This window comes from Rhodopseudomonas palustris (assembly GCF_003031265.1).
Classification (GTDB): domain Bacteria; phylum Pseudomonadota; class Alphaproteobacteria; order Rhizobiales; family Xanthobacteraceae; genus Rhodopseudomonas; species Rhodopseudomonas palustris_H.
This window is the reverse complement of the sequence record NZ_CP019966.1, coordinates 5,223,387-5,269,926: the sequence shown is the minus strand read 5'-3', so window position 1 is coordinate 5,269,926 and position 46,540 is coordinate 5,223,387. Positions and strand designations below refer to the sequence as shown.

The window sequence follows — 46,540 nt, the reverse complement described above, 5'->3', positions numbered from 1 at the left end:
AGCAGAACAGGCAACTAATCACTTCGGGATCGGCAAGATTTTGAATCTGTGCATAGATTCGATGTGCGTTGCGAGCGTGACATTTTGGCCGCGTGCCTAAAAGAATTTCATGAATCCTTTACCTTTGACGCTCGGGCGGGGGCGTTTTCCAAATGGTCGTCCGCGCTTTGCCGATAAGTGGTTCGCTCGCCGCGGATTTTTGTGAGCGCTCGGACAGGGTAACCCTTGTCACAAACGACCGCGTAGTTGCACGAGGAAGCGCGCGTCGAAAGTCAAGCGAGTCCGACAAAGATCGGAGTTCCTGCTGTGCCGCAGCGTTTTCTTGAGCCGTGCGTCAAGCGCGGTTGACGCTTGATGGTGTGTTGTTCCGGAACGAGGCAGGTGACGGCGAAGACGCGCGTCATTCGATTCAAATTATGAGCGAGCGCGTACCGTAATCGAGTGAGCAACTACACGACCGGGCGCGGCGAGCATGGTCATGCTGGCGCAAGCGGTCGCCGAAAAAGAAAATGCCCGGCAGAGCCGGGCATCGAAACCATCCAAGATGATGGTGAGAATTACTTCGCCAGCTTGGCGATGCTGTGGGTCAGGCGCGACACCTTCCGGCTCGCGGCGTTCCGGTGGATGATGTTGCGCTGCGCAGCGCGCATCAGCTCGGGCTCGGCGCGAGCCATCGCCTTCAGCGCCGCTTCGCGGTCGCCGCTCGCGATCGCCTCTTCGACGGTCCGGACCGACCCACGCATCTGAGTCCGACGCGACTTGTTCACCGCGGTGCGCCGGGCGATCTTGCGGGTCGCTTTCTTGGCGGAAGACGTATTAGCCATGATCTCTCAAATCCTGCAGCGGCCTCTGCTCGAGCGGCCGGGGCTGATTGGCGGAGCCGCAATCGCGACGCGCCGTGTGTTCCGGATGTTGCTGAAGATGCTCCCGGAGCCGACACGGCCGCAATTCACGGCGCCGCCCAAAGAACAGCGGCGGCAGGATCGCCCCTACCGCCATCGGCCGCGTTATACTGGCAGTGCCTTCCAGCGTCAACGGGGACGCGCGGTTCTAGGGCCCGGGGCGGTTCCGGCCCAGGGCCTGAGGCGCTCCAGATGTGGTCCAAGTTGCTGACGAGGTTGAATTCTGCCGTTCTGCCCGGTAAGCCCGGCCTGGGGCAGAGGCGAATTTCTGATCGGGGTGGTTGAGATGATCCGCGGCTTCTTTCGGCTGATCGGCCTGCTGTTCCTGACCGGGGGGTTCATCTTCCTGGTCTATGACGGCGCGCGGTCGGTCGCCGACAATTCGGTGCAGTGGACCAAGCTCGGCGACTTCTGGAACGACATCCACCAGGCCAGCCAGCAGTCGTTTCACGACTGGGTCGAGCAGACCGCCCCGTGGCTTTGGACCCACATGGCCAAGTTCGTGCTGACCCAGCCGACCTTCGCGGTGCTGGGCGTGATCGGGCTGGCGCTGATGCTGCTGTTCCGTCCGCGCAAGCCGCTGATCGGCTACGCCCGCGACTGACGGGCGGAGCGCGGCGTAACAATCTCGCCGCCGCTGCGAAGACACCTATATCCTGAAATTGAGTTGAGAGCCGATTGCATCAGCGCCACGCTGAGGCTCGGCTGTCGCCATCATGCGGGCGCGGACGCGCGGCATCCGCCGCAATCGGCCGCGCCGGGAGGGTCTTCGATGTTCTTCATGCGCAAATCGACCGCAATGCCGAGTGCCGACGAGGCGTTGCCGGGCCGGCCGACGCCGATCCCGACGGCACAGACGCATTTCGTGAACGGCAACCGGCTGCAGCCGCCGTTCCCGGAAGGCCTGCAGCAGGCAGTGTTCGGGCTCGGCTGTTTCTGGGGCGCCGAGCGCAAGTTCTGGCAGCTCGGCGACGGCGTTTACAGCACCGCGGTGGGCTATGCCGGCGGCTTCACGCCCAATCCGACCTACGAGGAGGTCTGCTCGGGCCGCACCGGCCACACCGAAGTGGTGCTGGTGGTGTTCGATCCGGCCAAGATCTCCTACGAGGCGCTGCTCAAGACGTTCTGGGAAAGCCACGATCCGACCCAGGGGATGCGGCAGGGCAACGACGTCGGTTCGCAGTATCGCTCGGCGATCTACACGTTCGGCGACGACCAGAAGCGCGCGGCGGAAGCCTCACGCACGACCTATGGCGCTGCGCTGAAGGCCAAGGGCTATGGGCCGATCACCACCGAGATCGCACCGTCCGGTCCCTTCTATTATGCCGAGGACTACCACCAGCAATATCTCGCCAAGAATCCCGGCGGCTATTGCGGGCTCGGCGGCACCGGCGTGTCGTGCCCGGTCGGGGTCGGCGTCACCGCCTGACGATCGCGTTCGTCCGTCGCCCCGGCGGCGGACGGGCCTCGCGCGAGTACGGGGGCGCAAGCCAAACCCAAACCGTTTGTTAACCCTAACGGGGCATAAACGAAGCTGTCTCGTGGCAAGGGATAGCTCCAGTGCGTGTCGTAGGCGCGTTTCAAGTATCGATGATCATCGTGGCGACCGCGCTCGCGCTGGGCGGCTGCATGCGGCGGCCTGGGCCGGTCGCGATGGTGCAGCCACAGAACACCCTCGACACCATGGCCTATGGCGGTGGCGTTCCGCCGATGGCTGCTGCCTATGCGGCGCCGAGCGGGGAGCCGGCCTACCGGCTCGATGCCGGCGATCGGCTGCGCGTCGTCGTGTATGGCCAGGAAGGGCTTACCAACACCTATGCGATCGATGCCGCCGGCTCGATCACCATGCCGCTGATCGGCGCGGTGCCGGCACGCGGTCGCACCCCCGCCGGTCTTGCGGCCGAAATCACCGCGCGGCTGCGCCGCGGCTTCATTCGCGAGCCGTCGGTCGCGGTCGAAGTGGAATCGTATCGGCCGTTCTTCATCCTCGGCGAGGTCACGGCGCCTGGCCAATACCCGTACGTGCCGCATATGAGCGTCGAGAGCGCGGTTGCGATTGCCGGCGGCTTCACCCCGCGCGCCCAGCGCGACCGGGTCACGGTGACGCATCCGGAAGGCGGCGGCATGGTGCGCGAGGTGGTGCCGCTCGGCACGCCGCTGAGCCCCGGCGACACCGTCTATGTCGGCGAACGCTGGTTCTGAGCCGGCGAACGCGCTGTCCGATCCTGCTTTACTTCAGATGCGCGGCGAAGAACGTCAGGCTGCGTTGCCACGCCAGGTCTGAGCTCGGCTTGTCGTAGCTGGCGCGTTCGTCGCAGCCGAAGCCGTGCTGCGCGCCCGGATAGGCCAGGATCTCGACCTCCGGCCGCTTGGTCCGGATCGCATCGACGTCGCTGAGCGGAATCCCGGAGTCCTTTTCGCCGAAATGCAATTGCGTCGGCACCAATGGCTTGTCGTCGGCGAAACGCACAATGGCGCCGCCGTAATAGCCGACCGCGGCCTTCAGCCCGTGCAGCTTGGTGGCCGCCGCATAGGCGACGCTGCCGCCGAGGCAAAAGCCGATGATGCCGACCGGTCCGATGCTACTGACGGCGTCGATCGCCGCCTGAGTGTCGCGCAGCATCGCCGGCCAGTCGGGATTGGCGACGAACTTGCGCGCCACCGCGATCTCGTCCGGCGAATAGCCGCTCTGGAAGTTGCGCTCGCTGCGATCGAAGATCGACGGCGCGAGAGCGACGTAGCCTTCCGCGGCGAGGCGGTCGCAGACGTTGCGGATGTGGTGATTGACGCCGAAGATCTCCTGGATCACCACGATTGCGGCTTTCGGCGGACCGGCGGGATCGGCCCGATAACCGCCGAGTTCGAAACCGTCAGCAGCCTTCAGCGTGATGTCGTGTCCCACGGGCGATCCTTTGCGCATGTGATGATGAGGTCGGTGCGACGAAGCTGGCGGCGGTTAGCGCCACATCCAGTTGCGGCCCCAGTCGCCCTTCCATCCTGCCAGCCGGCCGTGACGGAATTGCAGATACAGCCGGTCGCGGCGGTCGAAGAAGCCGCTGCCGCCCTGGGTGCGGATCACCATGAAAATCTCGTCGCCGGGTTTGCCGCTGACGTAGTTGAGCGGCATGCCGAGCGCTGTGGCCGCCTGGTTGGCATCCATGCCGAACACCAGCGGCGTGGTGTTGGACAGTGTCGCGACGAACGGCGGCGGGACGGTCACCGCAGGTTGTTGCGCGAACGCCGGCGCGGCCGATAGCAGCAGCGCGCCCGCCAGAGTTGCAGCACCACAGAGCCGAGGTGCGATCGCTAGATTTGTCGCAGTCATCTGTCCCCGTTCCGCCCCATTCATCACGGCACTCTGTCGCAGCAATCATAACGCTGCAGCTGGTCAGAGCGAGACCTCGCATAATCACGGTTTTGACATTGTATCAAATGTGAAACGTGAAGGTCACGGCTCGTTAACAACGCCCATTAATCTCAGGGAACCAGTTTCTCGTTAGTGTAAGGACATTACCTGCCAACGGTAGCAATCCCGGTGACCTTCATGAATGCATTAGCCCGACAGCCCGCCTCCAACCCTGCGCCGCGCCGGCGTTTGTTGCTGGCGTCCGATCGCCGTGACGGCAGCGTCGACATCGCGGGCATTCTGGCGAGCGTGGCGGAGGTCGAGACCGTGCCGACGGCGCACCTGCCTGACGCGCCGGCGCGCGATCTGTCGGGCATTGTGGTCGATATCAATCTGCGCTCGGCCGACAGCGTGCAACTGGTTCGGCGCAAGCTGCTCGGCGGCGCCTATCAGCCGATGCCGCGGCTGTTCGTGCTCGCCGACGAGTTGCATCACGGCTCGATGCAGGCGTGGGCGCTCGGCGCGACCGACACCATCGCCCGTCCGTTCGATCCGCGCGATCTGTTGCAGCGGGTCCGCTCGGCATTTCCCGATCCTTCCGAAGACACCGCGACCGCCCGCGCCGAAGCGCTGAGCGACGGCGTCACCGCCGCCCACAAGGTGCTGGTGAAGATCTTCGAGCGGCTGCACGGCAAGCCGCTGACGTTCCAGGACGTGATGCAGGCGGAAGGTCCGATCCTCAAGGCGATCAAGCGCTCGTCGCTCCGGGAATGGCTCGCCACCGTCGGCCGCCATCACGACGAGAGCTATCGGCTGTGCCTGTTCGCGACCGGCTTCGCGGTGGCGTTCGCGCAATACCTCGGCATGCGCGAAGAGGATCAGCGCCGGCTGACCCGTGCGGCGCTGCTGTACGACGTCGGCAAGGCGTATGTGGATGTCTCGGCGCTCGACAATCTCGACAATCTGAAGGGCGAGGCGCTGCGCAAATATCGCGAGCATCCGCGGCTCGGCTACGAGGCGCTGGTCGCCGAAGGCAGCTTCCCGCGCGAGACGCTCGACGTCGTGCTGCACCATCACGAACTGCTCGACGGCTCGGGCTATCCGGACGGGCTGCACGGCGATCAGATCGCCGACATCGTCCGCATCACCACGATCGTCGATATCTTCGCGTCGCTGGTCGCGCCGCGCAAGAACCACAAGCCGATGTCGCCGCTGCAGGCCTTCATCACGATGGAGAACATGGGCGGCAAGATCGACCAGCGCCTGCTGCAGGCGTTCCGCCCGGTGGCGATGGGCGGCTGATCGGGCCCTGTCATTTCCGGGACGCGCGAAGCGGACCCGGAATTGCTTCGTCCTGAACCTCGAGATTCCGGGTTCGCGCCTCGCGGCGCGCCCCGGAATGACGTGAGGGATGATTACTCCGCCAGCATCTTGCGGAGTTCGGCTTTCGCCACCTTCTCCAGCGTCGAGCGCGGCATGTCGTCGACCAGCCGCACTTCACGCGGCCGTTTGAAGTCGGCGAGCGCGGCCGCGCAGGCGGCGGTGATGCGATCGGCAAAATCCGGCGGCGCCGCGGCGACGCCGCCCTGCGGGATTACGAACACCACCGGCACCTCGTCGAGCATCGGGTGTTTCTTGGCCACCACCGCGGCTTCGCGCACGCCCGGCACGGTGATCACCACCTGCTCGATTTCGGATGCCGCGACATTCTCGCCGCCGACCTTCAGCATGTCCTTGGCACGGTCGCCGAACCGAATTGCGCCGTGCTCGAGCCGCGTCACGCGGTCGCCGGTGATGAAGTAACCGAACTCATCGAAACTGTCGCGCGTCGCCGCCTCGTTATGCAGATACTCCTTGAACAGCGACAGACCCGGCACGCCTTTGATCAGCAGGTTGCCGGTGTCGCCGACGCGTGTCGGGGCGCCGTCGTCACCGACGATGCGGATCGCGTATTCGGGCGCAGCGCGGCCGATCGATATCGGCGTGTTGAGCTGATCGGCTTCGGCGATGATGCCGTGGGTGATGGTCTCGGTCATGCCCCACCAGCCGATGATCTTGATGCCGAACGAGGCGAACGGCGGCGGTTCGGCCACTGCGGTGCCCCACAGCCGGAAGCGATGCGTCTTCGGGACCTCGTGCTCGAGCAGCGCCTTCATGCAGAACGGGATCGTCGACAGCCAGGTGCAGCCATGCTCCAGCGAGACCTTCCAGAAGCGGCTCGCCGAGAACCGCGGCTGCACCACGACAGTGCCGCCGACCCACAGCGTCGACAGCATCGAATAGGCCAGCGCATTGGTGTGGAACAGCGGCAGATACAACAGATGCACGTCATCGGCGCGCAGCGTCTGGTGCGCGGCGTTGATCTTGGCGCCCCACAGCGCGTTGGCGTGGGTCCACAGCACCGCCTTGGGGCGCGACGTGGTGCCCGAGGTGTATTGCACGCTGCACGGCGCCAGCGGATCGGTCGGGCGACGCGGCCGGTCGGCGCTGTCGCCAAACAGACTGTCGAACGAGTCGCCCTTTGCGACCGGCTGCGCTGCGATTGCCGCGCCGGGATCGTGTCCGATCACCGCCATCCATTTCAGTTTCTTGCAGTTCGTGGCCACCAGATCGGCATAGGCCGGCTGGGTGATGGCGGCGACCGCGCCGCAATGGTCGGCGAAGTACTCGATCTCTGCGGCGGCCGAACGGGTGTTGGTGGTGACCGCAATTGCACCGAGCTCCGTGCAGGCGAACCAAGCGAGCAGAAACTCGACGCAATTGTCGAGATGGATCAGCAGGTAATCGCCTGGCTTGATGCCGCGCTTGGCGAGGCCGGCGGCGAGCGCGCCGACGCGCTCATGGAATTCGCCGTAGCTCCAGCTCCGCGACGGGCCGTCGAACGGCGCCCAGATCACGAAAGGATGCTCGCGCCGCGCCTCGGCGTGCAGCTTCAGCAGCCACGGCACGTCCATTCCGTCGAATGGCGTCACCACGCCCGGCGCTTCGATCAGCTGCGACATGTCTCGTCCTCCTTTTGTCCCGCGCGTGCTGCGCGTTGTTGTTGGCGTTCCGCGCTGCGCAATTCGCACGCGGTCGCATGATGGGAGGTTTGCCATCCGCCGCGACGGCGCGCAATCGGTCCGGCCGGCGTCACCGGATGCGCGGATCGCAAGGCTCAGCGCGCGGTGCGGCGGCGACGCGTCGCAGCTTCGATGATGCTTTTGTGAAAGCCGGTCCGGAACGGCACTCGGACGCTGCGGTTCTGTCTCGCATCGGTGACAACACAAGGAGAGCGAGATGAGACGTCTGGCATTGGCAGTGATGGCGCTCGGCGCACTTGGCGCGACGCAACTGATCGGCGCCCAGCCGGCGGCGGCGAGCGTCGAATATCCGTACTGCATCCAGGGCAAGCAGCAGGGCTACCCCGGCGACTGCAACTACGCCAGCTACTCGTCTTGCCGTTTCACCGCGAGCGGCGCCGGCGGCAACTGCGTCATGAATCCGCGCTACAGCGCGTGGGATCGCGGCTACGACAGCTACGGCTACGCGCCCGCCAACGCAGTCGGCGGTTATTGATCGGCTCGCGTGGGCGCGGTCCTTAGAGACCGCGCTCCTTGCGACTAAAATTCGACAAATGCCCCTCGCGCGCCGCCTGAGCGCGAGCGGCTTTCATCACGCTCTTGCTCTTGCCGGGCGGGGCGGTGCGAGACACCAGCCGCTCCATCCGCCGGCTGCCGCAGGCCGGGCACGGCGGGTTGTCGTCGAAGCCGACCAGCAATTCGCTGTCTTTGTCGCATTGCTTACAATGGAAGCCGTAGAGCGGCATCGCGACACCTCCTGAAGTCCGTCAGGAGAAGCTTTGCAGGATCCGGACCACTTCCTTCCTTTAGGCTGGCGATGGTCCGGCGGCCGGCTAACGGCGTTCGCCGATCACCGCCAGTAGCGCGGCGCCGTAATGCTCGAGCTTCTTGTCGCCAATGCCCGGAATGCCCCGCATCTCGTCCAGCGTTCGCGGTTTTGCCGCGGCCAGCCCATCGATAGTGGCATCGTGCAGGACCACATAGGCCGGCACGCCGCGAGCCTTGGCCACTTCAGATCGCCACGCCTTCAGCGCGGCAAACAGCTCTGGATCGCCGCTGGTCTCGCGCTGGGCGCCGCCGACCAGATCGCCGCGGCGCGATTTCGACCGCGGCGGGCGGCCGGTCTGCTCGCGCAGCGCTACCTCGGACTCACCCTTCAGCACCGCACGCGAGGTCTCGGTCAGCTTCAGCGCGCCGAACGCCTCGCTGTCCGGCGCCAGGTGCCCCAGCGACACCAGTTGGCGGATCACCGCGCGCCATTGTTTCTCGCCAAACTCGCCGCCGATGCCGAACACCGACAGCTTGTCGTGGCCGAACTGAGAAACGCGCTCGGTCAGCCGGCCGAGCAGCACGTCGATCAGGTGTTGGGCGCCAAACCGCTGCCCGGTGCGATAGGCGCAGGACAGCAGTTTCTGTGCGGCGACCGTGCCGTCGATCACCTTCGGCGGGTTCAGGCAGTTGTCGCAGTTGCCGCATTGCGGGTGCGGCGAGGTTTCGCCGAAATAGCCGAGCAGCCGCGTGCGCCGGCAGCCGGTGGATTCGCACAAGCCGACCAGCGCATCGAGCTTGCCCATCGAGACCCGCTTGAAGGCGTCCGAGCCGCTGCTCTCGTCGATCATCCGGCGCTGCTGCACGATGTCGGACAGGCCATAGGCCATCCACGCGTCTGAGGGCTTTCCGTCGCGCCCGGCGCGTCCGGTCTCCTGGTAATAGGCCTCGATGCTCTTGGGCAGATCGAGATGCGCGACGAACCGTACGTCCGGTTTGTCGATCCCCATGCCGAACGCGATCGTGGCGACGATCACGATGCCGTCCTCATTGAGGAAGCGGTCCTGATTGCGCGCGCGAACGTCCGGCGGCAGGCCGGCGTGATACGGCAGCGCAATGAGGCCGGATTTGCTCAGGGTCTCGGCGATGTCCTCGACCTTGGCGCGTGACAGGCAATACACCACGCCGGAATGGCCGCGGTGGCGGTCGTCGATGAAGGCTTTGAGCTGGGCCGGTGCGTTCTGCTTGTCGACGATGGTGTAGCGGATATTCGGCCGGTCGAAGCTCGACACGAAGCAGGGCGCATCTGTCAGCGCCAGCCGCTCGGCGATCTCGCGCCGGGTCAGCGCGTCGGCCGTCGCGGTGAGCGCGATCCGCGGCACGTTCGGAAACTTCTCGGCGATGGCCGAGAGGCCGACATATTCGGGGCGGAAGTCGTGGCCCCATTGCGACACGCAATGCGCCTCGTCGATCGCAAACAGCGACAGCTTGGCTTTAGCCAGCAGCGCCAGACAGCGCGGTGTCAGCAATCGCTCGGGTGCGACATACAGCAGATCGAGTTCGCCCTTGAGGAGCTGCTGCTCGATCGCGTTGGCCTCGTCGTAGGACAGCGTCGAATTCAGTGCGGCCGCGCGTACGCCGCTCTCCAGCAGCCCGGCCACCTGGTCGCGCATCAGCGCGATCAGCGGCGACACCACCACGCCGCAGCCGTCGCGCAGCAGCGCCGGCAACTGGTAGCACAGCGACTTGCCGCCGCCGGTCGGCATCAACACCAGCGCATCGCCGCCATCGGCGACATGCCGCACGATCGCTTCCTGCTGGCCGCGGAACGACGACAGGCCGAACACATGCTGCAACGTCGACAGCATCCGTGCGTCGAGGTCGTCGTCGGTTTCGCGGGGCGCGGAACGGATCATGCGCGCGGGCAGGGGAGCGGGGACATGAGGTCCCTATAGCCCATTCCCACCGATTCTGCCCATGAGGCAGTTGCCTCTCCCCGGGCACAGCGCGCTCCCTCTCCCGCGCGCGGGAGAGGGAGTGCGCCGTGCTGCGTCGCTCCGCCTCACACGATCCGGCTTTCCTTCTTGCCCCAATAGCGGTCGCGCAGCAGGCGTTTGTAGAGTTTGCCGGTGGGGAGCCGGGGCAGTTCGTCCATGAAGTCGATCGAGCGCGGCACCTTCTGCCGCGACAGCGATTGTGCGCAAAAGGCAATCAGTTCGGCGGCGAGGTCGGCGCCGGCGGCGACGCCCGGCATCGGTTGCACCACCGCTTTGACCTCCTCGCCGAGATCTTCGTTCGGCACGCCGAACACCGCGGCGTCCGCGACCTTCGGATGGGTGATCAAGAGGTTCTCGCACTCCTGCGGATAGATGTTCACTCCGCCCGAGATGATCATGAAGGTGGCACGGTCGGTGAGGTGCAGGTAGCCGTCGTCGTCGACATAGCCGACGTCGCCGACGGTGCTCATGCTGCCGTCTTCCGAGCGGGCTTCCTGGGTCTTCCTCGGGTCGTTGAAGTACTCGAACGGCGTCGCGGTCTTGAACCAGATCTGGCCGGGCGTGCCTTTCGGGCACGGCTTCATGCCGTCGTCGAGAATATGCAGATCGCCGAACATCACCTTGCCGACCGTGCCGCGATGCGCCAGCCATTCGGCGCTGTTGCAGGCGGTGAAGCCGAGACCTTCGGTGGCGCCGTAATATTCGTGGATGATCGGTCCCCACCATTCGATCATCTGTTCCTTGACCTGCGGCGGGCAGGGCGCTGCTGCGTGGATTGCCACTTCCAGCGTCGACAGATCGTAGGCTTTCCGCACCTCCTCCGGCAGCTTCAGCATCCGCGAGAACATCGTCGGCACGAGCTGGCTGTGCGTCACCTTGTGCTTCCCGATCAGCGCCAGATACTGCTCCGGATCGAAATGCTCCATGATGATCACGGTGCCGCCGTCGCGGATGGTGAGGCCGACCGCAGCCTGCGGCGCCGAGTGATACAGCGGCGCGGGCGACAGATAGATCATGCCGTTGCGATACTTCCACAGCATGTTGAGGAAGTGGAACAGCGGCAGCGGTTCGGACGGCGGCTGCTCCGGCAGCGGGCGCAGGATGCCCTTCGGCCGTCCTGTCGTGCCGGACGAATACAGCATCGCAGTGCCGAGGCTTTCGTCGGCGATCGGCGTGTCCGGCAGATTCTTGGTCGCGTCGGCGAGCCCGACGATCCGCTCGCTCTCGCCGTCACCGTCGACCACCACGCACAGCGTGACGTTGGGGCATTCCTTCAGCGCATCGCGGGCGACATCGAGCTTGGCTTTCGAGGTGATCAGCGCGCGCGATTCGCTGTTGGTCAGGATGTAGGCGAGCTCGGCCGGCGTCAGGTAGGAGTTGACGCAGGTGTAGTAATAACCGCTGCGCTCGCCGGCGGCGCACGCCTCGATGTAGCGGTTGTTGTTCTCCATGAAGATCGAATAGTGGTCGAGCCGCTTCAGGCCGTGATTGCGCAACAGATGCGCCAAACGGTTGCTGCGAGCCTCGAGCTCGGCATAGCTCACCGTCTCTCCGGTGGAAGCCATGATGAAGGCGGGATGGTCGGGGCGGGTCTTCGCGAACTGGCCGGGATACATCGTGCTCCTCGTTCGTCAGTGTCTATTCATCCGTCATTGCGAGCGAAGCGAAGCAATCCAGAGGGCCGTGCACTGGCCCTGGATTGCTTCGTCGCTTCGCTCCTCGCAATGACGGCGATGGTGATGGCTCACGCCGCGAGCTCCAGGATCTCGCGGACCTGCGCCGGTCCATCGATTGGGCGCGGATTGCGCGGCACCCATGGGGTGCCCATTGCCTGGGAGGCGATCCGCTCGAAATGCTCGGGCCCGACGTTCACTTCGCGCAAGCTGCGCGGCATGCCGAGCACCCGGATCAGCGCGTCGAGCACGTCGCCGGCGTCTTCGCCGGGATGGCCCATCGCGGCGGCGACCAGCGCCTGGCGGTCGCGGTTGGCGGACTTGTTCCAGCGCATCACCGCCGGCAGCATGATGCAGGAGGTGTGGCCGTGCGGCACGTCGAACACCGCGCCGAGCACGTAGCCGATGCCGTGGCTGGCTCCCATCGGCACGCCGGACGACAGCGCGCCCATCGACAGCCAGGTGCCGATCTGACAATCGAGCCGGGCGTCGAGGTCGGTCGGATCGGCTTTGACGCGCGGCAGTCCCGCGGCGAGCATCGAAAGGCCGCGCAGCGCCTGGGCGTCGCCGTAAGGGTGCGCCTCGCGCGAGCAGATCGCTTCGACGCAGTGGTCGACCGCGCGGATGCCGGTCGACAGAAACAGCCATTCCGGCGTGTGCAGGGTAATGGCCGGATCGAGGATCGCGGCGCGCGGCATCGTCAGCGGATGCGCCAGCTTCTCCTTGACCCTCGTGGCCTCGTTGGTGACGCCTGCAATGGCACTGAATTCGCCGCCCGAGATTGTGGTCGGCACGCTGATCTGCCGGACTTTGGGGGCAACCGGCGCGTTGATGTTACGGACGCGGTCGATCTCGGCGGCAGTCGAGATGTCGTTGGCGAGGCAGATCTGCACCGCCTTGGCGCCGTCGGTGATCGAGCCGCCGCCGACGGTGACGATGATGTCGGCCTGGATGGCGCGAGCCTGTTCGGTGGCCGCGATCACTGCCGCGCGCGGCGTATGCGCCGGCATTGCGTCGAACACCCCGGCGCAGCGGCTGCCGAGCGCGTCTTTGATCTTGGCGATTTCATCGGTGGTGCGGTTCAGCGTGCCCGACACCATCAGCAGCGCGCGCTGCGCCCCGATGCGGTCGAGCTGAGCGGCGAGCGCGTCCGCCGCGGGCTGACCGTAGACAACCTCCTCCATGGCGCCGAACACGACGCGTCCAGTCATCACGTTGTTTCTCTCCCCTTGGCCGCTTTTGCGTGGCCTTAGCGACGATCCTAATCCGATCGTCGTAGGTTCGGGAACAGGAAAATTCGTCGCGGCGACGGCGCGTCATGGGCGTGTCCGACAACGCGGTAAGATAAGACGTTTGGCTGATCCGCCGCCGTAAGGGGTTGTCGCTGCCCCGCCCGCATGTTGAATGCGGCGGCAGATTTGTTGTGACGCGTTTTCTTCACGCGAACCGGTGACCACTTCGCTCGAAAACGCTTTCGTCGGGGAGACAGTCCATGACTAAGGCCGTGCTCGGCATTATCGGCGGCTCCGGGATCTATGATTTGCCCGGGCTGGAAGACGTCCGAGAGGAAGCGATCGCGAGCCCGTGGGGGCAGCCGTCTTCCGCGGTGCGGCGCGGCAATATCGCCGGCCTGCCGATCGTGTTTATGCCGCGCCATGACAAGGGCCACCGGCTGTCGCCCTCCGACATCAACTACCGCGCCAATATCGACGTGCTGAAGCGCGCCGGCGTCACCGACCTGATCTCGCTGTCGGCCTGCGGTTCGTTCAAGGAAGAGCTGCCGCCCGGCACCTTCGTGCTGGTCGATCAGTTCGTCGACCGCACCTACAAGCGCGAAAGCTCGTTCTTCGGCAAAGGCTGCGTCGCCCACGTCTCGATGGCGCACCCGGTGAGCCCGCGGCTGCGCATCCACCTTGCGGCTGCGGCGGAGGCCGAGGGCATTCCGGTAGCGCGCGGCGGCACCTATCTGTGCATGGAAGGTCCGCAGTTCTCCAGCTATGCGGAGAGCATGACCTACAAGCAGCTCGGCTATTCGGTGATCGGCATGACCAACATGCCGGAGGCCAAGCTCGCCCGTGAGGCGGAAATTTGCTACGCGACGGTGGCGATGGTCACCGATTTCGACTGCTGGCACCCGGACCATGACGCGGTGACGGTGCAGGACATCGTCCGCGTTCTCACTTCCAACGCCGAGAAGGCCAAGAGCCTGGTGGCGCGGTTGGCGCAGGACTTCCCGCGCGAGCACGAGGAATGCCCGATAGGCTCCGACCGCGCCCTCGATGCCGCCTTCATTACCGCCCCCGAAGCGCGTGATCCGGAACTGCTGAAGAAGCTCGACGCGGTGGCCGGGCGGGTTTTGAAGGCGTAAACCTCGTCATTGCGAGGAACGGAAGCGACGAAGCAATCCAGTGCTTGGCGTGTGAACTTCTGGACTGCTTCGCTTCGCTCGCAATGACCGATTCGATCTCAGCGAGGCACCATGAAAGTCGACGGCAAGCATACCCGCACGATCTGGCTCGAGGCTGATGGCTGGACCGTCGGCACTATCGATCAGCGCCGGCTGCCGCACGACTACGTGGTGGTGAAGCTGACCAGCTCCGATGAGGCGGCCGATGCGATCCGCACCATGCTGGTGCGCGGCGCGCCGCTGATCGGCGCGACCGCAGCCTACGGCATGGCGCTGGCAATGCGTGAGGATGCCTCCGACGCCGGGCTCGATGCCGCTTACGCCAAGCTGGTCGCCACCCGGCCGACTGCTATCAATCTGAAGTGGGCGCTCGACGAGATGCGCCGTGCGCTCGCCCCAATTCAGCCGGCGGATCGCGTTGCGGCGGCGTATCGGCGTGCCGGTGAGATCGCCGACGAAGACGTCGCGATCAATCAGGCGATCGGCGCCAGCGGCCTGAAGCTGATCGAGGCGATCGCGGCGACCAAGAAACCCGGCGAACGCGTCAACGTGCTGACCCATTGCAATGCCGGCTGGCTCGCGACCGTGGATTGGGGCACCGCCACCGCGCCGATCTATCAAGCGTTCGATGCTGGTATTCCCATCCATGTGTATGCTGACGAGACCCGCCCGCGTAACCAGGGCGCGTCGCTGACCGCCTGGGAGCTCGGCCATCACGGTGTCGACCACACCGTGATTCCGGACAATACCGGCGGCCATCTGATGCAGCACGGGATGGTCGATATCGTCATCGTCGGCACCGACCGCGTCACCGCGGATGGCGATGTCTGCAACAAGATCGGCACCTATCTGAAGGCGCTGGCAGCGGCCGACAACAAGGTGCCGTTCTATGTCGCGCTGCCGTCGCCGACGATCGACTTCACTATCCACGACGGCGTCCGCGAAATCCCGATCGAGCAGCGCGAGGCCGCGGAAGTGACCGACATGACCGGCCGTACCAGTGACGGCCGGATCGAGACGGTGCGGATCGTGCCGCAAGGCTCCAAGGTCGCCAATTACGGCTTCGACGTCACCCCGGCGCGCCTGGTCACCGGCCTGATCACCGAGCGCGGCGTGCTGAAAGCCGACCGGGCCGCGCTGGCTGCCGCCTTCCCGGAACGGGTGGCACAGGCCAAGGAACTCCTGCAGGCGTCCTGAGTTCGTTCGGCTACGGCTTTTCGGCCCGGAGCGCACCACCTCACCGGTATTGCTGCCTCGAAACGGCGTGCCGCGCGGCCGATCGCCGCGTAACCCTGTGGAAACGCTCTCGCGCTCGCCACCTTTGTGGCTATGCTGGATTCGCGCCGGAGCCGACCCGCGCGCGCCCCAAGGACTCGCATCATGACCGATCAATCCAGGCCGCCGGAGCGGCCGCGCTATGAGCCGGAGATCATTCCGCCGGGACAGACCCACGATCCGATGGGGACTCGGATATTCATCGACCAGAACACCACCGAGCACGTCTTCGTCGGCAAAGTCGGGCCGCTCGGGCTGTTTTTGATGGCGCTGGCGATCGGGGCGGTGATTGCGGTGGTGCTCGTGCTGCTGCTCGGGGCGTTCCTGTTATGGATTCCGGTCGTCGGCCTGCTGATCGCCGCCGGGCTGGTGGCCGGGGTGCTGCGGCCGTTGTTCTCGCGGAACGGCGGCTGACGGCGGGTTTGATTATTGTCAGCGAGCGGTCAGCGGCCGGGCGCCAGACTGGCGGTTTCGAAAGGAGCCGGCCGAAGCACCGATGGGGCGCCCGTTCATTTTCATCTTCGCAGCCCTGATCGCCGCGGCACCGCTGCCGTCGGCGCGCCTGCTGGCGCATGAGCACAATCACGGCGCCCACGACCACCGCCAGGATCATGACGAAGCCCGCCTCGCCGTCGAGCGCGGCGAAATCCGCCCCCTCGCCGAACTGCTCGGCCAGATTCGCGACAAACTCCCCGGCGAGATCACCGGCGTCGAGATCGAACGCCACCACGATCAGTGGCTGTACGAATTCATCGTGGTCGACAAGGCCGGCCGGCTGTACGAAGTCTATGTCGATGGGCGCAGTGGCGAGATCCGGCGCACCAAGGAGAAATGATGCGGGTGCTGGTGGTCGAGGACGACAGCCGGATCGCGTCGGAGCTGGCGCGCGGCCTCGGCGAAGCCGGTTACCTTACCGAGATCGTCGGTGACGGCGAAGAGGCGTGGTTTCGCGGCGATACCGAAGATTATGCCGCCATCATCCTCGACCTCGGTCTGCCCGGGCTCGACGGGCTCACCATCCTGAAGCGCTGGCGCGACAACGGCCGCCTTACCCCGGTGCTGATCCTCACCGCTCGCGGCAGCTGGGCCGAACGGGTCGACGGTATCGATGCCGGCGCCGACGACTATCTGCCGAAGCCGTTTCAGATGGAGGAGCTGCTGGCGCGGCTCCGCTCCATCGTGCGGCGCTCGGCCGGTCATGCCTCGTCGGTGGTCACCATCGGCGAGGTTACGCTCGACGAGCGGCAGATGCAGGTCAGCGTCGGCGGCAAGCCGGTGTCGCTGTCACCGCTGGAATACCGGCTGGCGTCCTATCTGGTACTGCATCGCGGCCGGGTGGTGTCGCAATACGAGCTGGCCGAGAACATCTACGGCCAGGACGACGCCCATGATTCCAACGCCATCGAGGTGCTGGTCGGTCGGGTTCGCCGCAAGATCGGCACTGAGCTGATCGAGACCCGACGCGGCTTCGGTTACATCGTGCCGGACGAGCGTCCATGAAGCACAGCTCGCTGCGGCTGCGGTTGATCGCCGGCGGTGCCGCGGCGATCCTGATCGCGCTGAGCATCGCCGGCTTCGCGCTCACCATCCTGTTCGAGCGCCACGTCACCCGCACCATCGCGGACGATCTCGAAGTGTCGCTGAAGCAGCTGCTCGCCGGCATCGAGGCCGGACCGGATGGCCGGCTTGCGGTGGTGCGTCCGCCGACCGATCCGCGGTTCTCCGAGCCGCTGTCGGGACTGTACTGGCAGGTTGGCGACGACGGTGATCAGCTCGTCCGCTCGCGCTCGCTGTGGGACGACCGGCTGACGGTGCCGATTGATCAGCCCGGCCCCGGGGAGGTGCATCACCACGACATCGCCGGCCCGTTCGGCTCGCGTCTGTCGATCGTCGAGCGCCGCGTGCAGCTCACCATGGGCGGTAAGAGCGTCCCGATTCGGGCCGCGGTGGCGGTCGATCTGGCGCGGGTCGATGCGGCCGGCAAGGCGTTCGCGCGCGATCTCGTGGTCGCGCTCGGCGTGTTCGGCGTGGTGCTGGCGCTCGCCACCTCGGTGCAGGTGATGCTCGGCTTGCGGCCGCTCGCGGCGCTACGCCGGGACGTTGCCGCGATCCGCTCCGGCCGCAGCCGCCGGCTGCCCGAGGCGGTGCCGGACGAAGTCCGCCCGCTGGTCGAGGAGGTCAACGCGCTACTCGAAGCCCAGGCGCGCGAGATCGAGCGCTCGCGCGACCGCGCCGCCGATCTCGCCCATGGCCTGAAGACGCCGCTGGCCGCGCTCGCCGGCGCGGCGGCGCGGCTGCGCGAGCGCGGTGAGGACAAGCTCGCACGCGATATCGAAGCGGTGGGCGCGGCGATGAGCCGGCATGTCGACCGCGAGCTGGCGCGGGCCCGGCTGCGCGGCGCGGTACGGCGCGGGGAGAGCGTGGCGGTCGAGCTGCTGCCGCTGGTGCGCTCTCTGGTGACGATCCAGTCGCGCACCCCGGCCGGTCGCGCGATCGACTACGCCATCGAGGTCGCCGACTATGTGGCGGTGCCGATCGAGCGCACCGATCTCGCCGAGGTGCTCGGCAATCTGCTCGACAATGCCACCCGACACGCCAAGTCCAGGGTCCGGATCGGCACCGCCTGCGACGCCGACGAATTTTGCATCGTGATCGAAGACGACGGCGAGGGCTTGGACGAAGCGGCGCGCACCGAGGTGCTGTCGCGCGGCATCCGGCTCGATCAGCGCGGCGAGGGCGCCGGGCTGGGCCTTGCCATTGTCCAGGACGTGCTCGACGCCTATGGCTGGGGCCTGCGGCTGTCGCGCTCCGAACTCGGCGGTCTCAAAGCCTGCTGCTGCTCCGCGGTGGCCTCGGCCGGTCCGGGCATCTAGGCCGGCGCGGCGATCTTGCCATCGCGCCCGCCAGCGCTATATCCCGGTTTTCCCTCACATTCCTTCTCCAGGACCAGCGACATTCGCCATGACCATGACTGATACCGCCAGCGAGACGAAGCCGTTCCAGGCTGAAGTGGCCGAGCTTTTGAACCTGATGGTGCACTCGGTCTATTCCGAGACCGACATCTTCCTGCGCGAGCTGATTTCGAACGCGTCGGACGCGCTCGACAAGCTGCGCTACGAGTCGATCGCAAAGCCCGAGCTGATGGAAAAGGGCGGCGAGCCGAAGATCCGGATCATCCCAAAGAAGGCGCCCGACACCCTGACGATCGTCGACAACGGCATCGGCATGGACCGTCAGGAGTTGATCGACAATCTCGGCACCATCGCCAAGTCCGGCACCAAATCCTTCATCTCCAAGCTCACCGAGACCAAGGACAGCGCCGGCCTGATCGGCCAGTTCGGCGTCGGCTTCTACGCCGCCTTCATGGTGGCCGATAAGATCACCGTCACCAGCCGCCGCGCCGGCTCGAACGATGTGTGGACCTGGACGTCCGCCGGCGGCGCCGGCTTCGAGATCGCCCCTGCATCCGAAGAGGCGGCAGCGCGGGTCGAGCGCGGCACCGAGATCGTGCTGCACCTGAAGCCTGACGCGTCGAAATATCTCGAAGACTGGCAGATCGAACGGATCGTCACCGAGTACTCGGACAACATCCAGTTCCCGATCGAGCTAGTGCCGGAAGAGGGCGAGCCGCGTCAGATCAATTCGGCGAGCGCGCTGTGGCAGCGCTCGAAGTCGGAGCTGAGCGAGGACGACTACAAGCAGGCCTACAAGCAGATCGCGGGCGCCTTCGACGAGCCGGCGATGACGCTGCATTATCGCGCCGAGGGCCGGCAGTCCTATGCGGTGCTGCTGTTCGCGCCGTCGACCAAGCCGTTCGATCTGTTCGAGCCGGAGCGCAAGGGCAAGATCAAGCTCTATGTCCGCCGCGTCTTCATCACCTCGGAAGCCGAGTTGCTGCCGCCCTACCTGCGCTTCCTGCGCGGCGTGATCGACTCCGAGGATCTGCCGCTCAACCTGTCGCGCGAGATGCTGCAGAAGAATCCGCAGCTCGCGCAGATCCGCACCGCGGTGACCGGCAAGGTGATCAGCGAGCTGGAAAGCCTCGCCGAGAAGAAGCCGGAGGACTTCACCAAGATCTGGGATTCGTTCGGCCCGGTGCTGAAGGAAGGCCTGTACGAGGACTTCGAGCGCCGCGAGAAGCTGCTGTCGCTGGCCCGCTTCACCACCACGGCCGGTGAGAAGCGCTCGCTGAAGCAGTATGTCGAGGCGATGAAGGAGAACCAGACCGAGATCTACTATTTGGTCGGCGACTCGCTGGAACGGCTGAAGTCCAACCCGAAGCTGGAATCGGCCACCGCGCGCGGCATCGAAGTGCTGCTGCTGACCGATCCGGTTGATGCGTTCTGGACCTCCGCGCAGCTCGATTTCGGCGGCAAGCCGCTGAAGTCGCTGAGCCAGGGCGACGTCAATTTCGATCTGATCCCGAAGCTGGAGCAAGACCAGGACAAGGACACGAAGGACGAGACCAAGGCCGACGAGGCTACCGTGATCGCGGTGATCAAGGACGCGCTCGGCGATCGCGTTTCCGACGTCAAAGCCTCGCAGCGGCTGACGTCGAGCGCATCGTGTCTGGTCGCTGGCGGCATGGGGCCGGATCGCGAACTCGAGAAGCTGCTGGCGCGCGCCAATAAAGGCGCCGGCTCCAAGCCGATCCTCGAGATCAATCTGCAGCATCCGCTGGTTGCGACGCTCGGCGATACCAAGACCGACAAGGCGGAAGCCGCCGATCTTGCGTTCTTGCTGCTCGAACAGGCGCAGATCCTCGACGGCGAACTGCCCGAAGATCCCGCCGCCTTCGCCAGCCGGCTCAACCGGCTGGTGCTGCGTGGCGTGGTTGCGCATGGTTAGCAGCTAGCTAACAAACAGGGTTACCACTTTTTTAATCCCTAGCGCGCACTCTGCTCGGCATCGTTGTGCCGAGCAGAGTGTGTTGCCATGAGTCGAATCCTTGTTACCGCCGCCATGCTCGCGACGGTAATTGCGCCGGCCGCAGCGGCCGACATGCCGCGCTTTCCTCCGCTCATGCCGGTGGCGCCGGTGTCGTGGAACTGGGCCGGTCTGTATTGGGGCGTTCATGTCGGCGGCAGCTTCGGTTCGTCGAGCTTCAGCGACCCTGCCGGCCCCGGTCTTTACGGCGGCAGCGTTCGCAGCCCGGCGGCACTTGCCGGCATCCAGGTCGGCTATAACTATCAGCCGAACGCAAATTGGCTGATCGGCGTCGAGGCCGATCTCAGTTCGATGAACGCCAAGGGCACCAACACCTGCATGGCGTCGTCGGGGTTGTTCGTTTCGTCCAATTGCCGCGTCCGCCAGGATGCGTTGGCGACGCTGACCGGCCGTGCCGGATTTATCACCGGCCCCGCCGGCCGCACGCTGCTCTACGCCAAAGGCGGCGCGGCTCTCCTGAGTGAACGGCTCGACATCGCCGTCGGCTATCCGCTCGGAAACTCGACCGACGTCAACGACGGTCGTTGGGGCTGGACCATCGGCGCCGGCATCGAACGGGCGCTCGCGCCGGCCTGGTCGGTGAAGCTCGAATACAACTACGCCGATTTCGGCAGTCGTGACATGGCGACGCCGGGCAGCGAACGGCTGGTGCCGGGCGTCGGTCTTTTCGCCACGCCCCCCGGCACCAGCAAGGTCGAGCAGGACCTGCATGCGGTAAAGGTCGGCCTCAATCTGAAATTCGGCGGCGATGTCGACGCACGCTTCGACGACTATCATCTGCGCGGCTCCCAAGCCGGGATCGATGTCGTCGAACGTGGCGCGGTCGAGGTCGGCGGTCGCGTCTGGTACAGTTCGGGGCGCTTCCAGAAGGATCTCGGGGCGACCTTCGATCAGGGCACTCAGAATGTCCTGATCTCGCGATTGACCTATCAAAGCACCGCGGCATCGGGCGAGGCATTCGGTCGCGTCGATGGTCCCTACGATACCTTCCTCAAGGGCTTCGCCGGCGGCGGCACCCTGCTGAGTGGACATATGAACGACGAGGACTGGATCGCCACCGACGGCATCCCCTACTCGAATACGTTGTCCGATCCGGTCAAGGGCAGCATCGCCTATGCGACGCTCGATGTCGGTTACAATCTGCTACGCGGGTCCGACTACAAGTTCGGCGGGTTCGTGGGTTACAATTACTATCGCGAGAACAAATCGGCCTATGGCTGCATTCAGACCGCGGGCGCCACGTCGCTGGTCTGTGCTCGACCGATTTCGGCTGCCGTTCTCGCTATCACCCAGAATGACACCTGGCACTCGTTGCGGGTCGGCCTCAATGGTGAGATCGGGCTTGGCCGTGGGTTTAAGCTCTCGGCCGATGCGGCCTATCTGCCCTATGTGAAGACCTTCGGAACCGACACTCATTTGCTGCGCACGGATGTCACCGACAAGGTCTCGCCGTCGCAGGGCACCGGGCAGGGCGTTCAGCTCGAAGCCATCCTGTCGTATCAGTTGAACAGCGCTTTCAGCATTGGCGCCGGTGCGCGGTATTGGGCGATGTGGGCGACCACTAACGCCTACACCAATATCTTCGGCACGGAGTGCCCCTGTCAGACCCAGCCGGCACGCACCGAGCGCTATGGAACCTTCTTGCAAGCGGCTTACAAATTCGACGCCCTGTAACCACTGCCATTGCTGCACAATCCGCTGGGCAGCGGCAATTTTCCTAACTAAGCTGCGCGCCAACCAAAACACTGGGAGGCACGCCATGAAACTCAAACTTCTTTCCGCCGCGCTCGCGGCCACTGCCCTCGTCGCCGTCACGCCGGCCTCGGCGCAGGGCGTCAAGATCGGTATTCTCAACGACCAGTCCGGCGTCTATGCCGACTACGGCGGCAAGTGGTCGCTCGAAGCCGCCAAGATGGCGGTCGAGGATTTCGGCGGCGAAGTGCTCGGGCAGAAGATCGAGCTGATCTCCGCCGACCATCAGAATAAGCCCGACAACGCCGTGGCGATCGCGCGCAAATGGTACGACGTCGACGGCGTCGACATGATCACCGAGCTCACCACGTCGTCGGTAGCGCTGGCGATCCAGGATCTGTCGAAGGAAAAAAAGAAGATCGACATCGTGGTCGGCGCCGCGACCTCGCGGATCACCGGCGATGCCTGCCAGCCTTACGGGTTCCATTGGGCGTTCGACACCCACGCGCTCGCGGTCGGAACCGGCGGTGCGCTGGTGAAGGCCGGCGGCGACACCTGGTTCTTCCTCACCGCCGACTACGCGTTTGGCTACGCGCTGGAGAAGGACACCAGCGAGATCGTGCTGGCGAGCGGCGGCAAGGTGCTCGGCTCGGTGCGGCATCCGCTGAATTCGTCGGACTTCTCCTCGTTCCTGCTGCAGGCGCAGGCATCGAAAGCCAAGGTGGTCGGTCTCGCCAATGCCGGCCTCGACACCGCCAATTCGATCAAGCAGGCCTCTGAATTCGGCATCGTCGCCGGCGGCCAGAAGCTGGCAGGTCTGCTGATGACGCTGGCCGAAGTGAACGGCCTCGGCCTCAAGGCGGCGCAGGGGCTGGTGCTGACCGAAGCCTATTATTGGGACCGCGACGACAAATCGCGCGAGTTTGCCGAGCGCTTCTTCAAGCGCACCAACCGGATGCCGAGCATGATTCAGGCCGGCACCTATTCGGCGACGCTGTCCTATCTGAAGGCGGTGAAGGCCGCCGGCACCAAGGATACCGATGCGGTGGCCAAGAAGCTGAAGGAGCTCCCGGTCGAGGATGCGTTCGCGTCCGGCAAGGTGCTGGCCAACGGCCGCTTCGTCCACGACATGTATCTGTTCGAGGTGAAGAAGCCGGAAGAGTCGAAGAAGCCGTGGGATTACTACAAGCTGCTCGCCACCGTGCCTGGCGACAAGGCATTCCCCACTGCGGCCGAGAGCGGCTGCCCGCTCACCAAGTAAGCGCTCGATCGAGCCGCTGAAGTGAAAGCCGGCGCGAGCGCTGCGCAACCTCTCCCGCTTGCGGGAGAGGTTGGATCGCGCAGCGATCCGGGTGAGGGCACTCCTCTCGGCGGATCGCTGAGTCACTGCCTGGGGCGCCCTCACCCCAACCCTCTCCCGCAAGCGGGAGAGGGAGCTCGCTATGCTCGGATCAAGCCCCCAACATCTGGTGCACGACGCCGTATACCGAACCGCCCCACAGGAAGGCGGTCGCTACCATCTGCACCGCAAAGCCGAGGCCGCGCTTCTCGGGGGCTTCGGCATAGCCCAGCATGTAGAGAATCCGCCCGATGATCCACACCGCGCCCGCCGCGGCCGCGAAGGCGTCGCTCAGATAGTACGCGAACAGCCACAGCGACGGCAGGAAGATCGGCATCCATTCCAGCGTATTGGCCTGCACGCGAAACACCCGCTCGAAATCCGGGTGGCCGGAAATCGCCGGCGCCTTGACGCCATACAGCATCCGCGCGCGCGCGACCTGCACCGAGGTGTAGAAATAGAACATCAACGCCAGAAGGGTGGCGATCGTGGTGTAATGAAACATCCAAGGGCTCCCAGACTAGGTTCGTTCTTGCCCGGCTTGATGGCCGCCGGTTGTGCGCAGCTTGAACTCAATATCCGGTCATCTCAAGATACCCGAAGCCGCTCCGGTTACCGTTGAACGCAATCGGCCCTTCCCAATACGGGAAGCTGGTCCCCATCCAGCTTTTCGGATTGAGCGGCGTGGTCTCGATCGCAAGGTCATGCCCGGCGACTGCCACGCGCCAGCGTGTCGGCACCTGGCGCGTCCCAATCGTGGTGACGCCGAGCGGTTCGAGCCGGATCTGATCCGGTGACAGCGGCATGGAGCGGCCATCGGTGCCGATCCAATTGCCGGCGAAGTAGTTGCTGCCGTCGCGCTGCCGTAGCCGAAACAGCATCACCTTCTCGCCGGAGGACAGATGCAGCGAGAACCAGTCCCAACCGGTCTGGTCGGAAGCGAGCGGCTGGCTCGACCATTCGCGGTCCATCCAGGCCGATCCCTCGACCGCAATGGAGCGACCGTCGAGCGTCAGCGTGCCGAAGGCGGTGAAATACGGCTGGCTGTAGTAGTACGACGCCTGGCCGCGCTCGGACTTGCGCGAGTAGCCGTTGTCGCCCTGCAGCACCAGCGGCCGATCGGCGCTCAGCCGCAATGCGTAGCTGAAATCGGTGCCGCGCGCGGTCACCGTGAGCGGCGACAGCGTCGCTGCCACCAGCGATGGATCGCCCTGCATCGCCCAATCGTCGATCATGGCCTTGAACGGCGAGGCCTCGACCCCTGCGACGCCGACCCCGCCGCGCGAAAACTTCTCGGCGAAACGATGGATGTCGGCGCTGGTGACGGCAGCATGTGCCATCCAGATCTGCTGGTTGGCCCAGCCGCTGCGTTGCGGGCCCGGCGTCATGGCCTGGCGGAACAGGGTCCACTGCGCCCCATAGGCGTTGCCGGCGGCATCCTTCAGGTTGGCGGTGAGGTACCACCACTCGATCCGGAAATCCGGATGCGGACCATGGTCGTCGGGAAACGCCAGCGTGCGGCCCGGCACCACAGGAGCAAATCCCCCGGCGTCGCTGCCGAGGCCGGCAAAGCCCTGCGCCCACGCCCGCTGTGCGGCGAGAGATGCGGCAACAAGGCCGCCGGTGAAGACGCGGCGGCTGATCCGGCCTCTAGCGCTCATCGGCAAACACCTTCACCAGCCGCGCCGGCTGCATCCGCATCAGCTTCAGGATCGGCAGCGCCGCCGCCAACAACGTCGCCAACAGAGCGACGCCGACCAGCTTGGCCAGTTCGAACGGAAACACCTCGAACGGCAGCCGCCAGCCGAACGCTTTGACGTTGACGACGGCGATCAGGCACCACGCCACCATCAGCCCGAGCGGCAGCGCCACCAGCGCGGTGATCGCCGCCATCGCCAGCGTCTTCGTCAGTTCGATCAGCGCCAGCCGGCGGCGGGTGATGCCGATCGCCCACAGCGGCGCGACCTGCGGCAGCCGCGACGCGCCCAGCGTCAGCAGGCTGGTCAGCAGTGCCACGCCCGCAATGCCGAGCGTGAAAGCGTTGAGCGCGGTGGTGACTGCGAAAGTGCGGCTGAAGATCTGCTTGGAGATCGCCTTCAGGGTCGACTGATCAGCGAGGCTGCGCTCCCCGAGCGCGAAGCTGCTGCGCAGGTCGGCGATCAGTGTGGGCACTTTTGCAGGATCGACCCGCAGCCCGAACCTGGTCTTGGCCACGTCGGGGAAATGCGTCACCAGCGCGCCGAACGCCACGCCGAGCTGGCCGCGCGGATTGCCGTAGTCGGCATAGATCCCCACCACCTCGACCGGCCACGGGCCGCGGTCGCTCGGCACGACGATGCGGTCGCCGAGCTTGACGCCGAGCCGGCGCCACAGCTGTTCGCTGACCAGCGCCGCATCGCCTCGTGCGACGCGGTCCCAGACGTCTGTGGTGTGCTCGAGCAGCGGCCAGTGATCACGATAGGTCGCATCGTCGGCGAAGCCGATCAGCTCCACCGGCTGGCCCTGCAGCTTCACCTCGGCACGAGCACCGGGCAGCAGAGACCTGACTTCGGGACGCCCCTTCAGCCAAGCCTTGATCTCGGTCGCCTGCTGATCGGTGGCCGCATTGAGATAGACCTCCGCGGCGAGCCGGCCGTCGAGCCAGCGCTGGAAGGTGCGGCTGAAGCTCTCGACCATGGTGCCGACGCCGACATTGACGCCGAGCGCGAGCAGCAGCGCCATCAGCGCCAGCGACAGGCCGGAGAGCTGCAGCCGGCTGTCGGCCCAGAACCACGTCGTCAGCGGCCCGCGCGCCAGCTTCTCGCCGAGCGCCAGCACCAGCCCGAGGATCGCCGGCAGTCCGAGCGCGGCGCCGAGCAGGATCGCGGCCAGCACCGCAAAGCCCGACAGCAGCGAGTCGCCGAACCACAGGAATCCGAAGCCGGCGGCGAACACCGCAAGCGCGGCTGCGCCCTGCACGATCAGCCAGCGATACTGCGCCTGCTGCCATGCGTAAGGCTGCGCGGCGGCGAGCACCGGAAGCCGTGCGGCCTTGACCAGCGCTGCGGAGGCTGCCGCGAGGGTGCCGAGAATGCTGATGGCGATGCCGGCGAGCCACCACTCTGGCCGCAGCGACAGCTCGCCGGGAATCTGCGCGCCGTACAGGCCGCGCAAGGTGGCGGCAACGTCGGGCAGCAGCGTCGCGGCGATCAGATAGCCGCAGACCAGACCGATCAGGCCGGCGAGCAGGGCGATGAGGCACAGCTCGATCACCATCACGGCGTTGAGCTGCTGCGCCGAGGCGCCGCAGGCCCGCAAGGTGCGTAGCATCGGGCGGCGCTGCTCGAACGCCAGCCCGATCGCCGAATTGACGATGAACAGCCCCACCAAAAATGAGAGCAGCCCGAACGCCGTGAGGTTGAGGTGGAAGCTGTCGGTGAGGCGTTCAAGCTCAGTGGCTGCATCCGGCTGATCGAGCTGCAGTCTATCGCCGACGATGTCGCGCAGCGGCGGACGCGAACCGCTGGGCTTGCTGCCGAGCAGTAGCCGCGACAGCCGGTCCGGCATGTCGAGCAGCTTCTGCGCAAGGCCGATATCGACCACCAGCACGCCGGGGGCGATTTCGGCCTGCGGCTTCAGCGGCGGCAGATGCTGGCCGTTCGGCAACTCGGGCGTGGCGCCTTCGGCCAGGCCGAATTCGCGCAGCGTCTCCGGCGCGATCAGCGTCTGGCCGGGCGGCAGGATGAAGCCCTGCAGGTCGCCGGTGCCGAGCGCCGGCGCGGTGCGGGCTTCGACCGGCAGCGACAGCGGTTCGACGCCGAGCAGCCGCAGCGACCGGCCGCTGAGCCGGAGCGCGCCTTCGACCGCCGGTGACACCTGCCAGCCGGCACGGCGCAGATCGACATAGAGTTGCTGTGCGAAGCTGCCGCCGTCACGCGCTACCAGCGTCGCGGTGCGGTTGCCGCCGAGCGCCGCGGCGGCGCGGTCGTAGCTGAGGCGCGCCTGCGCGTTCAGCGCCTGCACGCCGCTCCACAAGGCAGTCGCTGAGATCAGGCCGATCGCCAGGGTCGCGAGCTGCATCGGATGCCGTCGCCAGTGGCTGAGCAGCACGGCGAGGATCCACAGCGCGCGCCTCAATGGATCAGCCCCGCGTGCAGATGCACCCTGCGATCGAGCATGCCGGCGAGACGTTCGCTGTGCGTCACCATCAGGAAGCCGCAGCCGGTGCGGCGGACCAGATCGGTGGCGAGCGCCAGCACATCGTCGGCGGTTGCTTCGTCGAGATTGCCGGTCGGCTCGTCGGCGAGCAGCAGCAGCGGCTTGATCGCCAGCGCGCGGCCGATCGCGACGCGCTGCTGCTGGCCGCCGGAGAGTTGCTCCGGGTAGCGCTTCAGCAAGGCGCCGAGCCCCAGCCGCTCGATCAACTCGCTACGCCACGCCTCATCATGGCGGCCGGCGAGGCGAGCCTGGAATACCAGATTGTCGGCGACCGTCAGGCTTGGGATCAGATTGAACTGCTGAAACACCAAGCCCAGCCGCTCGCGGCGGAAGGCGGCGCGTTCGGCGTCCGGCATGGTCGAGATCGTCGCTTCGCCGAAGGTGATGGCGCCGCTGTCGGGCTGATCGAGGCCGGCGATCAGATGCAGCAAGGTCGACTTGCCGCTGCCGGACTCGCCAGTCAGCGCCACGCTCTCACCCGGCTGCACCGCGAGGTCGACGCCGCGCAGCACCGCGACACGGTCCTGGCCGGACACATAGGATTTGGTGAGACCGGAGACGATCAGCATGAGCGCAGTCCGCGCAGCGTGGCGATCACAGCGCGTCGCACGCGCCGGCGCGATCCGGTCATTCTTGCCTTCCAGTCTGTCGTCATTGGCCTGAAGGATATGGGGCGCGGCGCCGGTCACTCAAGACGACGCGCTGTTGCGCCGCAAACAAGGTTGCGATGCACGCGAGCGCCTCGGCGGCGAATCCTGGATTGCATTCGCGCGGGAACAGCGGCAGCATTGCAAGAGGTTCGCACTAAGCGCGCCATCAAACACGATCCAGGGAGCACGCCGTGACCGCGCAGCCGACGCCGCAGGGTGCCTGGAGGATCACCTTCCTGCTGTTTCTCTTCATGGTGGTGAACTTCGCCGACAAGATCGTCGTCGGTCTCGCCGGCGTGCCGATCATGCAGGAGCTGAAGCTCTCGCCCGAACAATTCGGCCTGCTCGGCTCGTCGTTCTTCTTCCTGTTTTCGATCGCCGCAATCGTCGTCGGCTTCATCGTCAATCGCGTCGAGACCCGATGGGTGCTGCTGGCGCTGGCGCTGGTGTGGGCGGTGGCGCAGTTTCCGATGGTCGGCGAAGTCTCGTTCGCCACCTTCGTGATCTGCCGCATCATTCTCGGCGCCGGTGAAGGGCCGGCGTTCTCGGTCGCGGCGCATGCGATCTACAAATGGTTTCCCGATCATCAGCGCACGCTGCCGACCGCGATCCTGTCGCAGGGCTCGGCGTTCGGTGTGATCCTGGCGGTGCCGGCGCTCAACTGGATCATCGTCAATCACTCCTGGCACTACGCGTTCGCGGCACTCGGCATCGTCGGGCTGATGTGGGCGGTGGCGTGGCTCGCGCTCGGCAAAGAGGGACCGCTGGTGCCGAGCCCGGCGGTCGCGGCGGCCGAAGTGCGAATTCCCTACGCCCGGCTGCTGACCTCGCGCACCTTCATCGGCTGCGTGCTGGCGACCTTCGGCGCCTATTGGGCGCTGTCGCTCGGGCTGACCTGGTTCACCACCTTCATCATCCAGGGGCTGGGGTTCAGCCAGCATCAGGCCGGCCTCATCTCGATCACCCCGTGGGTGTTCGGCGCCGGCGTGGTGCTGTTCACCGGCTGGCTGTCGCAGCGGCTGATGCAGCGCGGCGTCTCCAGCCGGATGGCGCGCGGCGTGCTCGGTGCGGCGCCGCTCCTGGTCGGCGGCGCCATCATCCTGATGCTGCCCTATATCGACAGTCCCGCTGCGCAGATCGTCGCTCTGGTGGTCGGCTCCGGCCTGTGCGGCTCGATCTACGTGGTGTGTCCGCCGATGATCGCCGAGTTCGCCCCGGTGTCGCAGCGCGGCGCCGCGATCGCGATCTACGGCGCGCTGTACACGCTGGCGGGGATCATCGCGCCCTGGGTGATGGGCAGCGTGCTGCAGCACGCCAGTTCGCTGCTGCACGGCTATGTGGTCGGCTACGCCATCAACGGCGCGGTGCTGATCGTTTCCGGCATCGCCGGCCTGGTGCTGCTATGGCCGAACACCGAGCGGGCCAGGCTGCTGCGCAGCGCCGAGCCGGTGTCTCTTGGACTCCGCAAGCCGGCCTGAGTTCGCTCTCTGGCGTGCCGAGTTTCGGCGCCTTCACCACCTTCAGATGATCCGAAAATGGAAATGGCCGGGACGAGCCCGGCCATGACGTCGTTTGATGCGTTGGGGCTGCTGAGCCTTACTGGCTCGCCGCGTCGGTGTTGAACACTTCGCCTTCCGGCACCCAGCTCTTGCCGTCGAACCGCGCGATCTGCATCTGGGTGTAGGGCGCGTAGCGGTCCGGACGGGTCGAGATCTTGATGCCCGGCAGCAGCAACGGCGCCGCGGTCGGCTTGATGTTGGTGGCCTGCTTCAGCAGGTTGTCGCGGGTGAGATTGTCGCCGCAGGCTTCCAGCGTCTTCACCGTCATGTAGGCCGAGATGTAGCCGATCACGACGCTGCTGTCGGCGATGTCGCCCTTCGGAAACGACTTGGCGAGGAATTCCTTGAATTCCTTGACGTCGGCGTCGTTCTCGAACCGCGGATCGGTCGGGGTCTTCATCGCAAGAGCGGTCAGCAGTCCGGTGGAAGCTTCGCTGCCGGCCGGCTCGAGAACACCCTTGATCGAGCTGGCGACGCTGACGACGAAGTTCAGCGGCTTCCAGTTCAGTTCATGCACCTTGCGGATCGCCTGCGCGCCGAACTTCGGCGTTGCCATCGTGAACAGCGTATCGGCGCCGGACGCCTTCAGTGCGACGATCTGCGAGTCGACGGTCGGGTCGGTGACCTCGTAGGTGACCTCCTTGACGATCATGGTCTTGGCCTTGTCGCCGAGCCCGTCCTTGAGGCCCTTGACGTAGTCCTTGCCGGCGTCGTCGTTCTGCGAGAACACGCCGAGCTTGGCGTCGGGTTTGTTCTTCAGCAGGTACTTGGCGAAGATCATGCCCTCCATCTGATAGGGCGGGTAGAGCTGCGTGGTCCAAGGAAAGTTCTTCGGATCGTCCCACTTCGCCGCGCCGGTCGAGATGAAGATCTGCGGCACCTTCTTGGCGTTGAGATATTTCTGAGTAGCCGAATTGGTCGGTGTGCCGACGGTGCCGACGATCGCCAGCACTTCTTCCTGCTCGACCAGCTTGCGGGTTTGCTCGACCGTCTTGGGCGGCGAGTAGGCGTCGTCGAGGCTGATCAAATTGATCTTGCGGCCGTTGACCCCGCCTTTGGCATTGATCATCGCGTAGTAGGCGCTCTGGACTTGTCCTTGCACGCCGTAGGCCGAGGCCGGGCCGCTATACGGCATGGTCTGGCCGATCTTGATCTCGGTGTCGGTGACGCCGGGGCCGTATTGCTTCTGGGCGAAAGCAGGCTGAGCTGCAGCGAGCGCGACGGCGCTGGCCAGGAGGAGCGAGGTGCGAATGGACAAATGTGTTTCCTCTCGTTGAAAGCCGCACTCTGCGGTGCGGGCTGAAGGTCGATCGCCCGAGCTTGTTGTTTGCGGTGCGATCTTGCTTACGGTCTCACGAGAACCGCCGCGGTTCAATTGAATTACGTGGTGACGTAGCGGCGCAGGCCGCACGCATCTGCACAAATTTCGTGAAGCGGACTAAGTGCTGCTAGACTGTCCGCCCGATGGGATCAGGGAGTATCAGTGCAACGCGATGATTGCTCCCGCAAATCGCCGGCTGCGTGTGCTGTTGTCCGAGGGCGGCAGCACCTCGGCGCGCCAGGCGATCACCGTGCTCGGCCTCGCCGGACATCACGTCGAAATCTGCGATCCGGCACCGCTATGTCTCGGCAGGTTCTCGCGCTTCGTGCGGGCGGTGCATCGCTGCCCGCCGCTGCGCCGCGATCCCGCCGGCTATCTCGATTATGTAACGGAGCTGCTGGCGGCGCGCCGGTTCGATGTGCTGTTGCCGATTCACGAGCAAGGCCTGGTGTTCGCCCGCGCTCTCGATCGCATCACAGCGCTGACCGGCGTGGCACTGCCGTCGTATGGGGGCTACCGCACCGCGGTGACCAAGGCCGGCTTCAGCCGGTTGTTGGAATCGCTCGGTCTGCCGCAGCCGCCGACCCGGATCGTGACCTCGGAGGCCGAACTGCGCGAGGCCGCTCGCCCTCCCTGCGTGATCAAGACCTCGGTCGGCACCGCCAGCCGCGGTGTCTGGCGGGTGATCGATCAAGCGACGCTCGATCAGGCGGTGCGTGAGCTGGTCGCAGCCGATGGTTTTGCCGGCGAGGTGTTGGTGCAGGACTTCGTTGAGGGCCGGATCGAGCATGCCCAGGCGGTGTTCGATCGCGGCGCACTGCTGGCGCTGCACGCCTATCGACAGGTCGCATCAGGGGCGGGCGGCGGACCGGCACGTAAGCTCAGCGTGCGGAGCGACGACATTCGTCAAGACGTCACCACGATCGGCGCAACCCTCGGCTGGCACGGCGCGCTGTCGTTCGATCTGATCCGGCCGGTGAACGATGCGCGGCCGCTCTATATCGATTGCAATCCGCGGTTGGTCGAGCCGATGAGCGCGCAGCTTGCGGGGCTCGACCTCGTCGATCTGTTGCTGCGCCTGTCGCTGGGCGAGCATCCGCCGGCGGCCGTGCCGCCGCGGGATGGTGTTCGCAGCCATCTCGGCATGCAAGCGCTGCTCGGCTGCGCGCTGGGTGGTGGCACGCGGCGTGACGTGATGCGGGAGTGCGCGCGACTGATGCTGCGGCAGTCGCCTTATGCGGGCAGTGCCGAGGAGCTGACCCCCGTGCGGCAAGATTGGTTAAGCGTCGTGCCGCTGGCCGCAACGGCTCTGATCCTGCTCGCCCAGCCAAGTCGCGCCGCAGCGCTGGCGGCCAAAGGCTGGGGCGATCATCTGCTCGATGCGGCGGCGCTGGCGCGGATCGATCAAGGATTTGGGCAAGAAGCTTGATGCGCCGACTCGTGCGCGGCGCCTGCCTGTTACAGATCCTTGGTATAGTCGTCGCGATCGCGGGACGGCCCGCAGATGTCGCCGGTCTCGTACAGATCGTCGTCCGGGGCAGGCGCGGGATTCGGCGGCGTGGGCTTGGCTTCGCCTTTCCCCTCGCTATTGCCGGATTTCTTGTCGCGTTTGGGAGCAGCGGCCTTGGACCGCTTGCGTAGGAAGCCGATCATTGGCTCTCGGTTCCGTAATGGCCGGCGCGGGTGGTCCGAAGGCGCACACGCGGCCAGCGTTGTTGTCAGCTCAGTTCAACTGCGACGACGATCCAAGATTAGACTGGTTCGTCACAGCCCGCACGCAATTTTCGCATCGTGCAATGCCGCAGTGCGATGCTTTGCGTCGCGATCAGGTTCGCCGACCTGAGCTCTGTTGATCGGCCAGCCATTCCGACAAGGGGCGCGGCTTGTCGTCTTCGACCTTCTTGGTGCCTCGCTTGGTGGGGGAGGCCGCCGTTCTGGTTCGCTTGGTCTTGCTCGATGTCGCCGATTGCGGCATCGCAGCTTCGCGGGCGAGCCGCAGGGCGCGCAGGCGCGCCATGTTGTCCAGGACCGCTTTCGCTGCGGCGTCGCGTTCGGTCTTGCCGCCGTCGCCTTCAGCGGCGCTGCCAGCGCGGTGATCGTCGTCGTTCGTCATTCTTCCAGTTCAATTGCATTCAATTCGGGAGGCGGCGTGATAGCACGAAAAAAGCCTCCGAACAGCCTTTCGGCATTCGGAGGCTCTTCGACATTGGTTTCGCGCATGAGCCCGTGTGCCGGGAACAGGGCGTCCGCCGCCGACTTGTGCGGCGGCGGAACACGATGATCGCTAGTTGGTGACGCGGACGCCCGCGAAAGCGCCGAATCCGGGCTGCAGGAAGCCGACCGGCACCTCGTATTTTTTGTCGAACAGGTTGTCGATGCGGCCGAACACGGTGACGTGCGGATCGACCTCATAGCTCGCCGCCAGGTTCACGGTGGTGAACGACGGCGCGTCGAGCAGCGTGGTGCCGAACCGGTCGTAGTCGACCCACGAGCTGGTGTAGAGCACGGTCGCCGACACCGTCGCGCGCTCGACCGGATTCCAGATCGCCGCCATCGTCACCTTGTTGTCGGGACGCCGCCGCAGCTTCTGGTCGGTGGTCTGGTCGATGGCGTGCGTATAGGTGTGGTCGACGCGGAAGCGCAGCGTCTCGGTCGCCTGCCACGACACGAACGACTCGACGCCCGAGGTGCGCGCCATGCCGATGTTCTTGTAGCTGTAGCCACCGAGCGTGACGTCGTAACCGGTCGAGTTGATCAGGTCGTTGATCTCGTTGTTGAAGTACGTCGAACCGAAAACGACGCGGTTGGCGAACAGCGGCTGCTCGAAGCCGACGTCGTAGCCCTTGCTAGTCTCCGGCTTCAGCGCCGGGTTGCCGACTGTGGCATAGGCTGGATTGTTGACGTAGAGCTGGATCAGCGTCGGCGCCTTGAAGCCGGTGCCGTAGGTCGCCTTCAGCCGAGTCTCGAGGGTCGGCACGATGAACACCGGCGCGACACGCCAGGTCGAATGTCCGCCGAAGCTGTCGTTGTCGTCGTAGCGCACGTTGGAGACCAGGAAGAAGTTCTTGGTGAACTCCGACTGCAGTTCGACGAATCCTGCGGTGTTGCCGGTGCGAGCGTGGAGCGTCTTCTGCTGGTAGTTGCCGGCGAAGTCGTAGTCGCCCATCGAGTTGGTGCGGATCGTCTCGTCCTGGCGTTCGGTGCCGACCACCAGTTTCTGCCCGTAGCCGACGTCGAGAACGCCCTTCCAGTCGAACTTGGTGCGTTCACCGGTGTACGAGCTTGGCGGCGAGATCCCGACGGTACCGGTGATGAGGTTGGTAGTGAAATTCGGATTGGGATCGAACGTGCGGTTCCATTGGTTGCTGTAGCTGACCCCGAACGTGCTGGTGAAGTTGCCGAGTGGCGACCACACCGCTTCGCTGCGGGTTAGGAAATCGCGGCTTGCCATAGTGCTCTGCAGCGATGCTGGGAAAGAATTTGGATAGTTCGAATAATCGTCGCCGGTGAACCCTTTGTGAGCGTCGGTGTAGCGAGCGACGTAGTTGAAGGTGAGCTCGTCGCTGGCACGGACACCGAGCCGGGTCGAATAGGTCAGGTTGTCGTAGTTGTCGTTGTTGCGCTGCTGGCCCGGCGCCAGCAGATCGAGCGGCGTCACTGGCAGGCTGGTCGTGCGGTAATGCGCGACGTTGAAGGCGTAGTCGAAATTGTCCTGCGAGCCGGCGGCGCGCGCGGTCTGGTTGAAGGTGCCGAACGAGCCGCCTTCGATCGAGCCGGTCAGCTTGGCAGGCCCGCTGCCGCGCTTGGTGACGACGGAGATCACGCCGCCGATCGCGTCCGAGCCGTACAGGCCGCTCTGCGGGCCGCGCAGCACTTCGATCCGTTCGATATCGGAGGTCAGCAGATTGGCGAAATCATAAGCGCCGTTCGGCTTGCTCGGATCGCCGGCGTCGATGCCGTCGATCAGCACCTTGACGTGGTTGGAGTTGGTGCCGCGCATGAAGATCGAGGTCGAGCCACCGGGGCCGCCGGTGCGCACCACATTGAGGCCGGGCACCATGCTGAGCGCCTCGGCGGCGGTACGCTGCTGATAGCGGGCGAGATCGTCCGCGGTGATCACGGTCACCGAGCTGGCCACCTGCTCGCGCGGCGTTTCGGTGGCGGTGGCGCTGACCACGATCTCGGGCAGCACGTCCTGCGCGGCGGCAGGCGTGGTGAGCGAAAGCGCGGGCACCAGAATGGTGGAGGCGAGAAGCGCGCGTGAAAGTGCGGAGCACGGCCGCGGCGCGGCGGGTCGGGATTGCATAAGGTTCAACCTCGGCTGACGTCTGTGGCACGTCACAGCGAACGATGTCTCACCGAGCTTTTGAAAGCGGTGAAGACAATGCCTGCAATTCCCGGCCGGCAACTTCGCGTGTGACCACGAATGACGGCAGGTCTCCTGGCTCGCAGTTGATCTTCCGTCGCCTTCCCAGGACCGAGGTTCCCAGTGGCATCCGACGAAAGACGATCCGCTTACAGTTGCGGGAACAGCTACGGCCTAGAACGCGAAAGTGTCTGCGTCCGCACCGTATTCCCTTTTCATCCCTCTCGGGAACCGTCATCGCCATTAGAAGTCGCGGAATTGGCGAGTCAATTCGCCCATGGCGGCGAACAGGTGCAATCATGGTCGGATTGTGACGAGCTGTGACTTGCGTGTAACAGCCGGGTCTGTACACCTCGCACGATAGTGGATGCGGCAGGTGGCGATGGCGGAGTTCGTGGTGGAGTTCGGCAAGGACGGACGGCGGGTCGAACCCGACGGCCGGCTCGACGCCGCCGCGTTCCATCGCAACGATGCGCCGATCCGCGCCGTGCTGGCCCGGCTGCTCGCCGGGCGGCAGGGCGACGTGCTCGAAGCCGGCAGTGGCACCGGCCAGCACATCGCAGCGCTGGCGCGCGAGCATCCGGACATCATGTGGTGGCCGAGCGACGTCAACGACCAGCACCTCAAGAGCATCGCCGCCTGGCGCGCCCAAGCGGCGCTGCCAAATCTGCGGCCGCCGCAGCGGATCGACCTGGCCGATCCCGCCTGGTCGGTGGCACCGGCCGACGGCGCGGCGCCCGGTCAGCTGCTGGCGATGTTCTGTGCCAACGTCGTTCACATCGCGCCGTGGCGCGTCGCCGAAGGGCTGCTGGCCGGCGCCGGACGGCTGCTGCGCCAGGACGGCATGCTGGTGCTGTATGGACCGTTCAAGCAGGACGGCAAGCACACCGCGCTCAGCAATGCGGTGTTCGACACCAGCCTGCGCGACGCCAATCCGGAATGGGGTGTCCGCGATGTTGCGGATCTGAAAAAGCTCGCGGCCGGCGCCGGTCTGGCGCTGAGCGAGATCGTCGAGATGCCGGCCAACAACCTGATCCTGGTATTCGTACGGGCGAAACCGGCGGAGGGCCATGCGGCAGCCGGCGGCGCGGCGGGTTGATCACGCCCCGCCCGGCCCTATGATGCGCGCGCAATCGCCGGCCGTTGTCGACCGGTGCGAGGAGAATCCCTGCCGATGGTCGATGCGACGGCCAACGACATCGTCGAAGACGATGCCCGTGCCCGTTCCAACGTGGTGCGGCTGGTCGCGGCCCAGGCGCTGACCGGCGCCAACGCCGCGGTGATTTTCGCGACCGGCTCGATCATCGGCGCGCAGCTCGCGCCGGAGATGTCGCTCGCGACCGTGCCGCTGTCGATGTACGTGCTGGGCCTTGCCGCCGGCACGCTGCCGACCGGTTGGATCGCGCGGGTTTACGGTCGCCGCGTTTCGTTCATGATCGGCACCGGCTGCGGCGCGCTCACCGGCGTGCTCGGTGCTGTCGCCATCCTGTACGGCTCGTTCCTGCTGTTCTGCATCGCGACGTTCATCGGCGGGCTGTACGCCGCCGTGTCGCAGTCTTATCGGTTCGCCGCCGCCGATGGTGCCAGCGCCGCCTATCGCCCGAAGGCGGTGTCGTGGGTGATGGCCGGCGGCGTGTTCGCCGGCGTGCTCGGTCCACAGCTCGTGCAGTGGACCATGGATGTCTGGCAGCCTTTTCTGTTCGCATTCTCCTATGTGGTGCAGGCGGCGATCGCGCTGATCGCGATGGCGGTGCTGTGGGGCGTCGATGCACCCAAGCCGAAGCCCGCCGAGCAGGCCGGTGGCCGGCCGCTGCTGGAGATCGTGCGGCAGCCGCGCTTCATCGCCGCGGCGCTGTGCGGCGCCATCGCCTATCCGATGATGAATCTGGTGATGACCTCGGCACCGCTGGCGATGCAGATGTGCGGCCTGAGTGTCGGTGATTCCAATTTCGGCCTGCAGTGGCACATCGTGGCGATGTATGCGCCGAGCTTCGTTACCGGCTCGCTGATCGCCAAATTCGGCGCGCCGCGCGTGGTCGCTGCCGGCCTGATCCTGGAAGCGCTTGGTGCGTCGATCGGCCTGCTCGGCGTCACCGCCCCGCACTTCTGGGCGACGCTGTTCGTGATCGGCGTCGGATGGAATCTGGCGTTCGTCGGCGCCTCGGCGCTAGTGCTCGAGACGCATCAGCCGAGCGAGAAGAACAAGGTCCAGGCGTTCAACGACTTCATCATCTTCGGCCTGATGGCGCTCGGCTCGTTCTCGTCCGGCCAGCTGCTGGCGAACTACGGCTGGACCACCGTGAATCTCGCGGTGTTCCCGCCGGTGCTGCTCGGCCTGATCGTGCTGGCGATCACCGGCTGGTCGAAAGTCCGGAAACGGGTGGCTGACGCCGCCACCGAACTATCCGATCGCGGCGTCTGAGCCGCGCAACAACACGTCCGGCCTCGAGCCGGGACAGGGAGTGAAGCAATGCCGTCGCGTGCGACCGGCCGCGCTCGCCGCCGCCGATGGTGACCGCTCCCGCTCCCGACGAGACCTCGTTCCGCTATCACGGTTGGCGGATCGTCGCGGTGTGCTTCATCGTCGCCACCTTCGGCTGGGGGCTCGGCTTCTACGGCCAGAGCGTGTACCTCGCCGAATTGTCCCGACTTCATGGCTGGCCATCGTCGCAGATCGCGACTGCCACCACCTTCTTCTATCTCGCCGGTGCACTGCTGGTGGCGTTCGTCGGCGATGTGATCCGCGCCATCGGCGCGCGCGCCTGCCTGCTCGGTGGCATTGCGGCGATGGCACTCGGCACGGTGCTGCTCGGCCGCATCGACGCGCCGTGGCAGCTCTACGCGGTGGATGCGATCCTCGCGGTCGGGTGGGCCGGCACCAGTCTCGGCGCAATTACGAACACGCTCGGCCTGTGGTTCGACCAGCGCCGCGGCATGGCGATCAGCCTAGCGCTGAACGGCGCCAGCTTCGGCGGCATCGCCGGCGTGCCGCTGCTGGTAGCGCTGATCGGCGCGCTCGGCTTCACCGGGGCGACTACGGCGGCGGCGATCGCCGCGGTGGTGCTGCTGATGCCGCTGGTCGCGATCGTGGTCGCGCCGCCGCCGCATCTCGCCAATGCTGTGGCTGCGGCCACCGCGCCGCGGGCGCTGTCCTCCGGCGCGATCCGCAGCGGTGCGCTACGCGACCTCGGTTTTCTGACCGCCACCATCGCGTTTTCGCTGGTGCTGTTCGCGCAGGTCGGGTTCATCGTCCACCTGATCGCCTATCTCGATCCGCTGATCGGACGGGAGCGTGCCGCGGTGGCGACGTCGCTGCTGACCGCGATGGCGGTGGTTGGCCGGGTGTCGCTGTCGGTGGTGATCGACCGCCTCAATCAGCGTCTGGTCTCGGCGCTGTCGTTCGCCAGCCAGGCGGTGGCGTTGGGTGTGCTCATCTCGACCCGGGATGCGACGCTCTTGTTGGTTGCCTGCGCGCTGTTCGGCTTCTCGGTCGGCAATCTGATCACCTTGCCGGCGCTGATCATCCAGCGCGAATTCCCGGCGTCGTCGTTCGGTATCCTGGTGGCGCTCAACACCGCGATCAACCAGGTCACCTATGCGTTCGGCCCCGGTGTCATCGGCCTGCTGCGCGATGCATCGGGCAGCTACACGCTGCCCTTCGCCGGCTGCATCGCGCTGCAGCTCGCCGCTGCAGCGCTGATCATGGTGCGGCGACGACGGAGATGACTTCTCGGTCGGTCATTCCGGGGCGCGCGGAACGCGCGAACCCGGAATCTCTCAGGATCACTGTCTGGATTCCGGATCCGCCTGCTTCGGCGTGTCCCAGAGGACTGGTTTACGCCAGCTCCGGCGTCTCGCCGTCGGGCAGCGGGAACTGGTAGGCGTTGAGCGTCATCGACACCATGGTGTAGTAGCCGCACAGCCCGATCACTTCGACCAGACCGCGCTCGCCGAGCAGCCGCATCGCTTCGTCGTAGAGAGGCTGCGGCAGTCCCTTGGCTTCATGCAAAGCGCGGGCGACGTCGTAGATCACCTGCGCCTTCGGATCGTCGAAGGTGGGCGTGCGGCGGTCGCGGACCGCGTCGATGATCTTGGGATCGAGGCCGCCATCGAGCGCCATCTTCTTGTGCGCGTACCATTCGAATTGCGCGGTCCAATGCCGCGCGGTGACCAGGATTGCCAGCTCCGACAGCGCCGGCGTCAGCGAGGTGTCGTAGCGCAGGAAGGCGCCAAGCCGGGTGGCGTGCCGGGCCATCTCCGGGCTCGCCAGCCACGCCATCATCGGCGGCGGCGGGCTGCCGCGCTTGCTGGCGATCGACTCGTCATAGATGGCGCGTTGCTCGGCGGTCATTTCGCCAGGCGAAAGCAAATTCAGGCGCATCCTCGTTTGTCCTCTTTGGCTGTCGGGCGTTCGTTCCCTAGCACATCGCCGCAAGACCGCCGCCCGAGACGGATATTGAATTCCACCGCGCGACGCGCCAAGGTCGCCGCCAACAAATGCATCGCCGGCGTGCAACGCGCCGGCGCAAATGTGGATGGAAACCGCATGACCGATCTCGATACATTCCGCGCCGAGACCCGCGCCTGGCTGGAGGCGAATTGCCCCGCCGAGATGCGCACGCCAATGCAAGGCGACGAGGACAATTTCTGGGGCGGCCGCAACGCCAAATTCGCCTCCGAGGCGCAGAAGGTCTGGTTCGAGCGGATGCGCGACAAGGGCTGGACGGTGCCGGACTGGCCGACGCAATACGGCGGCGGCGGGCTCGATGGTGCGCGCCACAAGATCCTGCGCGAAGAGATGGCGGCGATCGGCGCGCGCTCGCCGCTGTCCTCATTCGGCATCTGGATGCTCGGACCGGCGCTGTTGAAATACGGCAACGAGCAGCAGAAGGCCGAGCATCTGCCGAAGATCGCGCGCGGCGAAATCCGCTGGTGCCAGGGCTACTCCGAGCCGAACGCCGGCTCCGACCTTGCGTCGTTGCAGACCCGCGCCGAGAGCGACGGCGACGATTTCATCATCAACGGCTCGAAGATCTGGACGTCTTACGCCAACTATGCCGACTGGATCTTCTGCTTGGTGCGGACCGATCCGACCGCCAAGAAGCATGACGGCATCAGCTTCATCCTGTTCGACATGACCTCGAAGGGCGTGACGACCAAGCCGATCCTGCTGATTTCCGGCAAGTCGCCGTTCTGCGAGACTTTCTTCGACAACGTTCGCGTGCCGAAGTCGCACGTCGTCGGCACCATCAACCGCGGCTGGGATGTGGCGAAGTATCTGCTGCAGCACGAGCGCGCGATGATCTCCGGGATGGGCGGCCGCGACGGCGGCCGGCCGCTCGGCCAGGTCGCGGCGGATTCGCTCGGCACCGACGAGAAGGGTCGGCTCGACGATCCGATCCTGCGCGGCCAGATCGCCACGTTCGACGTTGACGAGGCGGCGCTGGCTTGTGCGGCTGAGCGGGCGGTCGATCTCGCCAAGGCCGGGCAACTGCATCCGGCGTTCTCGTCGGCGATGAAGTACTACGGCACCGAGCTGAATAAGCGCCGCCACGAGATCCTGATGTCGGCCGGCGGCATCGATGCGCTGGAGTGGGAGAGCGAGCGCAGCCAAGAAGGCGCCCGCGCCCGCGCCTGGCTGCGCACCAAGGCCAACTCGATCGAAGGCGGCACCAGCGAAGTGATGCTCGGCATCGTCGCCAAGCGCATCCTGGATCTGCCCGGGGCGTAGTCGGTGTCCTCATCCTGAGGAGCGGCCGTCAGGCCGCGTCTCGAAGGATGAGGGGCCACGGCGCTCATGGTTCGAGACGGCGCGCTGCGCGCGCCTCCTCACCATGAGGTCCTCGTATCGTTGCAACATCATTGATCTGATCGGAAACCTCACCCATGGCTCTCGTCCTCACCGAAGAACAAACCATGCTGCGCGACTCGGCGCGCGGGCTGATCGGCGACAAGGCGCCGGTGGCGCATTTGCGCAAGCTGCGCGACGAGCGTGACGCCACCGGCTTTTCGCGCGACTTGTGGAAGAGCTTCGCCGAGATGGGCTTTGCCGGCCTGCTGGTGCCGGAGGAGTTCGGCGGCTCGGGGCTCGGCTGCGTCGAGGCCGGCGTGGTGATGGAGGAGATCGGCCGCAACCTGACGCCGTCGCCGCTGTTGTCGACCGCGATCCTGGCGACGTCCGCGCTGGCTCGCGGCGGCTCGGAGGCGCAGAAGAAGGCCTACTTGCCGAAGATCGCCGATGGCTCGCTGATCGCGGCGCTCGCGGTCGACGAAGGCGCCAAGCACCGGCCGGCGAAAATCGCACTGGCGGCGACGCGCGCCGGCAATGGTTTCAAGCTGAAGGGCGACAAGGCGCTGGTGGTCGACGGCCACGTCGCCGACCTTCTGATCGTCGCGGCGCGCAGCGCGGGGCAAGCTGGTGACGCGGATGGGCTGACGCTGTTCCTGGTCGACCCGAAGGCCAAGGGTGTTGCAATCGAACGCACCGTGATGGTCGACGCGCATAATGCGGCGCGGATCAGCTTCGACGACGTCGAGGTGAATGCCGATCAGGTGCTCGGCGAAGTCGATCGCGGCGGTGCGCTGCTCGAGGCGGTGCTGAATGTCGGCCGCGCTGCCGTCGCCGCCGAAATGCTCGGCGTTGCCGACGAGGCGTTCGGGCGGACGGTGAGCTATCTGAAAGAGCGCAAGCAGTTCGGCAAGCTGATCGGCGAATTCCAGGCGCTGCAGCACCGCGCCGCGCATCTCTACACCGAGATCGAAATCCTCCGCGCCGCGGTGCTCAAGGCGTTGCAGGCGGTCGATGCCGACGCCGCGCAGGCGCGCGTGGCGGTCGCTGTCGCCAAGGCCAAGGCCGGCACGGTGGCGACGCTCGCGGTGCAAGAAGGCGTGCAGATGCACGGCGGCATGGGCATGACCGACCAGTTCGACATCGGCCTGTTCATGAAACGCGCCCGCGTGTTGCAGGAACTGCTCGGCGACAGCGCCTACCACGCCGAAGCGCTGGCGGAGTGGAAGAAGTACTGAGCTCCTTTTCGTCAGCCTGCTTCCGTGGTCATTCCGGGGCGCGAGCGCTAGCTCGCGAACCCGGAATCCCGAGATTGTTTTGAGATCTGGTCCTGAACCGCGAGATTCCGGGCTCGCGCTGCGCGCGCCCCGGAATGACGAACGAGAGGGTGCTATCGGCGGTTGGCGTTCGACGCCAAAGACCTTCAACCCCGCCCACAGTCGTCATCCCGGCGTATGCGGGGATCCAGTATTCTAGAGACTTCGTTGCTGATCGCCGGCGCTCTGCAATACTGGGTCGCCCGCCTTCGCGGGCGATGACGGTCGAGGGTGTAGCAGCGCCGACGAGACGGACTGACGCCGTTCCTACCTGATCGGCGGCGCGTACTGAATTCCGCCGTTGCTCCAGAGCTGGTTCATGCCGCGCGGGATGCCGAGTTTGCCGACGTTGCGGTCGTAGACTTCGCCGTAGTTGCCGACGTGGCGGATGACGCGGGCGGCCCAGTCCTTCGACAGGCCGAGATCCTCGCCGAACGCGCCTTCGGTGCCGACCAGGCGCATCACGTCCGGCTTTTTCGACTTCAGCGCTTCGCCGATGTTCTGCGAGGTGACGCCGAGCTCTTCGGCGTTGATCATGGCGTACAGCGTCCACTTCACGATCATCATCCAGTCGTCGTCGCGCTGGCGTACCACCGGTGCGAGCGGCTCCTTGGAGATGACGTCGGGCAGGATGACGTGGTCGCCGGACTTCTCGAAGGTCTTGCGCAACGCGTAGAGCTGCGACACGTCGGCCGTGAAGGTGTCGCACTGGCCATCCTTGTAGGCCTTCACGACGTCGTCGAACTTCTCCGACTTGACCTCTTGAAACTTCATGTTGTTGGCACGGAAGTAATCGGCGAGGTTGAGCTGGGTGGTGGTGCCGTTCTGGACGCAGACCTTGCTGCCGTCGAGTTCGACCGCGCTGTCGATCTTGCGCGAGGCCGGCACCATGAAGCCCTGGCCGTCGTAATAGGCGACCGCCGGGAAATACAGGTCGTAGTTGGTTTCGCGCGACATGCTCCAGGTCGAGTTGCGCGACAGGATGTCGACCTTGCGGCTCTGCAGTTCCTTGAAGCGCTCGTTGGCGTCGAGCGCCACGAACTGGACCTTGTTCGGATCGTCGAAGATCGCCGCCGCCACCGCGCGGCAGAAGTCGACGTCGAAGCCGCTCCAGTTGCCCTTGTCGTCGGGCGTCGAGAAGCCGGGCAGGCCCTTATTGACGCCGCACAGCACGGCATCGCGGCGGATGGTGCGCTTCAGCGTCTTGGTGTCGTAGCGCTCATAGGTGATCGCTGCCGCCGCGATGCCCGCCGCGACCACGAGCCCGATCGCGAGCCCGGTCTGAAACGTCCGTTTGAACATGCTGAGTCTTTCGCAATGAGAAGGGAAGGCCGCCGCGCCGTTACAGCTCGGGCTTTTGCCGGACCACCACCTTGGTGCCGACCGGCACGCGGTCGTACAGGTCCATCACGTCGGCATTGACCAGCCGGAAGCAGCCGGACGAAATCGCGGTGCCGATCGTGTCGGGGCGGTTGGTGCCGTGGATGCGATACACCGTCGAGCCGAGATACATCGCCCGCGCGCCGAGCGGATTGCCCGGGCCGCCGGCCATGAAGCGCGGCAGATAAGGCTGGCGCTGGATCATCTCCGGCGGCGGCACCCAATCCGGCCATTCGGCCTTGCGCGAGATCTTTAACAGGCCCTGCCAGGTGAAGCCTTCGCGGCCGACACCGATGCCGTAGCGCAGCGCCCGGTTGTTGCCCTGAACCAGATACAGATAGCGTTCGGAGGTCTGGACGATGATGGTGCCGGGCGCTTCGGTGGTGCGGAAATACACCATCTGCTTCTGCCACTCCGGCGGCAGCACGTAGCCGTCGTCGGCGATCAGACCGGGCTCGTCACCGGGATCCTGCTGCTGCGCGTAGCTCGGCATCGAAGCGAGCGTGACCAGGGCTGCCGCGGCCACCACCCGGCTCAACAAGCGCGGAAATCTCATGATACCCCCATCGCAAACACTGGCGGGGCTATGTATCACGTCAGCCCTTACCGATCCACAACCGCAGCAGCAGCGAGACCAGCGTCACCGCGCCGACACCGGCAAGCCACAGCGCCACGAACCACAGCAGTCGTCGTGGCAGCGGCGTTTTCGGTTCAATCGGCGCGCTCAATGATAGCCGTTCTCCGGATCGACCTTGCCGCGAAACACCCAATAGGCCCACGCGGTGTAGGTCAGGATGATCGGCACCAGGATGGCGACGCCGACCAGCATGAACAGCTGGCTGTTCTCCGGCGCGGCTGCCTGCCAGATGGTGATGCTGCGCGGGACCACATAGGGCCACAGGCTGATGCCGAGGCCCGCATAGGACAGCGCGAATAGGCACAGCGTCAGCAGGAACGGCTGATAGTCGCGGCGCTGCGCCAGCGCGCGCAGCAGCAGCGCGGTGACGATGGCGACGGCGAGCGGCACCTGCGCGGTGGCCAGCACGTTCGGCCAGGCGAACCAGCGCTGCGAATAGTCGTAGCTGAGGAACGGCGTCGCGGCGCTGACGGCGACGATCGCGGCGAGCAGCGCGAACAGCAGCCAGCGGCTCAGGCGATACGCCTTCTCGCGCAGGTCGCCGGTGGTCTTCATCACCAGCCAGGTGGCGCCGAGCAGCGAATAGCCGATCACCAGCGCGACGCCGGTGAGCAGGCTGAACGGCGTCAGCCAGTCCCACCAGCCGCCGGCATAGCCGCGGCCTTCGACGTGAACGCCCTGCAGCAGCGCGCCGAGCGCGATACCCTGCGCCAATGTGGCCACCAGCGAGCCGAGGAAGAATGCGACGTCCCAGCGGTTGCGCTCGCGCTGGGTGCGCCAGCGGAATTCGAACGCGACGCCGCGAAACGCCAGGCCGAGCAGCATCGCGATGATCGGCGTGTACAGCGCCGGCATCAGCACCGCATAGGCCAGCGGAAATGCCGCGAACAGGCCGCCACCGCCGAGCACCAGCCAGGTCTCGTTGCCGTCCCACACCGGCGCGACGCTGTTCATGATGACGTCGCGGTCGCGCTTGGTGCGGAACAGCGGAAACAGAATGCCGAGGCCGAGGTCGAAGCCGTCCATCACCACATAGACGAACACCGCAAAGGCGATGATGAAAGCCCAGATCGTCGCGACATCGTAAGCCATAGTCACAGCCGAATCCTGCTCAACTGAATCTGCGGGTGGCGATCGCCGGCGCCGGCGTGATGCCGGCGGCGCGTTCGGGCGTATCGCCGCGCGGGCCCTCTTCGCCGTGGTGCGGCGGATGCGCCATCAGTCGCAGGATGTAGACCACGCCTGCGATGAAGATGGCAAAATACACCACGATGAAGGCGATCAGCGACGTCGCCACCGCCGGAGCGGCTAGCGGCGATACTGAGTCGACGGTGCGCAGCAGGCCGAACACGGTGAATGGCTGCCGCCCGGTCTCGGTGGTCACCCAGCCGGCCAGCACGGCGACGAAGCCGGCCGGGCCCATCGCCAGCGCGAAGCGGTGCAGCGGGCGGGATTCGAACAGCCGGCCGCGCCAGCGCAGCCACAGGCTGAACACGCCGAGGCCGAGCATCAGGAAGCCGAGCGCGACCATCACGCGGAACGACCAGAAGGTGATCGGCACCGGCGGCCAGTTTTCACGCGGCACGGTGTCGAGGCCGGCGAGCGGTGCGTCGAGCGAGTGCTTCAGGATCAACGATGACAGCTTCGGAATCTGCAGCGCGTAGCGCACCACCGCGGCGTCCTGATCAGGCAGGCCGAACAGGATCAGCGGCGCACCGTCAGGGTGGCTTTGGTAATGGCCTTCCATCGCCATCACCTTGGCGGGTTGGTGCTCCAGCGTATTGAGGCCATGCGCGTCGCCGGCGAAGATCTGGATCGGCGCTACCACGGCGATCATCCACATCGCCATCGAGAACATCATCCGCGCGCCAGGCTGCCGGGTGTTGCTCAGCAGATGATAGGCGCCGACCGAGCCGAC

At 65.8% G+C, this 46,540-nt stretch carries 43 protein-coding genes and 1 riboswitch (1 of these 44 running past the window's edge); of the genes, 21 read left to right on the top strand and 22 right to left on the bottom strand.

Translation table 11 applies throughout. The features are described 5' to 3' along the window. Positions 1-557 precede the first annotated feature (557 nt). A complete protein-coding gene (gene rpsT / locus RPPS3_RS24410) occupies positions 558-824 on the bottom strand; it encodes a 30S ribosomal protein S20 (RefSeq protein WP_107346358.1) in 267 nt (88 codons plus the stop codon). A gap of 364 nt (positions 825-1,188) precedes the next feature. Here rpsT and RPPS3_RS24405 point away from each other — a divergent pair, with 364 nt between their 5' ends. The 3 genes from RPPS3_RS24405 to RPPS3_RS24395 all read left to right on the top strand — a co-directional run bounded on the left by RPPS3_RS24405 (position 1,189) and on the right by RPPS3_RS24395 (position 3,104). Next, positions 1,189-1,506, top strand: coding sequence for a hypothetical protein (locus RPPS3_RS24405; RefSeq protein WP_107346357.1), 318 nt, complete (start codon positions 1,189-1,191; stop codon positions 1,504-1,506). A gap of 168 nt (positions 1,507-1,674) precedes the next feature. After that, the gene (gene msrA, locus RPPS3_RS24400) at positions 1,675-2,331 is read left to right on the top strand and encodes a peptide-methionine (S)-S-oxide reductase MsrA (RefSeq protein ID WP_107346356.1); all 657 of its coding nucleotides are present in this window, start codon (positions 1,675-1,677) and stop codon (positions 2,329-2,331) included. 131 nt (positions 2,332-2,462) lie between these two features. Continuing rightward, entirely contained in the window at positions 2,463-3,104 is a 642-nt protein-coding gene (locus tag RPPS3_RS24395; RefSeq protein ID WP_107346355.1) for a polysaccharide biosynthesis/export family protein, read from the top strand. A gap of 28 nt (positions 3,105-3,132) precedes the next feature. Here the strand turns inward: RPPS3_RS24395 and RPPS3_RS24390 are convergent, their stop codons facing one another. Then, positions 3,133-3,804 carry a dienelactone hydrolase family protein gene (locus tag RPPS3_RS24390; RefSeq protein WP_107346354.1) on the bottom strand — a complete coding sequence of 224 codons (672 nt, stop codon included), beginning with the start codon at positions 3,802-3,804 and terminating at the stop codon, positions 3,133-3,135. Between the two features lie 54 nt (positions 3,805-3,858). Then, entirely contained in the window at positions 3,859-4,227 is a 369-nt protein-coding gene (locus RPPS3_RS24385) for a hypothetical protein (protein WP_107346353.1), read from the bottom strand. 219 nt (positions 4,228-4,446) lie between these two features. Between RPPS3_RS24385 and RPPS3_RS24380 the strand changes: the two genes are divergently transcribed. After that, positions 4,447-5,550 (top strand): HD domain-containing protein, encoded by a 1,104-nt coding sequence (locus RPPS3_RS24380; protein ID WP_107346352.1) that lies wholly within the window; start codon positions 4,447-4,449, stop codon positions 5,548-5,550. Between the two features lie 113 nt (positions 5,551-5,663). Here the strand turns inward: RPPS3_RS24380 and RPPS3_RS24375 are convergent, their stop codons facing one another. After that, positions 5,664-7,250, bottom strand: coding sequence for an AMP-binding protein (locus RPPS3_RS24375; RefSeq protein WP_107346351.1), 1,587 nt, complete (start codon positions 7,248-7,250; stop codon positions 5,664-5,666). Positions 7,251-7,527: 277 nt separating this feature from the next. On the opposite strand from RPPS3_RS24375, the gene RPPS3_RS24370 reads away from it, so the two are divergent. Continuing rightward, positions 7,528-7,806 carry a DUF3551 domain-containing protein gene (locus tag RPPS3_RS24370; RefSeq protein ID WP_107346350.1) on the top strand — a complete coding sequence of 93 codons (279 nt, stop codon included), beginning with the start codon at positions 7,528-7,530 and terminating at the stop codon, positions 7,804-7,806. Positions 7,807-7,828: 22 nt separating this feature from the next. On the opposite strand, the gene RPPS3_RS24365 is transcribed toward RPPS3_RS24370, so the two are convergent. The 4 genes from RPPS3_RS24365 to RPPS3_RS24350 form a co-directional block, all read right to left on the bottom strand. Further along, positions 7,829-8,056: an FmdB family zinc ribbon protein gene (locus RPPS3_RS24365; protein ID WP_107346349.1), complete on the bottom strand. Its 228-nt coding sequence runs from the start codon at positions 8,054-8,056 to the stop codon at positions 7,829-7,831. A gap of 87 nt (positions 8,057-8,143) precedes the next feature. Then, positions 8,144-9,994 (bottom strand): DNA helicase RecQ, encoded by a 1,851-nt coding sequence (recQ, locus tag RPPS3_RS24360; RefSeq protein ID WP_107346348.1) that lies wholly within the window; start codon positions 9,992-9,994, stop codon positions 8,144-8,146. 146 nt (positions 9,995-10,140) lie between these two features. Then, complete coding sequence (locus RPPS3_RS24355) at positions 10,141-11,691, bottom strand: AMP-binding protein (RefSeq protein WP_107346347.1); 1,551 nt, start codon at positions 11,689-11,691, stop codon at positions 10,141-10,143. Positions 11,692-11,819: 128 nt separating this feature from the next. Next, entirely contained in the window at positions 11,820-12,962 is a 1,143-nt protein-coding gene (locus RPPS3_RS24350; protein WP_199852177.1) for an iron-containing alcohol dehydrogenase, read from the bottom strand. Positions 12,963-13,240: 278 nt separating this feature from the next. Between RPPS3_RS24350 and RPPS3_RS24345 the strand changes: the two genes are divergently transcribed. From RPPS3_RS24345 to RPPS3_RS24305, 9 genes are all read left to right on the top strand, one after another. Continuing rightward, positions 13,241-14,116: an S-methyl-5'-thioadenosine phosphorylase gene (locus RPPS3_RS24345; protein WP_012497916.1), complete on the top strand. Its 876-nt coding sequence runs from the start codon at positions 13,241-13,243 to the stop codon at positions 14,114-14,116. 111 nt (positions 14,117-14,227) lie between these two features. Continuing rightward, positions 14,228-15,352 (top strand): S-methyl-5-thioribose-1-phosphate isomerase, encoded by a 1,125-nt coding sequence (gene mtnA / locus RPPS3_RS24340; RefSeq protein WP_107346345.1) that lies wholly within the window; start codon positions 14,228-14,230, stop codon positions 15,350-15,352. Between the two features lie 183 nt (positions 15,353-15,535). Next, positions 15,536-15,844 (top strand): hypothetical protein, encoded by a 309-nt coding sequence (locus RPPS3_RS24335; protein ID WP_011160351.1) that lies wholly within the window; start codon positions 15,536-15,538, stop codon positions 15,842-15,844. Between the two features lie 82 nt (positions 15,845-15,926). Beyond that, positions 15,927-16,265 (top strand): PepSY domain-containing protein, encoded by a 339-nt coding sequence (locus RPPS3_RS24330; protein WP_107346344.1) that lies wholly within the window; start codon positions 15,927-15,929, stop codon positions 16,263-16,265. Next, entirely contained in the window at positions 16,265-16,930 is a 666-nt protein-coding gene (locus RPPS3_RS24325; protein WP_107346761.1) for a response regulator transcription factor, read from the top strand. Before RPPS3_RS24330 ends, RPPS3_RS24325 begins: the two co-directional genes overlap by 1 nt. Further along, entirely contained in the window at positions 16,927-18,303 is a 1,377-nt protein-coding gene (locus RPPS3_RS24320; RefSeq protein WP_107346343.1) for a sensor histidine kinase, read from the top strand. Before RPPS3_RS24325 ends, RPPS3_RS24320 begins: the two co-directional genes overlap by 4 nt. Positions 18,304-18,391: 88 nt before the next feature. Beyond that, the gene (gene htpG, locus RPPS3_RS24315) at positions 18,392-20,278 is read left to right on the top strand and encodes a molecular chaperone HtpG (protein ID WP_107346342.1); all 1,887 of its coding nucleotides are present in this window, start codon (positions 18,392-18,394) and stop codon (positions 20,276-20,278) included. Between the two features lie 87 nt (positions 20,279-20,365). Further along, positions 20,366-22,051 carry an outer membrane beta-barrel protein gene (locus tag RPPS3_RS24310; protein ID WP_107346341.1) on the top strand — a complete coding sequence of 562 codons (1,686 nt, stop codon included), beginning with the start codon at positions 20,366-20,368 and terminating at the stop codon, positions 22,049-22,051. A gap of 85 nt (positions 22,052-22,136) precedes the next feature. Beyond that, positions 22,137-23,330 (top strand): ABC transporter substrate-binding protein, encoded by a 1,194-nt coding sequence (locus RPPS3_RS24305; protein ID WP_107346340.1) that lies wholly within the window; start codon positions 22,137-22,139, stop codon positions 23,328-23,330. Positions 23,331-23,520: 190 nt separating this feature from the next. Here the strand turns inward: RPPS3_RS24305 and RPPS3_RS24300 are convergent, their stop codons facing one another. The 4 genes from RPPS3_RS24300 to RPPS3_RS24285 all read right to left on the bottom strand — a co-directional run bounded on the left by RPPS3_RS24300 (position 23,521) and on the right by RPPS3_RS24285 (position 28,174). Beyond that, a complete protein-coding gene (locus RPPS3_RS24300; protein WP_107346339.1) occupies positions 23,521-23,913 on the bottom strand; it encodes an MAPEG family protein in 393 nt (130 codons plus the stop codon). Between the two features lie 67 nt (positions 23,914-23,980). Continuing rightward, entirely contained in the window at positions 23,981-25,069 is a 1,089-nt protein-coding gene (locus RPPS3_RS24295) for a lipocalin-like domain-containing protein (RefSeq protein ID WP_107346338.1), read from the bottom strand. Next, a complete protein-coding gene (locus RPPS3_RS24290; protein WP_107346337.1) occupies positions 25,059-27,524 on the bottom strand; it encodes an FtsX-like permease family protein in 2,466 nt (821 codons plus the stop codon). Before RPPS3_RS24290 ends, RPPS3_RS24295 begins: the two co-directional genes overlap by 11 nt. Further along, complete coding sequence (locus tag RPPS3_RS24285; protein WP_107346760.1) at positions 27,521-28,174, bottom strand: ABC transporter ATP-binding protein; 654 nt, start codon at positions 28,172-28,174, stop codon at positions 27,521-27,523. The genes RPPS3_RS24290 and RPPS3_RS24285 overlap by 4 nt, the downstream gene beginning before the upstream one ends. Before the next feature lie 272 nt (positions 28,175-28,446). Between RPPS3_RS24285 and RPPS3_RS24280 the strand changes: the two genes are divergently transcribed. Further along, positions 28,447-29,733, top strand: coding sequence for an MFS transporter (locus RPPS3_RS24280; protein ID WP_107346336.1), 1,287 nt, complete (start codon positions 28,447-28,449; stop codon positions 29,731-29,733). Positions 29,734-29,851: 118 nt separating this feature from the next. On the opposite strand, the gene RPPS3_RS24275 is transcribed toward RPPS3_RS24280, so the two are convergent. After that, positions 29,852-31,072 (bottom strand): ABC transporter substrate-binding protein, encoded by a 1,221-nt coding sequence (locus tag RPPS3_RS24275; protein WP_107346335.1) that lies wholly within the window; start codon positions 31,070-31,072, stop codon positions 29,852-29,854. A gap of 235 nt (positions 31,073-31,307) precedes the next feature. Here RPPS3_RS24275 and RPPS3_RS24270 point away from each other — a divergent pair, with 235 nt between their 5' ends. Further along, positions 31,308-32,564 (top strand): ATP-grasp domain-containing protein, encoded by a 1,257-nt coding sequence (locus RPPS3_RS24270; RefSeq protein ID WP_107346334.1) that lies wholly within the window; start codon positions 31,308-31,310, stop codon positions 32,562-32,564. A gap of 29 nt (positions 32,565-32,593) precedes the next feature. Here RPPS3_RS24270 and RPPS3_RS24265 read toward each other — a convergent pair whose 3' ends face one another. From RPPS3_RS24265 to RPPS3_RS24255, 3 genes are all read right to left on the bottom strand, one after another. Then, complete coding sequence (locus RPPS3_RS24265) at positions 32,594-32,788, bottom strand: hypothetical protein (RefSeq protein ID WP_107346333.1); 195 nt, start codon at positions 32,786-32,788, stop codon at positions 32,594-32,596. 172 nt (positions 32,789-32,960) lie between these two features. After that, the gene (locus RPPS3_RS24260) at positions 32,961-33,248 is read right to left on the bottom strand and encodes a hypothetical protein (protein ID WP_107346332.1); all 288 of its coding nucleotides are present in this window, start codon (positions 33,246-33,248) and stop codon (positions 32,961-32,963) included. 171 nt (positions 33,249-33,419) lie between these two features. Next, positions 33,420-35,441, bottom strand: a complete 2,022-nt coding sequence (locus RPPS3_RS24255; protein WP_107346331.1) for a TonB-dependent receptor plug domain-containing protein — start codon at positions 35,439-35,441, stop codon at positions 33,420-33,422. A gap of 108 nt (positions 35,442-35,549) precedes the next feature. Then, positions 35,550-35,752: riboswitch (cobalamin riboswitch) on the bottom strand. A 131-nt stretch (positions 35,753-35,883) separates the two neighbouring features. Here RPPS3_RS24255 and RPPS3_RS24250 point away from each other — a divergent pair. From RPPS3_RS24250 to RPPS3_RS24240, 3 genes are all read left to right on the top strand, one after another. Beyond that, on the top strand, positions 35,884-36,600 hold the full coding sequence (locus RPPS3_RS24250) for a DUF938 domain-containing protein (protein WP_107346759.1): 717 nt from the start codon (positions 35,884-35,886) through the stop codon (positions 36,598-36,600). A gap of 75 nt (positions 36,601-36,675) precedes the next feature. Beyond that, positions 36,676-37,923, top strand: coding sequence for an MFS transporter (locus RPPS3_RS24245; RefSeq protein WP_107346330.1), 1,248 nt, complete (start codon positions 36,676-36,678; stop codon positions 37,921-37,923). 86 nt (positions 37,924-38,009) lie between these two features. Beyond that, entirely contained in the window at positions 38,010-39,227 is a 1,218-nt protein-coding gene (locus RPPS3_RS24240; protein WP_107346329.1) for an MFS transporter, read from the top strand. Between the two features lie 109 nt (positions 39,228-39,336). On the opposite strand, the gene RPPS3_RS24235 is transcribed toward RPPS3_RS24240, so the two are convergent. Further along, entirely contained in the window at positions 39,337-39,882 is a 546-nt protein-coding gene (locus RPPS3_RS24235; RefSeq protein WP_107346328.1) for a carboxymuconolactone decarboxylase family protein, read from the bottom strand. Positions 39,883-40,047: 165 nt separating this feature from the next. Here RPPS3_RS24235 and RPPS3_RS24230 point away from each other — a divergent pair, with 165 nt between their 5' ends. Both RPPS3_RS24230 and RPPS3_RS24225 read left to right on the top strand, forming a co-directional pair. After that, the gene (locus RPPS3_RS24230; protein ID WP_107346758.1) at positions 40,048-41,232 is read left to right on the top strand and encodes an acyl-CoA dehydrogenase family protein; all 1,185 of its coding nucleotides are present in this window, start codon (positions 40,048-40,050) and stop codon (positions 41,230-41,232) included. A 155-nt stretch (positions 41,233-41,387) separates the two neighbouring features. Further along, positions 41,388-42,527, top strand: a complete 1,140-nt coding sequence (locus RPPS3_RS24225) for an acyl-CoA dehydrogenase family protein (protein ID WP_107346327.1) — start codon at positions 41,388-41,390, stop codon at positions 42,525-42,527. Between the two features lie 345 nt (positions 42,528-42,872). Here the strand turns inward: RPPS3_RS24225 and RPPS3_RS24220 are convergent, their stop codons facing one another. The 5 genes in view from RPPS3_RS24220 to RPPS3_RS24200 are tightly spaced (at most 40 nt apart) and all read right to left on the bottom strand, a layout consistent with a single transcriptional unit that may run on beyond the window. Further along, a complete protein-coding gene (locus tag RPPS3_RS24220) occupies positions 42,873-43,907 on the bottom strand; it encodes an amino acid ABC transporter substrate-binding protein (protein ID WP_107346326.1) in 1,035 nt (344 codons plus the stop codon). Between the two features lie 40 nt (positions 43,908-43,947). After that, complete coding sequence (locus RPPS3_RS24215) at positions 43,948-44,541, bottom strand: L,D-transpeptidase (protein WP_107346325.1); 594 nt, start codon at positions 44,539-44,541, stop codon at positions 43,948-43,950. Between the two features lie 40 nt (positions 44,542-44,581). Further along, positions 44,582-44,713 carry a DUF2474 domain-containing protein gene (locus RPPS3_RS24210; RefSeq protein WP_107346324.1) on the bottom strand — a complete coding sequence of 44 codons (132 nt, stop codon included), beginning with the start codon at positions 44,711-44,713 and terminating at the stop codon, positions 44,582-44,584. Beyond that, positions 44,710-45,714: a cytochrome d ubiquinol oxidase subunit II gene (gene cydB / locus RPPS3_RS24205; RefSeq protein ID WP_107346323.1), complete on the bottom strand. Its 1,005-nt coding sequence runs from the start codon at positions 45,712-45,714 to the stop codon at positions 44,710-44,712. The genes RPPS3_RS24210 and cydB overlap by 4 nt, the downstream gene beginning before the upstream one ends. A 19-nt stretch (positions 45,715-45,733) precedes the next feature. After that, positions 45,734-46,540 carry the 3' portion of a cytochrome ubiquinol oxidase subunit I gene (locus RPPS3_RS24200; protein WP_107346322.1) on the bottom strand. The gene runs 600 nt beyond the window's last position, so 807 of the gene's 1,407 nt are visible here — the last part of the coding sequence; the start codon falls outside the window, past its right edge; it ends in the stop codon at positions 45,734-45,736.

Excerpts from the sequence above, each read along its gene's own strand:
- rpsT (WP_107346358.1), bottom strand. The coding sequence starts at position 824 with ATGGCTAATACGTCTTCCGCCAAGAAAGCGACCCGCAAGATCGCCCGG.
- RPPS3_RS24405 (WP_107346357.1), top strand. The coding sequence starts at position 1,189 with ATGATCCGCGGCTTCTTTCGGCTGATCGGCCTGCTGTTCCTGACCGGG.
- msrA (WP_107346356.1), top strand. The coding sequence starts at position 1,675 with ATGTTCTTCATGCGCAAATCGACCGCAATGCCGAGTGCCGACGAGGCG.
- RPPS3_RS24385 (WP_107346353.1), bottom strand. The coding sequence starts at position 4,227 with ATGACTGCGACAAATCTAGCGATCGCACCTCGGCTCTGTGGTGCTGCA.
- RPPS3_RS24380 (WP_107346352.1), top strand. The coding sequence starts at position 4,447 with ATGAATGCATTAGCCCGACAGCCCGCCTCCAACCCTGCGCCGCGCCGG.
- RPPS3_RS24375 (WP_107346351.1), bottom strand. The coding sequence starts at position 7,250 with ATGTCGCAGCTGATCGAAGCGCCGGGCGTGGTGACGCCATTCGACGGA.
- RPPS3_RS24370 (WP_107346350.1), top strand. The coding sequence starts at position 7,528 with ATGAGACGTCTGGCATTGGCAGTGATGGCGCTCGGCGCACTTGGCGCG.
- RPPS3_RS24365 (WP_107346349.1), bottom strand. The coding sequence starts at position 8,056 with ATGCCGCTCTACGGCTTCCATTGTAAGCAATGCGACAAAGACAGCGAA.
- recQ (WP_107346348.1), bottom strand. The coding sequence starts at position 9,994 with ATGATCCGTTCCGCGCCCCGCGAAACCGACGACGACCTCGACGCACGG.
- RPPS3_RS24355 (WP_107346347.1), bottom strand. The coding sequence starts at position 11,691 with ATGTATCCCGGCCAGTTCGCGAAGACCCGCCCCGACCATCCCGCCTTC.
- RPPS3_RS24345 (WP_012497916.1), top strand. The coding sequence starts at position 13,241 with ATGACTAAGGCCGTGCTCGGCATTATCGGCGGCTCCGGGATCTATGAT.
- mtnA (WP_107346345.1), top strand. The coding sequence starts at position 14,228 with ATGAAAGTCGACGGCAAGCATACCCGCACGATCTGGCTCGAGGCTGAT.
- RPPS3_RS24335 (WP_011160351.1), top strand. The coding sequence starts at position 15,536 with ATGACCGATCAATCCAGGCCGCCGGAGCGGCCGCGCTATGAGCCGGAG.
- RPPS3_RS24330 (WP_107346344.1), top strand. The coding sequence starts at position 15,927 with ATGGGGCGCCCGTTCATTTTCATCTTCGCAGCCCTGATCGCCGCGGCA.
- RPPS3_RS24325 (WP_107346761.1), top strand. The coding sequence starts at position 16,265 with ATGCGGGTGCTGGTGGTCGAGGACGACAGCCGGATCGCGTCGGAGCTG.
- RPPS3_RS24320 (WP_107346343.1), top strand. The coding sequence starts at position 16,927 with ATGAAGCACAGCTCGCTGCGGCTGCGGTTGATCGCCGGCGGTGCCGCG.
- htpG (WP_107346342.1), top strand. The coding sequence starts at position 18,392 with ATGACCATGACTGATACCGCCAGCGAGACGAAGCCGTTCCAGGCTGAA.
- RPPS3_RS24310 (WP_107346341.1), top strand. The coding sequence starts at position 20,366 with ATGAGTCGAATCCTTGTTACCGCCGCCATGCTCGCGACGGTAATTGCG.
- RPPS3_RS24305 (WP_107346340.1), top strand. The coding sequence starts at position 22,137 with ATGAAACTCAAACTTCTTTCCGCCGCGCTCGCGGCCACTGCCCTCGTC.
- RPPS3_RS24300 (WP_107346339.1), bottom strand. The coding sequence starts at position 23,913 with ATGTTTCATTACACCACGATCGCCACCCTTCTGGCGTTGATGTTCTAT.
- RPPS3_RS24295 (WP_107346338.1), bottom strand. The coding sequence starts at position 25,069 with ATGAGCGCTAGAGGCCGGATCAGCCGCCGCGTCTTCACCGGCGGCCTT.
- RPPS3_RS24285 (WP_107346760.1), bottom strand. The coding sequence starts at position 28,174 with ATGCTGATCGTCTCCGGTCTCACCAAATCCTATGTGTCCGGCCAGGAC.
- RPPS3_RS24270 (WP_107346334.1), top strand. The coding sequence starts at position 31,308 with ATGATTGCTCCCGCAAATCGCCGGCTGCGTGTGCTGTTGTCCGAGGGC.
- RPPS3_RS24265 (WP_107346333.1), bottom strand. The coding sequence starts at position 32,788 with ATGATCGGCTTCCTACGCAAGCGGTCCAAGGCCGCTGCTCCCAAACGC.
- RPPS3_RS24260 (WP_107346332.1), bottom strand. The coding sequence starts at position 33,248 with ATGACGAACGACGACGATCACCGCGCTGGCAGCGCCGCTGAAGGCGAC.
- RPPS3_RS24255 (WP_107346331.1), bottom strand. The coding sequence starts at position 35,441 with ATGCAATCCCGACCCGCCGCGCCGCGGCCGTGCTCCGCACTTTCACGC.
- RPPS3_RS24250 (WP_107346759.1), top strand. The coding sequence starts at position 35,884 with ATGGCGGAGTTCGTGGTGGAGTTCGGCAAGGACGGACGGCGGGTCGAA.
- RPPS3_RS24245 (WP_107346330.1), top strand. The coding sequence starts at position 36,676 with ATGGTCGATGCGACGGCCAACGACATCGTCGAAGACGATGCCCGTGCC.
- RPPS3_RS24240 (WP_107346329.1), top strand. The coding sequence starts at position 38,010 with ATGGTGACCGCTCCCGCTCCCGACGAGACCTCGTTCCGCTATCACGGT.
- RPPS3_RS24235 (WP_107346328.1), bottom strand. The coding sequence starts at position 39,882 with ATGCGCCTGAATTTGCTTTCGCCTGGCGAAATGACCGCCGAGCAACGC.
- RPPS3_RS24230 (WP_107346758.1), top strand. The coding sequence starts at position 40,048 with ATGACCGATCTCGATACATTCCGCGCCGAGACCCGCGCCTGGCTGGAG.
- RPPS3_RS24225 (WP_107346327.1), top strand. The coding sequence starts at position 41,388 with ATGGCTCTCGTCCTCACCGAAGAACAAACCATGCTGCGCGACTCGGCG.
- RPPS3_RS24220 (WP_107346326.1), bottom strand. The coding sequence starts at position 43,907 with ATGTTCAAACGGACGTTTCAGACCGGGCTCGCGATCGGGCTCGTGGTC.
- RPPS3_RS24215 (WP_107346325.1), bottom strand. The coding sequence starts at position 44,541 with ATGAGATTTCCGCGCTTGTTGAGCCGGGTGGTGGCCGCGGCAGCCCTG.
- cydB (WP_107346323.1), bottom strand. The coding sequence starts at position 45,714 with ATGGCTTACGATGTCGCGACGATCTGGGCTTTCATCATCGCCTTTGCG.